Genomic DNA, 55,660 nt, shown 5'->3' on the forward strand with positions numbered 1-55,660 from the left:
CGCAGCCGCTCGGCCTGCGCGGCGTCGGCGCTGACGACGACGGTGTGGTCGTCGGCCTCGTCGATCGACACACCGGTACGGGCGATGGCGGTCCGGTCGGCGGCCGTGTCGGGTCCGTGGATCAGGTACTGCCTGGTCTGCTGCCGTTCCTCGGTCGCGGCCGGAGGCGGCCGGTCGGCGGGGGGTGAGGCGCTGGCGCTGATGGGCGCCGCCACGGCGAGCGCGAGGACGGCCGCGAGGGTGGCGGCCTTCCCGCGGTTCGCCCGGATGCGAAGTCGCATGCTGTCTCCTGGGTGGGGAGTTGTGGGGGGTGTTCCAGTAGCGACGTGCGGATGGGGCGTGTTCGTGCACATCGTCGTGGCATGACATGGACGGGTCAAGGGGATGTTTGGTCAATCGGTCCGGGGCCGATGCAATGGACACACCCCTTGCGCGATCACCCGCGCACCGCTTTGGTGACACCCGTCACACCCGGGACGAGTGGGAAGGCGGAAACGCCATGGCAGGCACGACCGAACACAGCGCGGACGAGGCGCTCTCCGTACCGCGCAAGTCGAGTTGGAAGTACATCGGGCCCGGGATCGTCGTCGCGGCGACCGGTGTCGGGGCCGGAGACCTGGTCGCGACCCTCATCGCGGGCAGCAAGTTCGGATACACCCTGATGTGGGCCGCGGTCATCGGCTGCATCGTCAAGATCTCGCTCGCCGAGGCGTGCGGACGATGGCATCTGGCGACCGGGCGGACCCTCTTCGAGGGCTGGCGCTCCCTCGGCAGGTGGACGGGCGTCTACTTCGCGATCTACGTGGTCGTCTGGGGATTCGTCTACGGCGCCACCGCCATGTCCTCCAGCGCCCTGCCGATCGTGGCGCTCTGGCCCGACGGGCCGGACCTCAAGGTCTGGGCCGTCGTCACCGGCCTGATCGGCCTGGTCTTCGTCTGGTTCAACCGGTACGCCGTCTTCGAGAAGGTCATGACGGTGCTCGTCGGTGTGATGTTCGTGGTCGTCGTGTACGTCGCGATCCGCGTCAGCCCCGACATCGGCGCGTCCTTCGCGGGTCTCGTACCGGTGCTGCCGGACGGGTCACTGCTGTACACACTGGGCCTCATCGGCGGCGTCGGCGGCACCATCACCATGGCGGCGTACGGCTACTGGGTGAACGCCAAGGGCTGGACCAACACCGGCTGGATGAAGGTCATGCGCCTCGACAACCGCGTCGCCTACATCACCACCGGCGTCTTCGTCGTCGCGATGCTGATCGTCGGCGCCGAGCTGCTGCACGCCTCCGGCGTCGCCCTCAACAAGGGCGACAGGGGGCTGATCGACCTCGGCGGGGTCCTCGAGGACAAGTACGGGGCGACGACCGCCAAACTGTTCCTGATCGGCTTCTTCGCCACGTCGTTCTCGTCGCTGATCGGCGTGTGGCACGGCGTGAGCCTGATGTTCGCCGACTTCGTCGAGCGGCTGCAGCGCGACCGCAAGGGCGTGCCGGCCGACGAGGGCACGGTCGAGGAGGTGGCGGCCGGCCAGAAGGAGCATTCGCTGCCGTTCCGTGCGTACCTGCTCTGGCTGACGTTCCCGCCGATGGCGCTGCTCTTCCTGGACCGGCCGTTCGGGCTGGTCATCGCCTACGGCGTGCTCGGAGCGTTCTTCATGCCGTTCCTCGCGGCCACCCTGCTCTGGCTGCTCAACTCCTCCCGCACCCCGGCCGAGTGGCGCAACGGCGCCCTGAGCAACGTGATGCTGGCGGCGGCGGGACTGCTCTTCGTCGTGCTGTGCGTGCAGCAGGTGCGCGAACTGCCCTGGTAGGGCCGGACGGGCACAGCCCACGGCCGGGCCTTCGCCGGCGGGGGAGCGGCGGCAGAGGCCCGGCCAGGGGGTCGGGGAATGTGCGGGGGTTACGGCAGGTTGTGGACGTGCGGGCCGACCGCGTTGGACCAGGCGTTGCCGGCCGTCGCGTCCCAGTTGGTGGACCAGGTCATCGCGCCCCGCAGGCCCGGGTAGGTCTTCGAGGGCTTGAAGGAGCCGCAGTTCGTGCCCCGGGTCAGGCAGTCGAGGGCGTTGGTCACGATGGTCGGGCTGACGTAGCCGCTGCCCGCGCCGCGGGTGGATGCGGGGACGCCGATGCCGACCTGGGAGGGGGCGAGGCCGCCTTCCAGCTGGATGCAGGCGAGCGCGGTCAGGAAGTCGACCGAACCCTGCGAGTAGACCTTGCCGTCGCAGCCGAGCATCGATCCGCTGTTGTAATACTGCATGTTGACGACGGTGAGGATGTCCTTCACGGCCAGCGCCGTCTTGAAGTACTCCGTGCCCGTGTTCTGCATGTCGATGGTCTGCGGCGCCATCGTCAGCACCAGCGAGGAGCCGGCCTTCTGCGACAGCTGGCGCAGCGCCTTCGTCAGGTACGTCGAGTCGATGCCGTGCTCCAGGTCGATGTCGACACCGCTGAAGCCGTACTCCTGCATCAGCGCGTAGGCGCTGTTCGCGAAGGCCGTGGCGGACGCGTCACTGTTGATGGTGACGTTGCCCTTCTCGCCGCCCACCGAGATGATCACGGACTTGCCGGCGGCCTTCTTCGCGGCGATGTCGGCCTTGAAGTCGGCGACGGAGGCGTATCCCACGGCCGGGTCGAGGTTGAAGACGATCTGGCCCGGCGTGGCCGTCGAGTCGGCGAACGACACGGCGATGATGTCGTACTGCGACTGCACGTCGCGCAGCTTCTGCACGGTGGCGCCGTTGTCGAAGTTCTGCCAGTAGCCGGTCAGCGCGTGCCTGGGCACCGACGGGTTCGGGTCCGGGTCGCCGCTACCGCTCGTACGGCCGGTGACGGCCGCCGACTTCGCCGACTCGCCGGCGGCGTTCGTGGCGGTGACCTGGAACCGGTACGAGGTGTCGGCCGTCAGGCCCGTCACTGTCGCCGAGGTGCCGGAGGCCGACTGGACCTTGGTGCCGTCACGGTAGACGTTGTAGCCGGTCGCGCCCGAGACCGCGCCCCAGCTCAGGGCCACGGAGGAGGACGTCACGGCGCCCACGGAGGGTGCGCCGGGCGCTGCCGGGACCACCGGATCCGGATCGGTGCCGCCACCGCCGTCGGGGCCGAAGACGCTCACGTCGTCGGCGTAGTAGGCGGCCTGCCCGTACCAGCCGTGCAGGTAGACGGTCACCGAGGTGGTGTTAGAGCCGGTGGTGAACGAGGTGGCGAGCTTCGTCCAGCTGCTGCCGCCGGGCGTCCAGGTGGACACGTCGGTCGTCCCGGTCCCGCTCGCGCCCAGGTAGACGTAACTGCCCTGGACCCATGCGCTCAGTGCGTACGTCGAGTTCGGTTTCACCGCCACGGTCTGGGAGCACTTGGCGTTGTCCTGACCGGCGGGCGTGGCCTTGAGGGCGGACGCCCCGCTGCGTACGGGGGAGGAGGCCGTGGCGCCGCTGCCGCCGGAGCAGGTCCAGTTGGCGAGACCCGACTCGAAACCGGCGTTCTTGGCGACATTGACGTCGGCCGCCTGTGCGGTCCCTGCCGTGCCCATGAGGGTGAGTCCGGTACCGACGGCGAGCGCCAGACCGGCGCCGAGCCATCTCCGTGAGCGTGTGGTGCGGTCCACTTGCGGCCTCCGGTGGGGGAGTTGGGGGGTGGGGCGGGGGGCTTCGTACGGTGGCCACCGTTCGGCGTAAAGCTGGTCCAGACCAATAGGGTTGTCAAGACCTCTGGCAGTGATTGGTCCCCTGTCCGGTGTTCTCTGCCCGGGCCCTCGTCGCTAGAGTGCTCATGCAGAAACACGGAGTAGCGGACACGGAGCAGCAGGAGCACGGAGCATAGGGAACTGCGGCCGCCGGAAACCCCGGTGTCCGGAGCTGAACGGGGAACAGCGTGCCGACCGCAATAGCAGTCACCAGCGCAGACCTGGTGCTACCGCCCACCGATCACCAGACACCTTCAGCGGCCCTGCTCCACGCCCCGGAGGACCAGCCGCTCGACGCCGCGGTCGCCGACATGAGCGTGCTCCTCGAACAGCACGGCTATGTCGTCGCGCTCTACCCCGCCTCGCTCCCCACCGCCCACGAGCGCCGGCTGCACACCGTCCGCGCCGTGCTCGAGAGCGACCGCGTCGCCCTTCTCAAGCTCGATCTGCCGCCACTCGGGGTCGCCGTACTGGCCCGGCAGCTGCGACAGCTGTCGATCTGCGACTTCAGCGCCGGAATCGTCGCCTCCGCCGCGCGGCTGCTCTCCCACTACATCCACGCCGGCGCCCTGCTCGGCTCCGTCGCCCGGCTCGACCGGATACCCGTGAGCCTGAGAACCCACGCCAAGTCGTGGATGCCCGGCTCCCAGTTCGGCGTACTGGCCCATCCACGCCCCCAGCTGATCAGGATCGGCGGCGGCGAACTCGCCGGCCCCGAGTACGCCACCCAGCTGGTCCTCGCACGCGGGCAGCTGCAGTCCGAGTGGGTCACCGGCACCCTCGCACCCGCCTGGCACGTCCGCCACACCCACGAGGCGCCGCTGCCCGCCGACTCGGCCCGCTGGTGGGGCACGGCCCGGCTGATCGAGTTCGCCGCCTTCCTCCCGGACGTCTCCGTCCTGTACCAACTGGTCTCTTCCGTACGGCGAGAGGTGTGCACATGGTGCGGCATCCAACTGATCGGTGACCGCTGCGGCTTCTGCTTCGCGCCCCTCACCGCTCCCGCGAGCCGCACGGGGGCGCCCAGAGCCCTGACCGCCGGGCCCTGACCGGCCGGGCCTCGTCCGGCGGGCCCGTCCCTCTCCACCCGGCTCGCGGACCGTCCCCGCTCCATCCGTCCCCGCTCCATCCGTTCCGCTCGAACCGTCCCGCTCGACCCGCCCCACTCGATCCGTCCCACGCCACCGAACGAGGTCGCCCCACCCATGAATTCACGGCAGCGCCGCGGCGTTCTCCTCATTCTGCTCTCGGTCGTCTGCGGCATCGCCGCGTTCGCCGGTGTGCTCACCGTGATCGCCGATGTGAACTCCAAGGTCGGACCGGAGACCACCGCGTACCGCGTCAAGACGGACATAGCCCCGTACACACCGCTCGGTCCCGACCAGTTCGAGAGGGTCTCCATACCCGAACGCTGGCTGTCCGACAGCGCGGTGACCGACCTCGACGTGCTGCGCGGGAAGATCGCCGTCACCCGCCTGCGCAGCGGATCGCTGCTCCAGAGCGACATGATCGTGCGGAAGCCGCAGCTGGAGGACGGCCAGCAGGAGATCGCCATCATGATCGACGCGGCGACCGGCGTGGCCGGAAAGATCCGCCCCGGCAACCTGGTCAACATCTTCGCCACCTTCGCCGCGCAGAACGACTCGGGCACCGACCAGTCCCGGCTCATCGTCGCCAACGCCAAGGTCATCGACGTCGGCGAACTCACCGCCCTCGACCGCCGGAGCGGCGACCGCGCCAACGGCCCACGGGAGGCCGTGCCCATCACCTTCGCCCTGGACACCGCCGACGCCCAGCGCGTCGCCTACGCCGAGTCCTTCGCCGAGCATGTGCGCCTCGCCCTGCTGCCCGACGGGAGCACCACCACCCTCCGGCCCGGCGACGGCAGCTACGACCTCTCCGAAGACAAGAACAAGTGAGGGCCGGATGACGACGCGTATCCTCCCCGCCGTCGGCGACCCCGACGCCGCCCGGTCCGTCGGCAGCCTGCTCGGCCGGCTCCCCGACGCCGAACCGGCCGCACCGGTCGGCGACTCCACCGCACTCGTCGACACACTGGCGAGGCTCGCCGCCGAATCGCTCGACGAACTGCCCGAGGTCGTCCTGGTCCACGAGCGGATCGGGCCACTGCCCGCGCTCGAGCTGATCAGGGACGTCGCGCTGCGCTTCCCGGCCGTCGGCGTCGTGCTCGTCACCGCCGACACCAGCCCCGGCCTCTACTCGGCGGCCATGGACTCCGGCGCCCGCGGCCTCGTCGCCCTGCCTCTGACGTACGAGGAACTCGCGCAGCGCGTGCAGGCCGCGGCCGGCTGGGCGGCGGGCGTACGCCGGCACCTCGGTCACGGACCCGAAGCCGGCTTCGGCGGCACCGTCGTCACCGTCAGCGGCGCCAAGGGCGGTGTCGGCACGACGGTCACGGCGATCCAGCTCGCCCTGGCGTCGGCGGCCTCCGGCCGCTCCGTCGCCCTCGTCGACCTCGACCTCCAGGGTGGCGACGTAGCCTCCTACCTGGACGTCCAGTTCCGGCGTTCCATCGTGGACCTGGCCGCCATCCAGGACATCGGCGCCCGCGTACTGGCCGACGCGGTCTTCAACCACGAGTCGGGCGTCGCGTTGCTCCTCGCCCCGGCGGAGGGCGAACGGGCGGAGGAAGTCAGCGACCGGCTCGTACGGCAGACCCTCGGTGCCCTGCGACAGCGGTACGAGACCGTCGTCGTCGACTGCGGCACCCACGTGGACACCGCCAACGCCGCCGCCATCGAAATGGCCGACACGACGCTGCTGCTCACCACGCCGGACGTGGTGACCGTACGGGCCACCAAGCGGATGGTGAGGCTCTGGGACCGGCTCCAGATCCGCAAGGCGGAGGAGACCGTCACGGTCGTCAACCGCCACAGGCGCGGCAGCGAGATCCAGCCCCCGCTCGTCTCGAAGATCACCGCCACGCGGGTGGCGCGTTCGGCGATCCCCGCGAACTTCCGTGAGCTCCAGGGCGCCGTCGACGCCGGCCGGATGCAGGACCTGGAGGCCAAATCGACCGTCAAGCAGGCCATGTGGGCCCTCGCGGGCGAACTCGGGCTGGTGAAGGACGGCCGGCCGGACACGAAGCAGAGCGGCCTCTTCGGCGGCGGACGACGGCACGGGCGCGCGAAATGACCCGCCGGGCGTTCGGGGATGGCGGCCAGTCGGTGATCGAGTTCACCGGCATGGTGCCGATCATCCTGGTGACCCTGGCGGTGCTGTGGCAGTCGGCACTGGTCGGCTACACCTTCGTGCTGGCCGGGAACGCGGCCGACAAGGCCGTGGCCGCAGGGGCGCGCGCCGACGGCGGCGGCGCGGCGGCGTGCGCGCGGGCCGCCCGGGAGGACGTCACGGGGGGCTGGTCGGCGGCCGTGACGTGCGCGGAGGACGGGGACCTCTACAAGGCCGAGGTCGCCCTGGACGTGCCGCTGCTGTTCCCCGGGGTAAACCTCCCCGTCACGGTCACCGGGCGGGCGGGCGCGTCGACCGAACGGAGGGACGCGCCATGAGATCCCGTGTGCGGGCGGACGGACGCGTGTCGCGGACGCGTGCGACGGGCGGCGACGTGGCCGAGGCAGGCGCCCTGCGGACGGCTCGCGTCTCGCGGACGGCGCGCGCCTCGGGTACGGCGCGCGTGTCGCGGCTGGCACGCGCCTCGGGTACGGCGCGCGCCCCGCGTGCGGCACGACTCGCGCCTACGGCGTGCACCTCGCGTACGACACGGGTCTCGCGCAGGTGCGCGATACGCGGCGACCGCGGCCAGAGCGCGATCGAGTACGGCGGCTGGCTGTTCCTGCTCCTCTTCGTCATGACGATCGCGGTCCAGGTCGGTCTCGCCGTCTACGCGGCCCAGCAGGCCGGCACCGCGGCCCGCGCGGCCGCGCGGGTGGCCTCCCGGGCCGACGCGACCACGAGCGGGGTGAGCGCCGGGCAACAGGCCCTCAGCTCCTGGCTGGAGGCCGACGTGGTGACCCGCGAGGGCGGTGACGCGGTGACCGCCGACGTCACCGTCGTCATCCCGCAGGTCGTCCCCGGCGTCAGCTTCGGCACCGTCACCAAGAGCGCCACGATGCCCCTCGACGAGGAGTCGACACGATGAGCCTGCGAGCCCGTATCCAGCGCATCGACGGCCCCGCCCCGGCGAACGGCCAGAGCGAGGAGAGCCGGCTCGTCGGCGTCTACCGCGCCAAACTTCTCGAAGAGATCGACCTGGCCGAGATGTCGACCCTCGCCGCCGCCGAACGGCGCGAACGGCTGGAGCGCGTACTCGGCCACATCATCAGCCGCGAGGGCCCCGTCCTGTCCGGCGGCGAACGCTCGCACCTCATCCGACGCGTCGTCGACGAGGCGCTGGGCCTCGGCATTCTCGAACCGCTCCTCGAGGACGCGTCCATCAGCGAGATCATGGTGAACGGCCCCGAGCAGGTCTTCGTCGAGCGCGGCGGCCGACTGGAACAGCTGCCGCTGCGGTTCTCGTCCACCGATCAGCTGATGCAGACCATCGAACGCATCGTCTCCACCGTCAACCGCCGGGTCGACGAGGCGAACCCGATGGTCGACGCCCGGCTGCCCACCGGCGAGCGCGTCAACGTCATCATCCCGCCGCTCTCCCTGACCGGTCCCGTCCTCACCATCCGCCGCTTCCCCCGCGCCTACACCCTCCAGGAGATGATCGGCCTCGGCTCGCTCGACGAGCACATCCTGATGCTCCTGGCGGGACTGGTGCGCGCCAAGTTCAACGTGATCGTGTCCGGTGCCACCGGCACCGGGAAGACCACCCTCCTCAACGCCCTCTCCGGCCTGATCCCGGACGGCGAACGCATCGTCACCATCGAGGACTCGGCCGAGCTGCGGCTCCAGCAGACCCATGTGATCACCCTCGAGTCCCGCCCCGCCAACGTCGAGGGCAAGGGACGGATCACCATCCGCGACCTCGTACGCAACTCCCTGCGCATGCGCCCCGACCGCATCATCGTCGGCGAGGTCCGCGGCGGGGAGACCCTCGACATGCTCCAGGCCATGTCGACCGGCCACGACGGCTCACTCGCCACCGTCCACGCCAACAGCGCGGAGGACGCGCTCATGCGGCTCCAGACCCTCAGCTCCATGAGCGAGGTCGAGCTGCCGTTCGTGGCCATCCACGACCAGATCAACAGCGCCGTCGACATCATCGTCCAGCTGACCCGGCACGCCGACGGGGCGCGCAAGATCACGGAGATCGCCGTCGTCGACTCGTACGGCCGTGAGGACTACCGCTTCGTGACCGTCTGCCGCTTCGACGCGGAGCCACCGGCCGGCGACGGACGCGTACACGGCCGTTTCCGGTACTTTCCGCTGCCGCGGCGGGTCGCGGAACGCCTCTACATGGCGGGCGAGGGGATCCCGCCGGCCTTCGGAGTCGGCGACACGCCACTGGAGCTCTCGACCCGGGTACCGCCGGGCCTGAGCCCGGTGCCGGAGCCGCGCATGGGGCCGGGGCCGCGCGTGGGGCCGGAGTCGCGACCGGGGCCCGCGCCGTCGGGAAGCCACCTGCCGCACGCGGACCCCTGGACGGGCCACGCACCGGAAGGCCACCAGCCGCGATGAACCTCCCGCTCCTCACTCTCGGCGTCACGCTCCTCGGCTGCGTACTCGCCGTCCTCGGCGTACGCGCCTGGTCGGCCGGGCAGGCACAGCACCAGGCACTCGTGGACCGCATGTCACAGACGGGCCCGCTCGCTCTCGAGAGCGGCCGCCGGCGCCGCTTCGCGCGGCTCGACCGCCGGCTGCGGCGTACCCGCCCCGGCCGGCGCATCGAACGGTCCCTCTCCGCGACCGGGCTCGACCTGACTCCGGGCGAGTACGCCGTCTACGTCACCGCCGCCCTGCTTGCCCTGTACTTCGTCGTCGGGTCGGTCTTCGCCCCCTTCTTCGGCCTGCTCGCCGTACTGATCGGGCTGTGGGGAGCACAAGGTTTCCTCAACTGGCAGCGCGCCAAACGCACCGAGGCGTTCATCAGCCAGCTGCCCGAACTCACCCGCGTCCTCGCCAACGCCACCCAGGCCGGACTCGCCCTGCGCACCGCCATCGGCATGGCGGTGGAGGAACTCGACGACCCGGCCCGCGAGGAACTGCGCCGCGTCGCCGACCAACTGGCCCTCGGCCGCTCCCTCGACGACGCCCTGGGGGACCTCGTCGAACGACTCCCCTCACGCGAACTGACCGTGCTCGTCTCCACCCTGATCCTCTCCAACCGGGCGGGCGGCACCATCGTCACCTCACTGCGCAACCTCACCGAGACCCTGGAGGAACGCAAGGAGACCCGGCGCGAGGTCACCACCCTGCTCTCCCAGGTCAAGGTGACCGCGGTGGCCGTCCCGGTGCTCGGTCTCGGGTTCCTGCTCGTCATCAACGGCATGCGGGACGGCGCACTCGACGACATGACCAGCGCGCTCGGCGGCCGGATCGCCGTGCTCGCCGCCGCCGGCCTGTACGCCCTCGGCTTCATCCTCATCAACCGACTCACCCGCGTCCGCATCTGACGCCCGACCCGGAACCCGGAAGGAGGAGGCACACATGCTCGGACTCGCCCTGGCCGCCGTGCTCGGCCTGGCCGTCTGCGGCGTCTTCCACGGCATCCGCATGTACCGGGCGGAGGCCAAGCTCCCCGGTGACCTCGCCGTGGCCCTCGAAATCGGCGCCACCCGCACCAGCTACCCCGGCATGGCCATCGACCGCCTCGGCATGCGCTGGGCGCCCTCGGTACTGAGACTCATGGGCCCGCGCCAGGTCGACCGCGTCCGCCGCCGGCTCGACATGGCCGGCAACCCCGGCGGCCTGACGGTCGACCGCTACGCGGCCCGCCGCGCCGTGTACGGGTTCCTCGGCACGCTCGTCGCCTTCGGCATGCTGATGAACGGGCACGTCGTCTTCGCGGTCCTCTTCCTTCTCTACGGCCTGTTCTGGACGGACGTCCTGCTGCGCGCCGCCATCGCCCGCCGCCGAGACGACATCGAACGCACGCTGCCGGACTTCCTCGACGTCCTCGCGGTCGTCGTCTCCGCCGGCCTCGGCTTCCGCCAGGCCCTGGAACGCGTCGCGGAGAAGTACGACGGCCCCTGGTCCGACGAACTGCGCATCACCCTGCGCCAGATGGACATGGGCATGGGCCGCCGCGAAGCCTTCGAACAACTGCGGCGCCGCAACGAGTCGGACCAGGTGTCGATGTTCGTCTCCGCGCTGCAACAGGGTGAGGAACTGGGCGCCCCCATCGTCGACACCCTCATCCAGATCGCCAACGACATGCGCCGCACCGACGCCCAGAACGCCCGGCGGAAGGCGGCGAAGGCGGTCCCGAAGGCGACGCTGATCGTCACGAGCTTCATGCTGCCCGGGACGATGATCCTGATTGTGGCGGGCTTCTACTACGCGGCCGACGTCGACTTCGGCGCGATCTTCGGGGGATGACGAGTGATGAGGAGGCATGACGGGGTGTCGACTTGACGATGATTGGCCCAAGTCTCTTCGCTCACGCAAGCGAATGTGGGAGATTTCCTCCGGGGCCCCGGTGTAGCCGGGGGACTCCGTGGAGTGATCAGCGGCGGAGGAGGCCGGACCGACATGAACGAGCGGTCCGTCAAAGGGGAACGAGGGGTACGCCATGAAGAACTTCGGCCTGCTCGGGGTCACGGCTGCTGCGACGAGGCTCCGCAGACACCTGCGCGGGGATCGGGGGCAGGGGTCGATCGAGTACGTGGGGATCACGATCCTGGTGGTGGCGATCGTGGTGCTGCTGCTTCAGACGAACGTCGGCAACGACATCGCCAACACCTTCCGGGAAAAAATCAATTCGGTGCTCGGCGGGGGTGGCGGGGGCGCAGGAGGCGGAGGCTGACGGTCTCGATCGCCGGTGATCGCGGCCAGGCAACACCGATCTACATGGCGGCGGTTGTCGGGCTGCTCTTCCTTGTCCTCGTCTACCTCGCCTTCGGGCAGGCCGATGTGACCCGCAACGGCGCGCAGACAGCGGCTGACGCGGCCGCCCTGGCCGCGGCCAAGCAGTCGAGGGACGACCTGGAGCTGGTGGACGTCATCGACGACCTGGAGGCGGTCTTCGGCGGTCAGGTGCCCGCCGACACTCCGGACGGATGCATGCGGGCCGTGGATTTCGCGGCCAGGAACGACGCGGTGGCCGGGTACCAGGACTGCGTGCCGCTGAACGACGGCCGCTGGGGCTTCACCGTCGACGTCAAGTCCCGCGAGTCGATGGGCAACAGCGTCATCGACGGCACCGGCAGCAAGCACGCCATGGCGACGGCCACGGCCGTGATCGAACCACGCTGCACCTTCATGCCCGAGGAGAGCGAAGCACCGGAACCCGATGAGGAGAACGAGGAAGCCGAGGACGACAAGGAGAAGCCCTCCCCCGGCAAGCTTCGTTGTGACGCCCAGGACTGGGACATCGACCCCGAGAACCTGGATCTGCTGCCGGACATGGCAGACCTTTTCACCGTCCGACTGGCCGAGGACTGAGCCCGATGAGCGCAAAGGAACAGGATTGATGAGCATGCGGCACATGAGCACCATGCGCCGGGCCGCGGCAGCCGGCTTGCTGTCCTCCGTCTTGATCTTCACTCTCGCAGCGTGCGGCGGTGATGGCGACGAGGCGGAGTCGAGAGGAGCTTCGTCATCAGCACCTGCCGGCTCGAACGAGCACGACAAGAGCGCCGCTGCGTCCGACACCGCCCCCAGCGCCGCGCCGAGTGAACCCGTCGCGACGGTCAAGGGAGACAAGGGGCTGGAGATGTCGGTCTTCTCGGCCAGACGCGATGACGGTGGCTTTCTCACAGTGGATGGGCAGTTCAAGAACACCAGCTCCGTGGGCTTCACGGTCCCCGTCAACTGGAACGGTCTGGAGCAGGCCGTGGCATCCACGGGCAATTCACTCGCTGCCATGACACTGGTCGACTCGAAGGGCAAGAAGCGCTACTACGTACTTCGGGACACCGACAATCGGCCGCTCACGACCTACGCGTACGGGAATCTCATCAAGGCGGGGGACACCCTTTCCTTCTTCGCCCAGTTCCCCGCGCCGCCCGCCGACACCACACAGGTCGCCCTCCAGTTCCCCGGTTTCCCCAGCACCACGATCGAGCTGTCATGAAGCCCACCACGACCAGGAACGCGACCCGGTCCGGGACCACCGCCGCCGTTCTCGCAGGCGTGCTCTCCCTCACCCTTCTCGCCCCGGGCGACGCCTTCGCCGACGACGGCCCGTACGCGGCGCCGCCCGCCGAGGCGCCGGTCAAGATCGACGCCAGGGACTCGGACCTCAAGCTCCCGGAGGGCGCGACGCTCGCCGAGCCGAAGGTCATCGACATCAAGTCCGTCGTCGAGGACATCAGCGGCGAGGAGCGCCGCGAGGAGACGAACTCGGACGTCAAGTTCGCGCTTCAGGCGGAGGTGCTGTTCGGCAAGGACAGTGCGAAGCTCTCGGGCGAGGCGGCGTCCCGTATCGCCGCCATCGCCGCCGAGATCAAGAACCAGAGCGCCAAGAAGATCCGCGTCTTCGGTTTCACCGACGACCTCGGTTCCGAGGAGCACGGCGACAAGCTCTCCAAGGAGCGCGCGGACGCGGTGCACAGCGTGCTCTCGCAGCAACTGAGCGGCGAGGGCATCACCTACGAGATCCGGGGTTACGGCGAGGACTACCCGATCGCGAGCAACACCTCGGAGGAGGGCCGCCGCAAGAACCGCCGAGTGGAGGTGTCGTTCCCCCGGGAGTGACCGCCCCGTACGACTGCTGCAGCAGGTGGTCCGCTGCCGGCCTTGATCTCCAGATCTCTGTCATGTTGTCCCCGCCGGGCGCGGCCGGCAGCTAGCCCTCGGGCCGGCGGCGAACCGCCGGACGCCCACCGCGGCAAGGGGCACATGACAAAGCCCTACGCGGTGGGGGCCAGGTCGGCGTGCAGCAGGTGGTGGTCCGAGTACGGGCTGGGATGCACACCGTGCGCGAGCGGGACGATGCCTCGCAGGAAGACGTAGTCGAACCTGCTCTGCCAGTCGGTGGTCGGCTCGCAGGTGCCGGCGGGCGAGGGACGGCACCGGGGGTCCGCATTCACGGTCAGTGCCTGGATCCCGGTGAGTTCGGGAGCGTCCGGCACGGCGTTGAAGTCGCCGAGAACGATCGCGCGGTCGTACCGGGCGACTTCTTCGGCGAGTACGTCGACCTGGTGTGCTCGGACTGCTTCTTGACGTCGCTCGGCGAGGTGTGTGTTGAAGACCCGGACGGCCCGGCCGCCCACCATGGTGGTGACTGCCACGTACCCCCGGTCTTCGGATCCTCCGTCGGGGTATTCCACCTTGACGCGGTCCGTCATCGGTGCCGCCGCGAGAATCGCCTGGCCGTAGGCTCCCGGACTCCACGGTACTCCGCCGCAGCGGTTCCAGTTCCGGAGAACCGTCCCGTACTCGACGTGGTACACGAGTCCGTAACGGCTCTCCAGATGGTCCCGGATCCTCTCGACGTCACGCACGCACGCTTCTTGCAGGCCGATGACCTGGGGCGCATACGTGGCGATCTCGGCTGCCCGGTCGGCGTCGCTCTCGTCGCAGGGGTTGCAGATGTTCCACGTCATGACCCGGTTCCAGACGATGTCCCTGACGGCTTCGACGGGCAGTGACCTGGCGAAGAGGGCACCCTTCGGTGCGCTGGGGCCGACGAGCGCCAGGCAGGCCACGATCAGGGCGCCCGCGAGCAACCGCGTGCCCCTTCCGATCATGATCGCCTCCTTGGCGTGGATTCAGGTGGCATCCGTCGTCACCAGGCACGAGGTTATGGGACGAAGATGTCAGCAACACCTGCGGTGCCCCTGCGAGCCTGCATCCGAGGGCGCGACGGTCAGGGCGGTACCGGCTCGCACCCCCCACCCCGCCAGCGCACCCGCTTCCGCCTCCAGGACGTGACGGGCCCGGAGCCGGGGCAGGCCCACGCGGCCCGGGGGCATGGTCCTGATGGTGAGGACGCGCAACGTCCCGTCCAGGTAGGCGACGTCGATCGGGAAGCGCATGCCGATCGTGTGGACGCTGTTGCACGGGGTGAGGAGCATTGCGCCGTCGATGCCGTCCCGGCCGAGGAGGCCCCGGCGGCGGGTCCGGTACGTGGCGGCGATCTCGACGCGGGCGACGTCCAGGCCGTCGGCCGTCAACGTGCCTGTGCCGTTACGCCAACGCCGCGTCCGCCTCATGGCGTTCACGGTATCGCCCGGTCGGCCTAGGGTCAGGGGCGTGGAAGCAGCGTTGGTGGTCGTCGCCGCCCTTTGGGGGGCCGGGGCCGGGTGGTTGTGTCCGCGGGCGGTGTACCGGCTGTCCGTCGAGCCGGGGGAGGCGTGGCGCGGGGAGTGCCCGGCAGGGCACCCCTACGGCGGGTGGGTCGGCGGGGCGTGCTGCCCGGCGCCGCTGCCGGCCAGGTTCGCGGCGCCCCTGGTCACCGCGGCCGTGTGCGCCGCCCTCGCCGTGGCGGCCGGTGCGCGGCCCGAGCTGGCGGTCTGGCTGGTGCTGGCGCCCTTCGCCGTACTGCTCGCGCTCGTTGACGTGAAGGTGCGCAGGCTGCCGGACCACGTGACGCTGCCGCTGGCAGCGGGGGCGGTGATGCTGCTCGGTGCCGCCGCACTCGTGCCGGGCGCGGGGGGTTCGTGGACGACCGCGCTGCTCGGCGGGCCGGTGCTCGGGGCGGCGTACTTCGTACTGTTCCTGATCCACCCCGACGGCATGGGCTTCGGGGATGTGAAGCTCGCCCTCTCGCTGGGCGTCGTTCTCGGCTGGTACGGCTGGGCGGTGCTGTTCGCCGGTGCGTTCGCCGGGTTCCTGCTCGGCTCGCTGTACGGGCTGGGGCTGATCGCCCTGCGCCGGGCCGGGCGCAGGAGCGCGATTCCGTTCGGGCCGTTCATGATGTCCGGGGCCTGGCTGGGTCTGCTGCTCGGGGCCCTCGCCGTGCGGTGACGCCCGGCCGGCCCGGTCAGGCGTGCGGTCCCACCGCCACCCGGCCCACGGTGAGCTCGGCCCGGCCCTCGAGCGCTTCCGCGACCCGGCCGACCTCGGCGGCCAGCTCGGTCCGGGCCCTTACGGAGTCGAGGGCGGTGCCGATCGGTTCCACCGTCACTGTGATGCGTCCGCCCGAGCGGCGCTGGTGCCAGACGCCGGCGACGGTCCCGTCCACCAGTACCACCGGGAAGTTCCCCGCCTGGCCGCCGCCCAGGGCCCGGCCGTACGCGTCGCCGGCGAAGAGCCGTTCGCGGGGCCGGCAGGCGATCACGTATGCGTCGAAGTAGGCGAGGAGGCGAACGCCGGGCGGCGGGGCGGCATCCGGGAAGGCGCCGTCGCCGGAGGCGACCCAGGCCGCCGTACCGTCGAAGGCGACCTCCTCGATACGGCCGGCGGCCGCCAGGTCCTTGAACACCCCGCCCGCCCATGCCTTCGGCGCCGCCAGCCACTGGGCGAAGTGCGCGGGCGTGGCGGGGCCGTAAGCGTGCAGGTATTGCCGTACGAGGGCCTCGACCGCGGGACGCCCGTCCATCGGCGTGACGCCGGGGCCGGTGTACGTGACCTTGCGGCCGCGGTTCGGGCCGAACGCGAGGGCGCCGCGGTGGGCTGCCGTGTGGGCGGCCTGCCGCCAGCGCGGCCACTTGTCCTGGAAGGCCTCCATGACCCGGTCGCCGGCCCACGGGCCCGTGCGGTCGACGATCGCGTCCGTCAGCTCGTCGACGGTCAGCGGCTCGCCGGCCAAGGCGTCACGGATGGCCGCGACGACCTCGTCCGTCTGCTCCGGCGTCATCCGTACGTCCTCCCGCCACGGGTTCGGCCCGGCGGGGACCGAGGACAGGGCGCCCGTCCACATCGGAAGATCCGCCGTGGGCAGCAGATGGACGGTGCCACGGGGGCCGTACGTCTTGGTCAGGGCCCGGTCCGCCCACAGTGCCTCGCGTAGGTCCGTCCGGGTCGTACCGGCCGGCAGCCGCAGCGCGACCGACAGTTCCGCCGCGGACAGCACCTGCGCGTGGGCACCGAGCATCGCCCCGGCGACCTGGGCGGGGGAGTCGAGGTCCGGGGCCTTCGGGGCCGTCAGGCCCTGGCGGGCCAGTCGTCGGGCGTTCGCCCGTGTCCACGTCACGTCGGTCGTCGCCATGGGAGGGAAGGTAGGGGCTAGGTCAGCAGTTGACCGCTATGAGCAAAGCGGTGCCGGGATCGGGCATTTGACGGAGCGTCACTGCGTTCGTCAACGTTGCGCCTCGTGCTCCGCGTCCCCCGTGGGGGTACGACTCCCGGGCATCGGGCCCGGTGCCGCACCGTCCCTCGTGCCTCGACGACGAATTCGACGGCGACTTCCGGCATGGCGTGGCACTCGCCACCGCTTACGAAGGGTTATGGTGGAAACCCCCCCTCGGGCCGGTCCGTATCCCCCCCACGGACCGGCCCGTTTTCTTTTCCCCGCCTGCGTAGCGGGGGAGGGTCAGCTGCGGCCGGCCCAGATGTTGGTGCCCTGCGTGTCCACGGCGAAGGTGTCGATCTCCTCCAGCTCCGCGTCCGTGAGCGGCGGCCCGGCCAGCGCCCCGACGTTCTCCTCCAGCTGCTGCACGCTCGACGCGCCGATCAGCGCCGACGTCATCCGCGGGTCGCGCAGCACCCACGCGATCGCGAGTTGCGCCAGCGACTGACTGCGGCGCGCGGCGATGTCGCCGAGACCGCGCAGCCGGCGCAGCACCTCGTCGGAGAGCAGGTTCGGGTCGAGCGATTTGCCCTGCGTGGCGCGCGAACCCTCGGGGATGCCCTTCAGATATTTGTTTGTGAGCAGGCCCTGTGCCAGCGGCACGAAGGAGATGCAGCCCATACCGGCGTTCTCCAGCGTGTCGAGGAGGCCGTCGTTCTCGATCCAGCGGTTGATCATCGAGTAGGAGGGCTGGTGGATGAGGGCGGGGACGCCCATCTCCTTCAGCAGCAGGGCCGCCTGCTCGGTCTGCTCCGCGTTGTAGGAGGACACGCCCACGTACAGCGCCTTGCCCTGCTGGACCGCGGATGCGAGCGCTCCCATCGTCTCCTCGAGCGGAGTGTGGGGGTCGAAGCGGTGCGAGTAGAAAATGTCGACGTAGTCGAGCCCCATGCGCTTCAGGGACGCGTCAAGGGAGGAGAGCAGGTACTTCCGCGAGCCCCACTCGCCGTACGGGCCGGGGTGCATCAGATAGCCGGCCTTGGTCGAGACGATCAGCTCGTCCCGGTACGGGGCGAAGTCCTGCGCGAAGATCTTGCCGAAGTTCAGCTCGGCGGACCCGGGCGGCGGTCCGTAGTTGTTCGCCAGGTCGAAGTGGGTCACCCCCAGGTCGAAGGCGCGGCGCAGGATCGCCCGCTGGGAGACGAGGCTCCGGTCGTCGCCGAAGTTGTGCCAGAGGCCGAGCGAGAGCGCCGGCAATTTGAGGCCGGAGCGGCCGGAGCGGCGGTACTCCATGGCCTCGTAGCGGTCGCCGGCAGCCAGGTAGTAAGGGGAATCAGTCACGCTTCTCTCCTTATCACGGACTTGTGACACACCGGGTTGGGCCGCTGTGACCGGGCCGCAGTACTGTTGCGGCTTCGGGGGACTGCCGCACGGAGGGGTGTTAAGAACAGTGAACCTGCGCGACCTGGTGTACGGGCTCTACGCACGCCGGGTGGAAGGCCGCCTCGACCACGCCCAGGTGCCCAAGCACATCGGTGTGATCCTCGACGGCAACCGCCGCTGGGCCAAGGCGTCGGGTGGTACGGCCGCACAGGGACACCAGGCCGGTGCCGACAAGATCTCCGAGCTGCTGGGCTGGTGCGCGGAGACGGACGTCGAGGTCGTCACGCTCTGGCTCCTCTCCACGGATAATTTCGACCGGCCGGCGGAAGAGCTCACCCCGCTTCTCGGCATCATCGAGAACACGGTGCGCAACCTGGCGGCCGACGGGCGCTGGCGCGTGCACCACGTGGGCACGCTGGACCTGCTGCCCGCGCACACGCAGACCGTGCTGAAGGAAGCCGAGCAGGCCACGGCGGACGTGCCCGGAATACTGGTCAACGTCGCCGTCGGCTACGGCGGCCGCCAGGAGATCGCCGACGCGGTGCGGTCGCTGCTGCTGGAGCACGCGGAGAAGGGCACGAGCTTCGAGGAGCTCGCCGAGACGATCGATGTCGAGCACATCTCGGAGCACCTGTACACGCGGGGGCAGCCGGATCCCGATCTGGTGATCCGCACGAGCGGGGAGCAGCGGCTTTCGGGCTTCATGCTCTGGCAGAGCGCGCACTCGGAGTACTACTTCTGCGAGGTCTTCTGGCCGGCGTTCCGGAAGGTCGACTTCTTGCGTGCGCTGCGGGACTACGCGGCGAGGCATCGGCGCTACGGCGCCTGACGGCTGACGCCTGAACGGCTGGCGCCTGAACGGCTGACGCTTGAGTACGCGACCGGGTGGCGCCTGCGGCGGGCTTGCCCCTTCCCCGCCCCTTCCCGAAACCGGGCTCCTCCCCCTACGCCTGGCGGCGTGGGAGGTGCCCCCACCCACGGCCGCCGGGCCGTAGGGGGAGTTCGAGGCGCGGGGGTCCGGGGGGCGGAGCCCCCGGTTTCGCGAAGGGGCGGGGAGGGGAAACGGCTCCGCCCCGTCACGCCCTGTTCACCGCAGCGTCCCCGCCTCCTTGGCATGGCCGCACTTGTTCGAGGGAATACCCCATGCAGGTCGACGTCCGATCCACGAACGTCGTATCTCAGTGAGCGGCCGACACCGCTCACCCGGGAGGCCCTTTGCACACGAAGGACTGCACCAGCGGTGCGGACCACGCGGAGGGCCGGTGCTCGGCCCGCGCATCGTGGCCTGAGCCCGGCCCGTCTCCCGCTTCGGCGGGTGGACCCATGGCCCGCGACGCCGTCGCACCCCGACCTCGTCCGAGGGGGTACGTCCTTCCGTGGTGAACAGCACAAAGCGCCGTATGAACGACAGGCGCACCTATGTTCTCGACACCAGCGTCCTGCTGGCGGATCCGAACGCCATGAGCCGCTTCGACGAGCACGAGGTCGTGCTGCCCGTCGTCGTGGTCACGGAGCTGGAGGCCAAGAGGCACCATCCGGAGCTCGGGTACTTCGCCCGTCAGGCGCTGCGCCTGCTGGACGACTTCCGTGTCCGGTACGGGCGTCTCGACGCGCCGCTGCCGATCGGCGACCTCGGTGGCACGCTCCGCGTCGAGCTCAACCACTCGGATCCCGGCGTGCTGCCGGCCGGCTTCAGGCTGGGGGACAACGACTCGCGGATTCTGGCGGTCGCGCGCAATCTCCAGGCGGAGGGGTACGACGTGACGGTCGTGTCCAAGGATCTGCCGCTGCGCATCAAGGCGTCCTCGGTCGGCCTGCTCGCGGAGGAGTACCGCGCGGAGCTCGCCATCACCGACACGGGCTGGACCGGTATGTCGGAGGTGGCGCTCTCCGCCGAGCAGGTCGACCTGCTGTACGGGGAGGAGACGTTGTACGTGCCGGAGGTGGCCGAGTTCCCCGTGCACACCGGTCTGGTGCTGCAGTCGGAGCGCGGCAAGGCGCTGGGCCGTATCACGGCGGAGGGCAACGTCCGTCTGGTGCGCGGCGACCGTGAGGTGTTCGGCATCCACGGCCGCAGCGCCGAGCAGCGCATCGCGCTGGATCTGCTTCTCGACCAGGAGGTCGGCATCGTCTCGCTCGGCGGCCGAGCCGGTACCGGCAAGTCGGCGCTGGCGCTGTGTGCGGGCCTGGAGGCGGTTCTCGAGCGCAGACAGCATCAGAAGGTGATGGTCTTCCGGCCGTTGTACGCGGTGGGCGGGCAGGAGCTGGGCTATCTGCCGGGTACCGAGGCCGAGAAGATGAGCCCGTGGGCGCAGGCGGTCTTCGACACGCTGTCCGCGGTGGCCGGCCGTGAGGTCATCGAGGAGGTCCTGAACCGCGGCATGCTGGAGGTTCTGCCGCTCACCCACATCCGGGGCCGTTCCCTCCACGACGCGTTCGTCATCGTCGACGAGGCCCAGTCGCTGGAGCGGAACGTACTGCTGACGGTTCTGTCCCGGGTGGGGGCGAATTCCCGGGTCGTTCTCACGCATGACGTGGCACAGCGGGACAATCTGCGGGTCGGCCGGTACGACGGAGTGGTCGCCGTGGTCGAGAAACTGAAGGGGCATCCGCTGTTCGCGCATGTCACTCTCACGCGTTCCGAGCGTTCTCAGATCGCCGCACTGGTGACCGAAATGCTGGAGGACGGACACATTTGATCCGATAGGCGCATTCGGCCTATCCGGCAAAAGGGGCAAGCTGGTTGACGCCGCCCGGCGAAACGCACGAGCGTAGCCGGGCGGCGTCGCGCTGTCCGCCGTTTCCCCCAAAAGCCCTGGTGTGAACTGGGTGTGAGCTTTCACACGCAACGAAGAATTGCCTTGCGGCATCGGCTTCCGGCAGAGTCTTGCTTCCGTCAGGCCCCGCATGCGACACACCCGCACCACAACCGGTGCACAGCAACACACAACTCAAGACTTGTCTGTCGTATGCCGCCCGCGAGTACAACGCGGCAGCTCCCCCGTGGAGTTGCCCACCGGGTCCGTGCCTCCCGTGACCCAAGCAGTGGGAGGCCAGCGCCAGGGGCACGATTGCGCTCGCGAGGTCACCTAAGCGGGCATGCTGGAAGGAAACCGTGTGAGCCGGATCTCGGTCCGGGGATTCGCAGTCGCCTCGGCGACTGCGGTCACCACCGTCGGCGCCGTCGTCGGCGTCGCGTCGGGCAACACTCAGCCCTCGGGCGACAACCTCGAGGCGACCGCTGCCGACACGACGCTCCTCGCGGACATTCCCATGGGCGAGCAGGCCCAGATCCAGGTGTCGTCCCTGGCGCAGCAGGCCGACGCCCAGGCAGCCGCCGCGGACGCGTCCGCGAAGAAGGCCGCTGAGGAGTCGGCCCGTCTGCAGGCCGCCAAGACCGCTGAGGCCAAGAAGGCGGCCGCCGACGAGCGTGCGGCGAAGGAGCGCGAGGAGGCCGAGGCGCGGGCCAACCGCGACGCGGTCCGTGACGCGTCCAGCTTCTCCGCGCAGGCGTCGTACACGATCGCCCAGGTGCAGGCGATGGCGCGCCAGATGGTGCCCGCCGACCAGTTCCAGTGCTTCAGCAACATCGTCGACCACGAGTCGAGCTGGAACTACCGGGCGCAGAACCCGTCTTCCGGTGCGTACGGTCTCGTCCAGGCCCTGCCGGGCTCCAAGATGTCGTCGGCCGGCGCCGACTGGCAGACCAACCCGGCCACCCAGATCAAGTGGGGCCTGAACTACATGGACAGCCGCTACGGCAGCCCCTGCGGTGCCTGGTCGTTCTGGCAGGCGAACCACTGGTACTAGTCGGGTACCGGTCCGGCCGGGCACTCAACTTTCCGGAGCCCCTCACCGTCCTACGGTGAGGGGCTCCGTGCGTGTACGGTCAGGATCCGACACCCCCGGTGGGGCACCACCCGCGCCGCTGAGGCGCAGGGGGAGAGCGGTGGGGGAAGAGGAAGCATCATGTCGAAGGTTCCAGGATGGCTCGGCCGAGTGGGTGCCGGGCTGACCCGGATGGGAGAGCGCTTGGAAGAGCGCCGCAACGAGGGTGCGGCGGACGCCGAGGGCATGGCCGACATCGAGGGCGCGGCGGTCACCGAGGGTGATCAGTCCGGCCCCGTGCAGCCCCGGGAGAGCGTCCCGCCGCCGCCTTCGTACGCACCCGCCGTGGCGGCGAAGCCCGACCCGGCCGCCGTGATCCCGTGGGGCATGCGGGTCGCGGCGGAGGCGGGCTGGCGGCTGCTCGTACTGGCGGGCACGCTCTGGGTGTTGATGACGGTCATCAGCGCCGTGCAGCTGGTCGTGCTGGCGTTCGTGGCGGCCCTGCTGGTCACCGCGATGCTGCAGCCGACGGTCACCAGGCTGCGCCGGCTCGGTCTGCCGCGGGGACTCGCCACGGCGGTGACGGCGATCCTCGGCTTCGTCGTCATGGGGCTGGTCGGCTGGTTCGTGGTCTGGCAGGTCATGGAGAACCTCGACATTCTCTCCGACCGGGTCAGGGACGGCATCGACGAGCTCAAGCGCTGGCTGCTCGACAGCCCGTTCCATGTGACAGAGAGTCAGATCAACGACATCGCGGAGAACCTCAGCGAGACGATCGGCACCAACACGGAGGAGATCACCTCCGCCGGTCTGCAGGGCGTGAGCGTGATGGTCGAGGTGCTCACCGGGATACTGCTGGCGATGTTCTCCACGCTGTTCCTGCTGTACGACGGCAAGCGGGTGTGGCAGTGGATGCTGAAGCTCGTCCCGGCGCAGGCCCGTCCGGGCGTCGCGGGCGCCGGTCCGCGGGCCTGGAGCACACTGACCGCGTACGTGCGGGGCACGGTGATAGTCGCGCTGATCGACGCGATCTTCATCGGCCTCGGGCTGTACTTCCTCGACGTGCCGCTGGCCGTGCCACTGGCCGTGTTCATCTTCCTCTTCGCCTTCATCCCGCTCGTCGGTGCGGTGGTCTCGGGTGCTCTCGCGGTCGTCGTCGCCCTGGTCACCCAGGGCGTGTTCACCGCGCTGATGGTGCTGGTCGTGGTCCTCGCCGTACAGCAGATCGAGGGACATGTGCTGCAGCCGTTCATCCTGGGCCGCGCGGTGCGGGTGCACCCGCTCGCCGTGGTCCTGGCCGTCGCGTCCGGTGGCCTGGTCGCCGGTATCGGCGGTGCGGTGGTGGCGGTACCGCTGGTGGCCGTGACCAACACGGTGGTCGGCTATCTCAACGTGTACGGCAGGGAGCAGGCGCTGCGCCGGTCGCCGCCGCCGCACGGTTCCACCTCCCTGGACGCGGCCACCACGCCCGCGCAGGAGGCGCCCGCTCAGCCCCCGGGGCAGGAGGAGCAGCAGTGATCTCCGAACCCGAGATGGTTCCCGACGGGCATTTCGGCGCGGCCGAACTGCCGGAGCAGCAGCCGTCGCCCGACGACGTGGTGTCGGCCGGCGACGGCCCCGCCGCCGCCCGCCCGTCGCGCCCCGCGTGGCTGTGGGCTCTCGGCGGCGCTGTCGTGGCCTCGGCGGTGTGGGCGGCCGGACTGTATGTGTACACGTCCCGGGACCCGGACCTCGGCGGCTACCGGACGAGCCGCAACCTCTGCGCCGAGGCGGAGTTCAAGGCCCTGACGGCGACGCTGGGCAAGCGCGTGGGTGAGGGCTCCGCGTGGGGCAACGAGCACGAGAGCCTCGACGAGGCATGGTGCTACACCGACCTGAAGCCGACCGGGTACGTGGTGGAGACGGACGAGGAGGGGAACGAGCTGGGCTCGCTGCCCCATGCCTCGGTGAGCTACACGCTGCACAAGAGGACCGACCCCGGGCCCGAGTTCGACGGCTGGGTCGTCGCCCGCAGCGACGGCGGCGGTGACGAGGAGGCGGAGACCGGTCTGCGGCGGATCGACGGCCTGGGGGAGCGGGCGTTCGTCCACGACGAGCCGGGCGGCGGTTCGGCCACGCTGCACGTGCTGGACGGGCAGGCGGTGCTGACCCTGACCGTCGGCAGCGACTGGGACCCGGAGTCGGGAGAGGCGCTGACCGATGTGTCCGAGCTCGAGCCGATACTGGTCGAGGACATGAGGGCGCTGATGGCGAAGCTGAAGAGCTGACGTACGCCGCATGTCGTACACGCGTGCTGTACGCGCACGCCGCACGAGGAAGGGGCCCGCCGGACCCGGGACGGGTCGGCGGGCCCCTTCACGGCCCTGTGCGGCTGATTGCGGCCGCTACTCGGCGATGACGGCCTCGGCGTCGAGCGTCGCGCCCACGGCCTGGATCACCGCGGCGATCTTGACGGCCTCCTGGATCGTCTCGCGGTCCACACCGGCCTTGCGCAGCACCTGCTCGTGCGAGTCGAGGCACTGGCCGCAGCCGTTGATGGCGGAGACGGCGAGCGACCACAGCTCGAAGTCGACCTTCTCCACACCGGGGTTGCCGATGACGTTCATCCGCAGACCGGCGCGCAGCGTCCCGTACTCCGGGTCCGACAGCAGGTGCCGGGTCCGGTAGAAGACGTTGTTCATCGCCATGATCGCGGCGGCCGACTTGGCGGCGGTGTACGCCTCCGGCTTGAGGTTGGCCTTCGCCTCCGGCTCCAGCTCACGCAGCACCCGCGGCGAACGCGAGGCGATCGCGCAGGCCAGCACGGTGCCCCACAGCTGCTGCTGCGGAAGCTCGCTGTTGCCGATGACCGAGCCGAGGTTCAGCTTCAGGTCCTTGGCGTAGTCCGGTACGGCGGCCTTCAGCTCGTCGAGGGCCATCGGTCACTCACCGGCCAGCAGGGCGACGGGGTCGAGGGTGTTCTCGCCCTTGCTCCAGTTGCACGGGCACAGCTCGTCGGTCTGCAGGGCGTCCAGCACCCGCAGGACCTCCTTGGGGTTACGGCCGACGGAGCCGGCGGTCACCATGGTGAACTGGATCTCGTTGTTCGGGTCGACGATGAAGACGGCGCGCTGCGCGAAGCCGTCCTCGCCCTCGATGCCGAGGTCCCGCATCAGCTCGTGCTTCGAGTCGGCCATCATCGGGAAGGGCAGGTCACGCAGGTCGTCGTGGTCCTTGCGCCAGGCGTGGTGGACGAACTCGGAGTCGCCGGAGAAGCCGAGGATCTGGGCGTCACGGTCGGCGAACTCGTCGTTCAGCTTGCCGAACGCGGCGATCTCGGTCGGGCAGACGAAGGTGAAGTCCTTGGGCCACGCGAACACGACCTTCCACTTGCCCTCGTAGGACTTGTGGTTGATCTCCTCGAACTCCTTGCCGCTCTCCAGCGAGACGCAGGCGGTCAGCTCGAACGTGGGGAACTGGTCACCGACAGTGAGCACGCGCTCTCCTTGCAAAACAGGATTTCCCTTTTGGGGTCATCCGGCGGGGTTGGACGGATCTTGATAGTGGCACAGGGTGCATTGATCGCGGAAATAGCTAGACTCGGTCATCGCGATCGGAGGTACTTATCAGTGGCGTCTGTAAATAGGGTCAAACAGCCGAGTCTCGCGCAGCTGCGCGCCTTCGCCGCTGTGGCCGAGCATCTGCACTTCCGGGACGCGGCGTCAGCAATCGGGATGAGTCAGCCCGCGCTCTCGGGCGCGGTCTCGGCCCTCGAGGAGGCACTGGGTGTCCAGCTTCTCGAGCGTACGACCCGCAGGGTGCTCCTCTCCCCGGCGGGTGAACGGCTCGCGGTGCGGGCCAAGGCCGTGCTGGACGCGGTCGGTCTGCTGATGGAGGAGGCGGAAGCGGTACGGGCCCCGTTCACGGGTGTGCTCCGGCTCGGGGTGATCCCGACGGTCGCGCCGTACCTGCTGCCGGCGGTGCTGAAACTGGTGCACGAGCGGTACCCGGATCTGGACCTCCAAGTCCACGAGGAGCAGACGTCCTCCCTGCTGGACGGGCTGTCCGCCGGGCGGCTCGACCTGCTGCTGCTCGCGGTGCCGCTGGGGGTGCCGGGAGTCACCGAACTCCCCCTCTTCGACGAGGACTTCGTTTTGGTCACGCCCGAGGACCACTGGCTCGGCGGCCGCCACGACATCCCCCGCGAGGCGCTGCGCGAACTGCATCTGCTGCTGCTCGACGAGGGTCACTGCCTGCGCGACCAGGCCCTGGACATCTGCCGCGAGGCCGGCCGCACGGACGGCGCCCCCGTGACCACGACGGCCGCCGGCCTGGCCACGCTGGTCCAGCTGGTCGCGGGCGGCCTCGGGGTCACGCTGCTCCCGCGCACCGCGGTCGACGTGGAGACGGGCCGTGCGGGCCGGCTGCACACCGGCTGGTTCGCCGACCCGGCGCCCTCGCGCCGCATCGCCCTCGCGATGCGGTCGGGGTCGGCGCGGGGCGGCGAGTTCGAGGAGTTCGCGACCGCGCTGCGCGAGGCGATGCGGTCGCTGCCGGTGAGGGTGGCGTCGTAGCGCCCGGCCGCTGCGGGTCGTGACGCGTACCGTCGCTCCTGGGGCTGTGGCGCGTACGGTCTCTCTTGGCCGTGGCGCGTACGGCAAGGGCGCTATACGCGGCATGTATACACCCTGTGTACAGTGCCTCCATGTCCATCGGTCACACCCTCCTGGGCCTCCTCGAATCCGGTCCCCGCCACGGCTACGACCTCAAGCGCGCGTTCGACGAGAGATTCGGGCAGGACCGTCCGCTCCACTACGGGCAGGTCTACTCGACCATGTCCCGCCTCCTCAAGAACGGTCTCGTCGAGGTCGACGGCATGGAGGCCGGCGGCGGCCCGGAGCGGAAGCGGTACGCCATCACCGAGGCCGGGATCACCGACGTCTCCCAGTGGCTCGCGCAGCCCGAGAAGCCGGAGCCGTACCTCCAGTCGACCCTCTACACGAAGGTCGTCCTCGCGCTGCTCACCGGCCGCGCCGCCGCCGGCATCCTCGACAGCCAGCGCGCGGAGCATCTGCGTCTGATGCGCGTCCTCACCGACCGCAAGCGCCGCGGAGACCTCGCCGACCAGCTCATCTGCGACCACGCCCTGTTCCACCTCGAAGCCGATCTGCGCTGGCTGGAACTGACCGCCGCCAGGCTCGACCAGCTCGCCGCGGAGGTCCGCCCGTGATCCCCTCCGGCTCCCTGCTCGTCGCCGACGCACTGCGCAAGTCCTTCGGCCCGACCACCGCGCTCGACGGAGCCTCGTTCTCCGTCCACCCCGGTGAGGTCGTCGCCGTCATGGGGCCCTCCGGTTCCGGCAAGTCGACCCTGCTGCACTGCCTGGCCGGGATCGTCCGGCCCGACTCCGGCACCGTCGTGTACGACGGGCGCGAGCTCACCGCCCTGCCGGACGCGGAGCGCAGCGCGCTGCGGCGTACCGACTTCGGCTTCGTGTTCCAGTTCGGGCAGCTCGTACCGGAACTGAGCTGCGTGGAGAACGTGGCCCTGCCGCTGCGCCTGAGCGGCGTGAAGCGCAAGGCGGCCGAGCGCACCGCGCTCGACTGGCTCGAACGGCTGGAGGTCGAGGACGCGGCGCGCAAGCGGCCTGGCGACATCTCCGGTGGGCAGGGCCAGCGGGTCGCCGTGGCCCGCGCTCTGGCGCCGTCCCCCAAGGTCGTCTTCGCCGACGAACCCACCGGCGCCCTGGACTCGCTCAACGGCGAGCGGGTGATGTCCCTGCTCACGGACGCCGCCCGGCTGCAGAACACGGCCGTCGTCCTGGTCACGCACGAGGCGCGGGTCGCCGCGTACTCGGACCGGGAGATCGTCGTACGCGACGGCAGGTCACGCGATCCGGAGTTCACCGTATGAGCGCGACGCTCGGCGAGTCCCGAGAAGCCCGCAGGACGTCGTCCCGGGAGACCCGCCGGACGGCGGCGGGGCCGCCACCGCGCCGCGGCCCTGCCGCCCGGCTGCGTGACCTGGCCATGGGCATCCGGTTCGGTACGTCCGGCGGCCGCGAGGGCTGGACGCGGAACTCGCTGACCGCCGTCGGCGTGGGGCTCGGCGTAACCCTGCTGCTCATCGCCGCGTCCGTGCCGCAGATGACGGTGGGCCGGGACGTGCGCTCCGCCGCGCGCACCGCGACCGCTCTCGTGTCGGGAGAGTCCGCCGCCCGCAGCGACCGGACCGTCGTGGTCGCCGACGCGGCCACCGACTACCGCGGCGAGACGGTCGGCGGCCAGATCATGCGGCCCGACGGCGCGCATCCGGTACTGCCGCCCGGGCTCGACCGGGCACCGGGGCCCGGCGAGATGTACGTGTCACCCGCGCTCGCCGACCTGCTGGCCTCGCCGGAGGGCCGGCTCCTCAAGGAGCGCCTGCCCCACCGGACGGTCGGCCTGATCACCGAGGCAGGGCTCCTCGATCCCGGCGAGCTCCGGTACTACGCGGGCAGTTCCACGCTGACCACAGAGACCGGCGGCCTGCGGACCGACGGCTACGGCGCAGGGCACGGCGGCAGACCCATGAGCCCCGTGCTCGTCGTCGTCATCGTGCTGGCCTGTGTGGTGCTGCTGGTGCCGGTGGCGGTCTTCATCGCGACCGCCTTCCGCTTCGGCGGCGAACTGCGCGACCGGCGCCTCGCCGCGCTGCGGCTGGTCGGCGCTGACGCGCGGACGACCCGCTGGATCGCGGCCGGCGAGGCCCTGTTCGGATCGGCGCTCGGCCTGGCCGCCGGCATCGGGATCTTCGCCCTGGCCCGTCGGCTCGCGGGTTCCGTGCGGGTGTGGGACCTGAGCGCGTTCCCCTCGGACGTCGTACCGGTGCCGCTGCTCGCCGCGCTGATCCTGCTCGCCGTGCCCGTGGTGGCGGTCGCGGTGACACTGTTCGCGATGAGGGCGCTGATGGTCGAGCCGCTGGGCGTCGTACGCCGGTCGGCGCCGTGGCGGCGCCGGCTGTGGTGGCGGCTGCTGATGCTGCCCGTGGGGATCGGCGTACTGATGGCGACCGGGACCGTCGGGGAGACGACGGAGGTCGTCGAACCCTGGCCGATCGCCGCCGGCACGCTGCTGGTGCTGTTCTCACTGACGGCACTGCTGCCCTGGCTGGTGGAGACGGCCGTCCGGCGGCTGCACGGCGGGCCGGTGGCCTGGCAACTGGCCGTCCGCAGACTGCAGCTGAGCAGCGGACCGGCGGTCAGGGCGGTCAGCGGCATCACGGTCGCGGTGGCCGGTGCCATCGCGCTGCAGATGGTGTTCGCCGGTGTCCACGACGACTTCAACCGGGTCACCGGGCTGCACGCGTCACGGGCGCAGATGAGGGTGACCGCCGAGTTCCCGAGCGTGGAACTGGCCGACGGGATGACGCACGCGTTGCGAGGGACGCCGGGTGTGCGAAGTGTCTTCGTCGTGGTGGAGGCGTACGTGACCAGCCCCGAGCCGGTCGCCGACGACGACATCCGGCCGACGACGGGGCTGACGGTCGCCGACTGCGCGACGCTCCGCGAGCTGGCGGAGATCGGCTCCTGCGCGGACGGCGACACGTTCGTCGCGCACCACGCGGGCAACCAGCCGCCGAACAGCTGGATCGACCGGACGGCCAGAAAAGGCAAGCCGGTCGACCTTGCCGGCGGCTCGTCGCGGGACGGCTCCGGGCCGCTGCCGTGGACGCTGCCGGAGGGCTCGCCGACGGTGATGCTGCGGTCGGACCCGATGGTCGGCGACTACTTCGGCATCCTCGCCACCCCGGGCGCGCTGGACGCGGCGACCATCCCCCGCGCCTGGACCACGGCGAGCGTGCGGATCGACGAGAGCGTGCGCGATGTGCGGGAGTCCGTCCGCAACACCGTCGCGCGGCTCGACCCCGCCGCACGGGTGGCGACGAGCCAGCGGATCGAACGGGACCGGCAGTACGAGAGTCTCCGCAGCGGACTGCTGGCCGCCGCGACCGCGACGATGGGCCTGATCGCCGCGTCGATGGCGGTCGCCCTGATCGAGCAGTTGCGGGAGCGCAGGCGCCTGCTGTCCGTGCTGGTGGCCTTCGGCACGCCGCGCTCCACCCTGGCCTGGTCGATCCTGTGGCAGACGGCCGTCACCGTGGTCCTCGGCACGGCGGTGGCGATCGCGGGCGGCGTCGGACTGGGCGCGGCGATGCTGCGCATGATCGGCAAACAGGTCACGCACTGGGGCGCGTTCGTGCCGGTGGCGGCGATGGGGGCGGGCCTGATCCTGGTCGTGACGCTGCTGAGCCTGCCGGCGCTGTGGCGGCTGATGCGGCCGGAGGGCCTGCGGACGGAGTGACGGCGGGGTGGTGGGGGGCGGCGGGGGCGCGTCGCGGGTGCGGGTGGCGCCTGCGGCGGGCTGTTCCCCTCCCCGCCCCTTCCCGAAACCGGGCTCCGCCCGGACCCGTACCGCGCTTCGCGCGGTGTCCTCAATCGCCGGACGGGCTGGAAATGCCGCTGCGCGGCATTTCAGCCTCGCCGGCGTTTGAGGCGCGGGGGTCCGGGGGCGGAGCCCCCGGTTTCGGGAAGGGGCGGGGAGGGGAAAACGCCCCGCGCAGCGGCCACGCCCCCTACGGCGGCGCGTCCCCCGCCGGTGGAGGCGCCGGAGGCGCCTTCGGCGGACGCCCCCGCCGGGCGATCGGCCGCGTACCCCCCGGCAGCCGCCCCGCGTCGGCCAGCGCCCGCCGCAGCAGGAACTCGATCTGCGCGTTCGCGCTGCGCAGTTCGTCCCCCGCCCACCTGGCCAGCGCCTCGTACACCGCAGGGTCGAGCCGCAGCAGTACCTGTTTGCGATCGGAAGGGGGCGGCGGCGTCACTGGTAGAGCGTGCCCGTGTTGAGGACCGGCTGTGCCGCGCGGTCGCCGCACAGCACGACCATCAGGTTGGACACCATCGCGGCCTTGCGCTCGCCGTCCAGTTCGACGATGTCGTCCTCGGCGATCCGGGTGAGGGCCGCCTCGACCATGCCGACGGCGCCGTCGACGATCTGGCGCCGGGCGGCGACGACCGCGCCCGCCTGCTGGCGCTGCAGCATCGCGGAGGCGATCTCGGGCGCGTAGGCGAGGTGGGTGAAACGGGACTCGATGATGTGGACGCCGGCCGCCTCGACCCGTGCGTGGAGCTCCACGGCGAGCTTCTCGGTGATCTCCTCCGCGTTGCCGCGCAGTGACAGGCCCTCTTCGTCGTGGGCGTCGTAGGGGTACTCGATGGCGATGTGCCGGACCGCGGCTTCCGTCTGCGTGGAGACGAACTCGAGGAAGTCGTCCACCTCGAACATCGCCTGGGCGGTGTCCTCGACCTTCCACACCACCACCGCGGCCAGCTCGATGGGGTTGCCGTACGCGTCGTTGACCTTCAGTACGGCCGTCTCGTGGTTGCGCACGCGGGTCGAGATTTTGGCCCGTGAGGTGAACGGGTTGACCCAGCGGAGCCCGTCCGTGCGGATCGTGCCCCGGTAGCGGCCGAAGAGCTGGACGACGCGGGCCTCGCCGGGCGCGACCATGTTCAGTCCGCACATGGCGAGGAACGCGGCGATGCCGACCAGGATGCCGCCGGTGATCAGTACGGCCTTGGTGCCGGTGGAGTCGAACGCCGTCGCGGTGACGACGAGCGCCGCCCCGGCGGCCAGTCCGAGCAGCCCGAGCAGCAGGGCCAGGCCGCCTCCGATGCTGTTGGCGGCGAACTCCCGGACCTGTGGTCCGGGCATCTCCGGCAGGTCGGCCGCCCGGCCCTGCTCCTGGTCCCGGTCCTGGTCGATGGTGCTGGTAGCAGGCATGGACATCCCCGTTTCCGTGTCGCGTGAGCCGTTCTGCTCTCTAGCAGAGTGATATCACTTTATGGGATGTCGCAACCCTGTGGGCCCCTCGTGAGTCGGTTCCCTTGAGAGAGGGTGCTGATTCTCACGTCCGTAAAAGGGGGGATCGGTGCCTCTTTGTCTGTACGACCGGTGTTAGCTTGCTGAGCTGATTCCGGGCGGGTTCCGGTACCGATACCGACGGACAGACACCCACAGCCGACAGAGCGGAGCGACGAAGCGATGGGTCGAGCGGAAGCGCGACAGGCCCGGCAGCGCGGTGCGCGCCGGGCGAGGAGAGCCGGGCCCTCGGGCATACGCCGCTTCTTCACGTTCCGGAAGATCCTGGGCACGTTCTTCGGCCTGTGCCTGCTGGCGATGGGCGCGTTCTTCGTGGCCTACATGCTCGTCCCGGTCCCCGAGGCCAACGCAGAGGCCAAGCTGCAGAGCAACATCTACAAGTACAGCGACGGCAAGATCCTGGCCCGGACCGGTGAGGTCAACCGGGAGATCATCGGCCTGGACAAGATCCCCAAGGACGTCCAGTACGCCTTCGTCGCGGCCGAGAACAAGACCTTCTTCGAGGACTCCGGCGTCGACATCAAGGGCACGCTGCGCGGTCTGAAGAACACCGTCACCGGTCAGGGCAAGCAGGGTGGCTCGACCATCACCCAGCAGTACGTGAAGAACTACTACCTGACCCAGGACCGGACGATCACCCGCAAGCTCAAGGAGCTGGTGATCTCCCTGAAGGTGGACCGGAACAAGGAGAAGAGCGAGATCCTCGCCGGTTACCTCAACACCAGCTACTTCGGCCGCGGCGCGTACGGCATCCAGGCCGCCGCCCAGGCGTACTACGGCGTCGACGCCGAGAAGCTGAACGTCGCCCAGGGCGCGTACCTCGCCGCTCTCGTCCAGGCCCCCAGCAGCTACGACTGGGCCGTCGCCTCCGACGAGACCAAGGAGGCGGTGACCAACCGCTGGAACTACGTGCTCAACAACATGGTCGAGGAGAGCTGGCTCGACAAGGGCACCCGCGACGGATTGAAGTTCCCCGTGCCCCGGGCGCCCAAGGCCCCTCCGGGCCTGAGCGGCCAGGCCGGTTACATCGTCGACGCCGCCAAGGAGGAGCTGGCGCGCCAGGGCCTCGACAAGTCCGACCTCGACGCCGGCGGCTGGACGATCACCCTGAACATCGACTCCAAGCGCCAGAAGGAGCTGGAGAACGCGGTCACGGAGCAACTCGAGGACCAGCTCGACCGCGAGGGCAGCAAGGTCGACGCCACCGTGCAGGCCGGCGCCACCTCCGTCGACCCGAAGACGGGCAAGGTCGTCGCTCTGTACGGCGGAGTGGGCGCGACCGAGCACTGGGTCTCCAACGCCACCCGCCGCGACTACCAGCCCGCCTCCACGTTCAAGCCGGTCGTGTTCGCCTCCGCCCTGGAGAACGGCTCCGAGACCCAGGACGGCGACCCGATCGGCCTGAACACGGTCTACGACGGGGACAGCAAGCGCCCGGTCGAGGGCATCGACGGCCACTACGCCCCGCAGAACGACCTCAACAGGAGCTATGGTCCGGTCAGCGTCCAGACGTCCCTGAACCGGTCCATCAACTCCGCGTTCGCGCAGATGGCCGTCGACGTCGGCCTGGACGAGGTGAAGGAGACGGCGCTCGACATGGGCGTCCCGGACAAGAACTTCCCGGTCCGGCCGTCGATCGCGCTGGGCACCATGAGCGCCTCGACGTGGGACATGGCCGGTGTCTACGCCACCCTCGACAACCACGGCAAGAAGGTCACCCCGACGATCGTCGCCAAGGCCGAGCACAAGGACCGCGAGATCGAGGTCCAGGACCCGATCGGCAGCCAGGTGATCAGCCGTGAGACGGCCGACACGGTGACCGCCGGCCTGACCGGCGTGGTGAAGAACGGTTCCGGCGTCAACGCGAAGTCGAGCGCCTACGAGGCGGCCGGCAAGACCGGCACCTCGGAGAACAACAAGTCGGCGTGGTTCGCGGGTTACACGCCAGAACTCGCCACCGTGGTGGCCCTGTTCGGCGAGTCGCCCAAGGAGGGCGGCGGTCAGGTCTCCCTCACCGGCACGGCCGAGGCGGGCCGCGCCAACGGCGGTGGCTTCCCCGCCAAGATCTGGGCCGACTACACGCTGGGCGCGCTGAACGGCGGCTCCGACGCCGAGTTCGACCTGGACGTGGCGGAGATCGCGAGCCCCGACCCCTCGCCGACCCCGACGGAGACGGAGTCCGAGGAGACGTCGCCGACCCCGACGGAGACGGAGTCCGAGGAGACGTCGCCCACCCCGACGGACACCGAGACCGCGGACCCGGCCCCGACGGACGAGGCGCCCGTCACCCCGAGCTTCACCCCGCCCTCGGGGACCTTCACCCCGCCGATCGAGACGGATGACGGCGACGGTGACGGCGAGGCGAACCGCGACGAGGAACGCCGCCCGCTGACCCCCTGAGCGGCCGGCGGAACGCACACGACGGCGCCCGCACCCGAGAACCGGGTGCGGGCGCCGTCGTGTGCGCGGCGTGTGCCGTCGACGCTGCCGGAGTGCCGTGCGGACGTGGCGCGGCACGTGGACGGCCCGGCCCGACGCGCCCTTGCGGCCCGGCGGCGCCGGAGTTCCTCAACGTCCTTCGCACCGACCCCGGTGGCGTTCTCCGGAATCTGGTCACTGCGCGCGGCCGACGCCCCGGGCTGCTCGGCCGGGCCGGTCATCATGTCGGCACGGGCACCCCCCGTGTGTCCCCTTGTCGACTGTTCGGTGCGGGTGGCGCACGCGCGGCTGCACCCGTCGCCCGGATGCGGCACCAGGCGGGCTCGCGACGGTCGACACGGGGTACACGTACCGCATCACAGACACCGCCCTTCAGGAGACCAGCCCGCGATGAGCAGCGAACCGGCCCGGCCGGGCCCGTCCCGCGCCCGACTGCGGCCACGGCGGTCGCTGGCCGTGTGCGCGCTGATCGGTGTGGCCGTGATGGCCGCCATCGACGAGATCGTCTTCCACCAGATCCTGCACTGGCACCATTTCTATGACCGCTCCACCCCGGGCGTCGGCCTGCTGTCCGACGGCCTGCTGCACACAGGCGAGCTCCTCGCCCTGGTCGCCGGGTTCTTCCTCTTCGCCGATCTGCGCCGATGCCGCGCCCTGGCCGCCGACCACGCCTGGGCCGGGTTGTTCCTCGGTCTGGGTGCCTTCCAGCTGTTTGACGGAATCGTCGACCACAAGCTGCTGCGCCTGCACCAGGTCCGCTACGGCGTCGACGTCACCCCCTACGACTGGGCCTGGAACATCGCCGGCCTCGTCCTGCTTCTCATCGGCGTCGCCCTGACCGTGCGCGCTCACCGCCACGCGCCGGCCGTGTCGTGATCCTCGCCCACACTCACACCCACCCCGGCCACAGCGGCACCGGCGCCCTCGGGCCCGTCGTCGCCGCGGCCGCGCTGCTGGCCGCGCTCGCCTACCTGCTGGCCGCCCTCCGGCTGCGCCGGCGCGGCGACAGCTGGCCCCGCTACCGTGACGCCTCCTGTGTCGCCGGCAGCGCCGCGCTGGCTTACGCGTTCACCGGGAGACTGCCGGGCGAGCCGTTCACCGCCCACATGGCCCAGCACCTCACCGCCGCCATGGCCGCCCCGCTGCTGCTGATCCTCGCCCGCCCCCTCACCCTCACGCTGCGCACCGTGCCCCCGGGGCCCGCCCGCCGAAGTCTGCTCGCCGTGGCACACTCCCGGCCGGCCACCTGGCTGCTCTTCCCGCCCGTGGCCGCTGTCCTGGACATCGGTGGCCTGTGGCTGCTCTACCGGACCCACCTGCTGGTCACCACCCACCACCAGCCGCTGCTCAGCACAGCCCTGCACGTCCATGTCATCGCCGCCGGACTGCTGTTCACCTTCACCATCTGCCGGCTGGACCCGGTACGCCGCCGATGGAACCTCGCCTGGCGCGGAAGCACGCTGCTTGCCGCCGGATGGGCCCACGCCGTACTCGCCAAGACCCTCTACGCCACGCCCCCGCCCGGTACCACGTTCACCACCGGCGACAGGCACACCGCCTCCCAGCTGATGTACTACGGCGGCGACCTCGTCGAAATCGCCCTCGCCACCGTGCTCGCCGCCCAGTGGTACACCACGGCAGGCCGCGCCCGGCAGCGCTCGCAGCCCTCGAACACGGCCGCTGTCCACAAGCCACCGACAACGGCGGGATCCTCGGTCGGTGCGGACTCACACCGAACCGACGGCGCATCCCGGCCGAGGTCCCGAGCCACGGCCGACGGGGCGAACGGGACCGGCTAGGCGCGGGTGGGCAGCTCGAACCAGACGACCTTGCCCGTCGACAACCGTGTCGCGCCCCACCGCCTGGCGAGCCGGTTGACCAGGAACAGGCCGCGGCCGCCCTCGTCCGTGTCGCGCGCCCGGCGCTGTCTCGGCAGCTGGGGTGAGTCGTCGCCGACCTCGCAGCGCAGCACGTCGGTGCGCAGCAGCCGCAGCGTCACCGGCCGTTCCGCGTACCGCACGGCATTGGTGACGACCTCGCTGACGAGCAGCTCCACCGAGTCGGACAGCTCCTCTAGGCCCCAGCGGGCCAGGGCCCGCCGCGCGAGACGGCGGGCGCGGCCCGGTGCGGCGTCCTCCGGCTCCAGGAACCAGTAGGCGACGTCGCTCGGTGCGATCCCGTCGAAACGGGCCGCGAGCAGGGCGATGTCGTCGTCACGGTCACCGGGGCCCAGCATGTCGAGCACGTCGTCGCACAGGGCCTCCAGCGGCGGCGAGTGGTCCGGCCCGGTGAGCTGCGCGGTGTCGGCGAGCCGTTCCCGGAGCTGCTCGATGCCCGTCCACACGTCCCGCAGCCGTGACTCGACCAGCCCGTCGGTGTAGAGCAGCAGGGTCGCTCCGGCCGGGGCGTCGAGTTCCACGGCCTCGAAGTCGACGCCGCCGACGCCGATGGGAGCGCCGGGCGGCACCCGCAGCACCTCGGCCCGCCCGCCCAGGTGCAGCAGGATGGGCGGCGGGTGGCCGGCGTTGGCGATGGTGATCCGGTGCGAGACCGGGTCGTAGACCGCGTACAGGCAGGTGGCCATGCGGTCCGTGCCGAGGCGCTGGGCCTGCTCGTCCAGGTGGTGCAGGACCTCCTGCGGCGGCAGGTCGAGGCCGGCCAGCGTCTGGGCCGTCGTACGCAGCTGGCCCATGATCGCGGCGGAGGTCATGGAGTGGCCCATGACGTCGCCCACGACGAGCGCGACCCGGCTGCCGGGCAGCGGGATGGCGTCGTACCAGTCGCCGCCGACGCGGGCCGTCTCCGCCGCCGGGAGGTAGCGGGAGGCGAGCCGTACACCGGTGGGCTGGGGCAGCGAGTCGGGGAGCATGGTGCGCTGCAGCTCGTCGGCGATGTACGCCTCGCGGCCGTAGAGCACCGCCTTGTCGATGCCGAGCGCCGTGTGGGTCGCCAGCTGGGCCGCGACGAGCAGGTCGTTGGGTTCGAAGGCGGGCCGGTCGGGGCGGCGCAGGAAGACCGCGGCACCGATCACCCGACGGCGGCCGCGCAGCGGCGCGAGTATCGCGCGGTGGCCGCTCGGCACGCAATGTCCGTCGCCGAGGAGTTCGGGCAGGGCGGCGCGGGCCGCCGCGGAGTCGCCGAAGACCGGCCGCACCCCGCGCAGCACCTCGGAGAGCGCTCCTCCGGAGCGGACCTCGCACAGCTCGGCGGCCGGGACGGCGTCGCTGCCCGCGTCGAGCAGCGGCATGGCGCCGACGCCGCCCTGGTCCCCGTCGTCAGCGTTTGAACGCAGCCTGTCGGTACGGCGCAGGCGCAGCACGAACGGGGAGACGGGTCGCTCGTCGCCCACCGGCAGCGGATCCCGCAGATAGACGAGGATCGCGTCGGAGAACGTCGGCACGGTGGCCCGGCACAGGCCGAGGACGATCTCGTCGAGGTCGATGCCCCGGGCGATCCGCCGCGTGGCCGCTCCCACGAACCGCAGCCGGTCGCCCTCGCGTCTCGCGGTCCCCGCGATGTCCTGGGCCTGCAGGTGCGCCGCCGGCACCGGCGGCTGCGTCTGCGGTTGCGGCTTCGGCGGCGGGCCGGCGGGCGCGGGGGAGGCCCCGGCCGCCTGCGCCCGCGGCCGGGTGCGTTCCTGGGACCGGGCAGCCAGCGGCTGTCGGCCTTCGTGGGAGGTGGGATGCTCCGTCACGCGTGGGATTCCGTCCATCCGGGCCGGGGGTGCGATGCAATCGCCTCGTGGGGCGGTATACCCGCTCTGGGGGTGACGTCGACAGGGTGGCGGGCCTCCGGCACAGCTCAACCCCCTGTTGTGACTGACTCGTGTCCCGTCCGAGACGCTGCGCGACCGGACGTTCTGTGACTGCTCGGTGACTTGCGGTCGGGCCCTGTGCTTCTGCTCCCTCGTACTGCGCAGCCTTGCGGACGACGATCCTACGTTTGACCCCAGGGGGCGCATCAAGAGTCTCACGAGGTCGTATACGCCGGAGCGCGTTCCCGTCGGGATCCGGCCACGAGCGCTCGGATCAGGCCGCTTGCGGTGCCGGAAGCCGGTCCCAGTCGGCCGGGAGGGCCGGTACCCGCCAGGCCGGGTCCGGGCGCCAGAGCTCCCAGCCGTCGCAGAACGGCGCCCCCCAGGAGCGGATCACCTCGACCGCCGCCCGGCCCGCCTCCCGCACACCCCGCGCCGTGCGGGCGTCCATCAGGCCGACCCGCTGGGCCTGGTCGAACTCGTCCTCGTCCCGCCACAGCCAACTGCGGTCCGGGTAGACGGAGATGTCGAGGAAGTGGTCTTCCGAGTCGACGCCGCCCGACCAGCGGGTCTGCGGCTCCTCGAGGTTCACGTACCAGCTGCGGAACTGCCAGCCGTGCTCCCAGAAGAGCCACACCGACCAGGGCAGGCCGGGCTGGGCCAGCTTCAGCACGCCATTGCCGGACCAGCGGGTGCGGGCGGTGGTGCGCGGCGCGGTGTACCGGGTGGCCAGCGGCTCCTCGTGGACCGGGGTGCCGTCGGCGAGCAGCGGCTTCACGCACTCGGTGCCGGGGGCCATCCACACGGCGAGCAGCTCGTCCGTGTCCTGGACGACCGTCACGGGCCGGCAGATGTGGAACGCGCGGCCCGCCGTACCGGGTACATGGCCGCGATAGCGCCAGAGGATGTGCTCCCCGGGCTCCCAGCGTGCGCCGCGCTGCCCGTTCGTCGTGCGCTGATCCGTCCCGCCCGTGTCGTGTGCCGGGCCTCCCGTGCCTGTCATGAGCAGATCTTAGGAGTACGCAACGGGCCGCGCTGCGACCCTTGTCACGGACCGTGTCGCGGGCCGTGACACGGAACCGGCCTCACGGACGGGTCATGCGCAGCACGTCGAGCGCCTCGTCCAGCTGCTCCAGGGTCAGTTCTCCACGCTCCACATAGCCGGACTCGAGCACGACCTCACGGATCGTCCGGCGCTCCGCGAGCGACTTCTTGGCGACCTTCGCGGCCTCCTCGTACCCGATGTACTTGTTGAGCGGGGTGACCACGGAGGGGGAGGACTCCGCGTACTCGCGGGCCCGTTCGACGTCGGCGGTGATGCCGTCGACGGTGCGGTCCGCCAGCAGCCGTGCGGCGCCCGCCAGCAGCCTGACCGATTCCAGCAGGTTCTTGGCGATCACCGGCAGCATCACGTTGAGCTCGAAGTTCCCGGCCGCGCCGGCCGCCGCGACGGTGGCGTCGTTGCCCGTGACCTGGGCGGCGACCATCAGCACCGCCTCCGGGATCACCGGGTTCACCTTGCCGGGCATGATCGAGGAGCCCGGCTGGAGGTCGGGGAGGGCGATCTCGGCGAGACCGGTGCGCGGGCCGGAGGCCATCCAGCGCAGATCGTTGCAGATCTTGGTGAGCGAGACCGCGACGGTACGGAGCTGGCCGGAGGTCTCCACCAGCCCGTCCCGCGCGCCTTGGGCCTCGAAGTGGTCACGGGCCTCCGTGAGCGGCAGCCCGGTCGCGCGGGCCACCTCGGCGATGACGGCGGCGGCGAAGCCGGGCGGGGTGTTGATGCCGGTGCCCACGGCCGTACCGCCCAGCGGCAGTTCGGCGAGGCGCGGCAGCGACACCGTCAACCGCTCGATCCCGTAACGGATCTGCGCCGCGTAGCCGCCGAACTCCTGACCGAGGGTGACGGGCGTGGCGTCCATCAGGTGCGTACGGCCCGCCTTGACGACCGTCGCGAACTCGGTGGCCTTGCGCTCCAGCGAGGTGGCGAGGTGGTCCAGGGCGGGGATCAGGTCGCGGGTGACGGCCGCGGTCGCCGCGATGTGGATGGAGGACGGAAAGACGTCGTTGGACGACTGGGAGGCGTTCACATGGTCGTTGGGGTGGACGTCCCGGCCGAGCCGTTCGGTGGCGAGGGTCGCGAGGACCTCGTTGGTGTTCATGTTGGAGGAGGTGCCGGAGCCGGTCTGGAAGACGTCCACCGGGAAGTGCTCGTCCCAGCGGCCCTCCGCCACCTCCGTCGCGGCGTCGGCGATCGCGCGGGCGATGTCCGGTTCCAGTACGCCGAGTTGGGCGTTGACCTCGGCCGCCGCGGCCTTGATACGGGCGAGCGCCTCGATGTGCGCACGCTCCAGGCCCTGCCCGGAGACGGGGAAGTTCTCCACCGCCCGCTGGGTCTGGGCCCGCCACTTGGCATGGGCGGGGACCCGCACCTCACCCATGGAGTCGTGCTCGGTCCGGTAGCCGCTCGCATCGCTCACGTTCTTCAACCTCCCGTAAAAGTTGAGCACTTGTCTTGTTCCGCGTATTCCCAGTCCGCCTACCTGCCAGTAAAAACCGTGGGTAACCCCACTTCCAGGAGGCGCGATGAAGCGCACCAGGTACAGATTCCGCCGGGCTGTCACGGTAGGCGCCGTGGCCGCCGCCACGGCACTGGGAACCCTGACGGCCACCGCCCCCGCCGGAGCGGCAGAGGCAGACGACACGCGGTCGGTGTCCTCCGTACCGCTCACACCCGAACTCGAGGCGATCCGGGCCGCCGAGGCCACCGCACTCTACGGAAGCCCCGACGAACGGCCGTTCGACGCCCGGAAGACCGGCCTGATCACGCTGGGCGACAGCGAGATCTCCGGTGAGGGCACCGGCACGTACGAGGAGCCCACCGACGGGCCCGACAACTGGTGCCACCGCTCGCCCGACGCCGCCGTCCACCGCACCGGAGTCCCCGCGGACGTCACGTACAACGTGTCCTGCTCCGGTGCGTCCACCGCCAACATCCGCATCGGCGGCAGCAAGCAGTACGCCGACGAACTCGTCCAGAGCGACAGCCTCGCCATCAAGGCCCGCAACACCCGCATCAAGATGGTGGTGCTCGTCGCCGGCGCCAACGACGACCTCCAGTTCGGTCCCGTCATGACCGACTGCGTCACCCGCTACGTGCTGCTCCAGGGGCCCTGCGAGCCCAAGTACGCCCCCGGCTGGCAGGCCCGCGTCGACGGCCTCGTCCCCAAGGTCGAGCAGACCGTGCGCGACCTGCGCACCGTGATGCGCGGCGCCGGATACGGGGACGGCGACTACAGGCTGGTCGTGATGGGCTACCCGAGCCCCATCGGCCCCGACTTCCGCGACAACCCCGACTTCCCGGGCAAGCTGGTCTGCGGCGGCATGGGCTACGACTCCGACACCGTGTGGGGCCGCAACGCCGCCGTCCCCGCCTTCGAACGCGGCATGCGCGAGGCCGCACGCGCCACCGGGGCCGTGTACCTGGACAACTCCCGCCTCTTCCACGGCCATGAGGTGTGCCACCAGGACCCCTGGGCCCGCGGCCTCTACATCGACCTCGGGCACTTCCCGCCGGACTCCAACTCCGTCCGGCAGTCCTTCCACCCCAACATCCGCGGCCACGCGGCGTTCGCCTCGTGCCTGACCCAGCTCTACAACTCCTCGGCCCGCGAGGCGAGCTGCGCGGACGTCAACTCGACGGGGAAGCCCGTCCTGTTCCCGTACGCCTGGGACGACGCGTACAAGCCGCTGCGCAACGCGGCGACCGGTGACTGCCTGGACGTCGAGGGCGCCCGGAGCGCCAACGGCACCGGCGTCGTCGGCTGGGACTGCCACGGCGGACGCAACCAGGGCTGGTGGCACGACCCGGCACGCGGCACCGTCCACACGGAGCTGTCCCAGGACCGCTGCCTGGACGTGCCGGGCGGCGACTACCGGGCGGCCGCGGCCGTGATCGTCTGGGACTGCCACGGTGGCTCCAACCAGAAGTTCGTCCGCGACGGATCCACGATCCGCCCGGCGTCCGCGACCGGGCTCTGCATGACCCAGGGCGCGGCACACGAGCCGGTCCGCCTCCAGGCGTGCGACGGCTCGGCGAACCAGCGCTTCGCCTGACCTTGGGGACACGGCACCGCGGCCGGCGCTACGCGTCGGACGCGGTGCCGTTCGTTCCGGGTGTGAGATCCAGGACCCGAACGGGCACGCCGGTCCATCTGTTCGGTTCCGCGGTGGCGATGATCGCCCCGTCCGGCCGGTCCGGGGTGGGCTGCGCCGCGTGCTGACTGTGCGCCGCGGCCCAGGTCGCCTGTCGTGCCACGGCCAGGGCAGCGGCCAGGTCCAGATCGAGGACGGTGATGCCGGGCAGGGAGGCCAGATGCTCCGCCGTGCCGGGCCGCGCCCGATCCGCTTCCACCAGCGCGCACGCCGGGGCGTACAAGAACCAGCCGGCTTCTGCGTGGGCGCGGTGGATGAGGCGGGAGGCGAGGACGTTGCCCTGACCGGCCGCGGTCATCGCCGTGTCGTCCAGGACGATGTGCACGGCGTCGCTCACCGGGCGGTCACCTGAGCCAGGCGGCGGTCCAGCTCGCTGTCGAGGTCCTGCTCCTCGGCTGCGGTCGGGGCGTAGCCGTTCCACTCCTTCAACGCCGCCTTGGCCTTCTCGGCACGCTCGGCACGCTCGGCCGGGGTCAGCAGGGTCTCCGCCAGACGGGCCAGATAGGCGCGCAGCGACAACCCCTCAGCGGCAGCTACGGCAGCGAGTCTGTCCTTGGCTTCCTGGGGGATACGGACGTTGGCATCGGTCATCGTCGCACTCCTTCCCGTCTCAGCATGGTACGGGTACGTACCCGTACCCATGCCCGGCTGGCCGACGCCATCACACAACAGACCGCCTCGGTGTGCGCCGGCTCGGTCTGCGTCCTGGCGTCGGGGCATGAAGGCCCGCATCACGACCGGGCGGGCGACGCCTGGTGGGTGACCCCGGAGATTGCCGACGCGGTGACCGTGTCCTTCCTGGCCCACGTGCCGGCGGACGCGTTCGGTCGGCCTGCGGGGGAGGAAACGAACCGCTGAGCGGGCGGCGGAAGGAGCCCCGGGCGGGCAGCCCGGGGCTCCTCGAAGAGCTACGCCAGGCCCGGTCCCCGGACCGGGATCGACGTGAACGTCGGGGCCGGGGCCGGGTCCTGGAAGAAGTCGTTGCCCTTGTCGTCCACCACGATGAACGCCGGGAAGTCCTCGACCTCGATCTTCCAGACCGCCTCCATGCCGAGCTCCTCGTACTCGACGACCTCGACCTTCTTGATGCAGTCCTGCGCCAGCCGGGCCGCCGGGCCGCCGATCGAGCCGAGGTAGAAGCCGCCGTGCGAGCCGCACGCGTCCGTGACCTGCTTGGAGCGGTTGCCCTTGGCCAGCATGACCTTGGAGCCGCCGGCCGCCTGGAACTGCTCGACGTAGGAGTCCATCCGGCCGGCGGTGGTCGGGCCGAAGGAGCCGGAGGCGTAGCCCTCCGGGGTCTTCGCGGGGCCCGCGTAGTAGACCGGGTGGTCCTTCAGGTACTGGGGCATCTCCTCGCCCGCGTCGAGGCGTTCCTTGATCTTGGCGTGCGCGATGTCGCGGGCGACGACCAGCGGGCCGGTCAGCGAGAGGCGGGTCTTCACCGGGTGCTTGGTCAGCTCGGCGAGGATCTCGTCCATGGGCCGGTTGAGGTCGATCTTGACGACATCCCCCGACTCGTCCAGGTGATCGTCCGTCGTGTCCGGCAGGAAGCGCGCCGGGTCGGTCTCCAGCTGCTCCAGGAAGACGCCCTCCGCCGTGACCTTCGCGACCGCCTGGCGGTCGGCCGAGCAGGAGACGGCGATGGCCACGGGCAGCGAGGCGCCGTGCCGGGGCAGGCGCACCACGCGCACGTCGTGGCAGAAGTACTTGCCGCCGAACTGTGCGCCGATGCCGATCTTCTGGGTGAGCTCGAAGACCTTCTTCTCCAGCTCCTCGTCACGGAAGCCGTGGCCGAGCTCCGACCCCTCGGACGGCAGCTCGTCCAGGTAGTGCGCGGACGCGTACTTCGCGGTCTTCAGCGCGAACTCGGCGCTCGTGCCGCCGACGACGATCGCCAGGTGGTACGGCGGGCAGGCGGCCGTGCCGAGCGAGCGGATCTTCTCCTCCAGGAACTTCATCATGCTCGCCTCGTTGAGCACGGCCTTCGTCTCCTGGTAGAGGAAGGACTTGTTGGCGGAGCCGCCACCCTTTGCCATGAAGAGGAACTTGTAGGCGCCGCCGTCGGTCGCGTACAGCTCGATCTGCGCGGGGAGGTTGGAGCCGGTGTTCTTCTCCTCCCACATGGTGAGCGGGGCCATCTGCGAGTACCGGAGGTTCAGCTCGGTGTACGCGTCGTAGATGCCGCGCGACAGCGCTTCCTCGTCGCCGCCCTCGGTGAGCACGTTCTGGCCGCGCTTGCCCATGACGATCGCGGTGCCGGTGTCCTGGCACATCGGGAGTACGCCGGCGGCGGCGATGTTCGCGTTCTTCAGCAGGTCGAGGGCGACGAACTTGTCGTTCGACGACGCCTCCGGGTCGTCGATGATCCGCCGCAGCTGCGCGAGGTGGGCCGGGCGCAGAAAGTGCTGGATGTCGTGGATCGCCTCGGCGGCCAGCTTGCGCAGCGCCTCCGGCTCTACCTTGAGGAACGTACGGCCGTCGGCCTCGAAGGTGGAGACCCCCTCGGCCGTCACCAGGCGGTACGGCGTGGTGTCCTCCCCCAGGGGGAGCAGGTCGGAGTACGCAAACTCTGGCATTACGGCCATTCCTCACTCGACAGACGGCAGCGCCGCCTCCATTGGCGGCGCGCCCTCCAGCGTAGAACGCCCGGAGAGTCCCGATCCTGTGAGGTAAGGCTCACTTGGAGCGGGACACGGAAGGTGGCGCGGCCGGTGTGCACGGCGCGTGCACTAGTCGCGATCTATCGCGTTTCGCTAGTCTGGTGCCGTGGACCTCGAGAAGCAGCCCCAGACGCCGGCCGCTCCCCAGAAGCCGGCCGCCCCGCCGGCCCAGGACGGTGCCATTCGTGCCTCCGACGCCGACCGCGACCGGATCGCGGACATCCTCCGGGACGCCCTGGCGGAGGGCCGGCTGGACGCCGAGGAGCACTCGGAGCGCATCGACGCGGTCTACCGCGCCAAGACCGTGGGCGAGTTGGAGCCGATCGTGCGGGACCTGCCCGCTGCCGGCAGCCGGTCCGCCACCGCGCGCGCGTGCGAGGAGTCCGGTGACGCGGACGGCGGCCCGGCGGAGAACCTCGTCGCCGTCTTCTCCAGCTCGACCCGCAAGGGCCGTTGGCGGGTGGGCCGCAGGACGAACGCCTTCTCGCTCTTCGGCAGTATCGAGATCGACCTCACCGAGGCGCTCTACGGGCAGCGGCTCTCCGTGATCAACGCGACCTCGATCTTCGGCAACGTCGAGGTGCGTGTCCCCGAGAACATCTCCCTGCGCGGCAGCGGCACCGGCATCTTCGGGAACTTCGAAGTCGTGACGCTGGAGGCCGCCGATCCCGAGGCGCCGGTGGTCGTCGTCAACGGCTACACGGTGTTCGGCAACGTCGAGGCGAAGCCGAAGCGCGGCCGGCGCATCTCCGACCTCCACGGCCGGCTGCGCAAGCACCTCGGCTGACGGGCCGGGAGCAAGGGGCATGGAGACGAGGGGCGGACGCATTCGCACGCGGCCCGCCCGAGGGGCGCTTTTACGCCGCACACGCCGATACGCAATTCCGTGCGTCGGAACTCAGTGCCACTCAGTGCATAGGCGTGCGTACAGCGGGTAGGGACTGCTGCATCGTCTCTCGCTCGCGAATCCCGTCGTCAGGAGTAGACCGTGCTGCAACTGCCGCATCAGTCCCTGCAGGTCGCCGCCGTTCCGCGCCAGCGCATTCCTGCCCGGGAGGACCAGGCGGGCCCCTGGCACGCGGAGGCGGTGTGCCGCCGCGACGAGGCGGGCCTGTTCTTCGCCCCGTCCAAGGAGCCCACGGCCGAGCGGCTGGCACGGGAGGAGGCGGCGAAGCGCGTGTGCGCCCGCTGCCCCGTGATGGTGGAGTGCCGGGAGCACGCACTGCTCCAGCCCGAGCCGTACGGCGTGTGGGGCGGCCTGACCGCGGCCGAGCGCCGCGTGGTGCTGGCCCGCCGCAGGCGCCGCGACGTGGAGCTCAAGAAGCCGGCGTCGGCGGCCTGACCGATCCCGACCGTATGGAAACGGGGCGCCCCCGCACAAGGGCGCCCCTTCCGTTTGCCGGCCGGGGGCCGGCCGGTGTGACGAGCGCCTACTTCGCGCGGTCGAAGTCGATCTGGCTGTACGCGCGGAGCTTCGACAGCCGGTGCGTGGAGTCGATCTGCCGGATGGTGCCGGACTTCGAGCGCATCACCAGGGACTGCGTGGTCGCGGTCTCCGCCCGGTAGCGGACGCCGCGCAGCAGCTCGCCGTCCGTGATGCCCGTGGCGACGAAGAAGACGTTCTCGCCGGAGACGAGGTCGTTCGTGCTCAGGACGCGGTCCAGGTCGTGGCCGGCGTCCAGGGCGCGCTGCCGCTCCTCGTCGTCCTTCGGCCACAGCTTGCCCTGGATCACACCGCCCAGGCACTTGATCGCGCAGGCCGAGATGATGCCCTCGGGCGTGCCGCCGATGCCCAGCAGCAGGTCGACGCCGGTGCCTTCCTTGACGGCCATGATCGAGCCGGCGACGTCGCCGTCCGAGATGAACTTGATCCGAGCGCCGGTCTCGCGGATCTCCTTGACGATGCCCTCGTGGCGCGGGCGGTCGAGGATGACGACGGTCACGTCCTCGGGGGAGGAGTGCTTCGCCTTGGCGACCCGCCGGATGTTGACGGAGACGGGCGCGTTGATGTCGACGTAGTCGGCGGCCTCCGGGCCGGTGACCAGCTTGTCCATGTAGAAGACGGCGGACGGGTCGAACATGGTGCCGCGGTCCGCGGCGGCCAGCACGGCGATGGCGTTCGGCATGCCCTTGGCGGTCAGGGTGGTGCCGTCGATCGGGTCGACGGCGATGTCGCACTCGGCGCCGGTCCCGTCGCCGATCCGCTCGCCGTTGAACAGCATCGGGGCCTCGTCCTTCTCGCCCTCGCCGATGACGACGACGCCGTTCATCGAGACGGTGGAGACGAGGGTCCGCATGGCCTTGACCGCGGCGCCGTCGGCGCCGTTCTTCTCACCGCGCCCGACCCAGCGGCCGGCGGCCATGGCGGCGGCCTCGGTGACCCGGACGAGCTCCAGGGCGAGATTGCGGTCGGGGGCCTCGGGGGAGACCTCGAGCTGGGACGGCAGATGATTCTCGGTCATCGGAGCGCACCTTTCTGTACGACGACGGCCGTAAATAAAGAGGGTGGGGCGACTCTATCGGTACGTCGACAATTTGAGCAGTGGGGGCCACGTTTGAGCAGACCCGGCGGATGCGAACATGGGGGGCGTGGCAGGTATGCGAGGCAAGCAGACGATCCGTGGCATGTTCCAGTCCATGGCCGTGATCGGCGTCGTCGTGGCGGGCATCTACATGCTCGTTCCGCACGACGAGAACAAGGACCCGATCAAGGCCGTCGACTACCGCGTCGAGCTGGTGACGGCGCAGCGGGCCGCACCGTATCCGGTCGCGGCGCCCGAGGGGCTCGGCAAGGAGTGGCGGGCGACGTCGGTCACCTTCGAGCGGGAGAACGCCCACGCGTGGCATCTCGGCTTCCTGGACCCGGACAACGAGTACGTGGCGGTCGAGCAGTCCACGGCCACGTCCGCCGAGAAGTACGTCCGTGAGGTCACGCACGACGCCGCGAAGACCGACCGGACGCGGCAGGTGGCCGGCGAGACCTGGCAGTACTGGGAGGGGCCCAAGTACGACGCCCTCGTGCTGACCGCCGACGGCGCCACGACGGTGGTGACCGGCACGGCGAACCAGGACCGGCTGGCCGAGATGGCCGCGGCCCTCACGTCGGAGGGACCCGAGGGCGCGGGTGACGGAGCGTCGGCCACGCCGTCGGTGAAGCCCTCCGCCGGTTCCTGATCGCACGCCGCGAGGGCGCCGAGTCGCCCCGGGAACGGCGAAAGGCCGCCGCGCCCTGACGGGTGCGGCGGCCTTTCGGTGCCTGCGCGCGCTCGGGGCGCGCCGGCTCAGACGGTGGTGACGACGTCCTCGTACGACAGGCGCGGGGAACGCGGGAACCAGGCGTCCTCGCCCGGCTTGCCGATGTTGACGACCATCAGCGGGGTGTGGTCGTCGTCCAGGAACTCCTTCTGGAGGCCCGCGAAGTCGAGGCCGGTCATCGGGCCGGCGGCCAGGCCGGCGGCGCGCACGCCGACGATGAAGTACGCGGCCTGCAGCGCCGCGTTCAGACCGGCGGCCTGCTCACGGACCGGGCGCTCGCTGAAGAAGGCGTCCTTGGCCTGCGGGAAGTGCGGGAACAGGGCCGGGAGCTCCTCGTGGAACTCGTTGTCGGCAGCCAGGATCGCGACCAGCGGGGCGGAGGCGGTCTTCGGCTGGTTGCCCTCGGCCATGTGCTTGACCAGACGCTCACGGGCCTCGGGCGAGCGGACCAGTACGACGCGCAGAGGGCTCTGGTTGAAGGCCGTGGGCCCGTACTTGACGAGGTCGTAGATCGCCTGGACCTGCTCGTCGGTCACCGGCTCGTCGGTGAACGTGTTGGCGGTGCGGGCCTCACGGAAGAGGAGGTCCTGGGCGGCGGGGTCAAGAACGAGTGACATCGGGGACGTGCCTTCCGCGTCGGTGAATAAGCCTTACGGGCGGTGCCAACCGGGCGGGAGTGGATTAAATTTCAACTACATGCCGATTGTGACCCGCTTCACATCTGCCCCGGGGTCGGCGGGCGGCTATTCGCCGCCCGTCCCGGCAGAGCCCTCCGCGCCGGTTCCCTCCGGCTCCGCCAGGGCCGCGTCGAGGCGGGCCCGGGCTCCCTCCAGCCAGTGCCGGCACACCTGCGCCAGCTCCTCGCCGCGCTCCCACAGCGCCAGCGACTCCTCGAGCGTCGTGCCGCCCGCCTCCAGCCGGCGTACGACCTCGATCAGCTCGTCCCGCGCCTGCTCGTAACCGAGCGCGGCCTCTTCCGTCTTGGCAGCCATGCCATCCACCCTATGTATGCCTTTGCATGAGATACGACTACGGAACCGGCGTGGCCCGCGCCGCGCGGCGCAGGCCGGTCCGTCACTCGGCGACCCGCACCGGGACCTCCCCCTCCGCGACCCGCACCGGGAACTCGCCCTCCGCGACGCGCGCCCGCAGCGTGTCCCCCGACTCGACGTCGTCCGGCGAGCGCACCACCGCACCGTCGGCGCGCTGCAGCACCGCGTACCCCCGCTCCAGCGTCGCCGCCGGCGACAGCGAGACCACCCGGGCCCGGGTGTGCGCCAGCTCCGAGTCGGCGCGGTCCAGCAGATGCCCCAGCACCCGCCTGCTGCGGGCGACCAGCGCGTCCACCTCGGCCTCGCGCTCGTCCACCATCCGCTGCGGGCGCTCCATGCACGGCCGGGCCAGCGCGTGCGCGAGCCCCCGCTCCTCCCGGTCCAGCAGCCCCCGCACCGTGCGCAGGGCCCGGTCCCTCAGCTGCCGCACCCGGTCCAGCTCCTCGCCGACGTCCGGCACGACCTTCTTCGCCGCGTCCGTCGGCGTCGAGGCCCGCAGATCGGCCACCAGGTCCAGCAGCGGGGAGTCCGGCTCGTGGCCGATCGCGGAGACGACCGGAGTCGTGCACGCGGCCACCGCGCGGACCAGCTGCTCGTCCGAGAACGGCAGCAGATCCTCCACGCTGCCGCCGCCGCGCGCCACGATGATCACATCCACCTCGTCCAGCGCGTCCAGCTCCTTGACGGCCTGGACCACCTGCGGCACGGCGTGCACGCCCTGGACGGCGACGTTGCGCACCTCGAAGCGCACGTGCGGCCACCGCCGGCGCGCGTTCTCCAGCACGTCGCGCTCCGCCGCCGACGCGCGCCCGCAGACCAGCCCCACCCGGTGCGGCAGGAACGGCAGCGCCCGCTTCCGCTCCGGCGCGAACAGCCCCTGCGCGCCGAGCGACCGCTTCAAATGCTCCAGTTTCGCGAGCAGTTCGCCGATGCCCACCGGCCTTATCTCCACCGCCCGCAGCGACAGCTGCCCCCGGGGCGCGTACCACTCCGGCTTGGCGTGCACGACGACGCGGGCACCCTCGGCCACCACGTCGGCAACGGCGTCGAAGACCTGCCGGAAGCAGGTGACGCCCACGGAGATGTCGTACGACGGATCGCGCAGCGTCAGAAAGACGACACCGGCGCCCGGCCGCCGCGACAGCTGGGTGATCTGCCCCTCCACCCACACCGCGCCGAGCCGGTCGATCCACCCGCCGATGAGCCGTGACACCTCGCCGACCGGCAGAGGGGATTCCGCGGACGTGTTGAGAGCCATAGGGGCGAGCGTAACGGCCCCCTCGGACAACCCGGCCCGCGCGCGAAGCGCGCCCTCAGGGAGCATCGCCATCCACCCGGCGATGAAACCGGGCCCCTCTCCGAGCCCTTTGCGCGCACAGGTGAACACCGAACCGGCCAGCGGCGCGACCCGCACCGTCTGCGTGTAGCTCACCGCGGTGAATGCCATGGCGACCGTGGCGACGACGTAGACGAGCGCGACCGCCCCTCCCGACTTGGCCTCCAGCGTCCCGAAGACGCCGACCGGGGCCATCGGGGCGATGAACAGCAGCCCGTGGACGACCAGATCGCGGAACCCGAGCGTGCGCCGCAGTCCGCGGTGGTCAGGAGTCTCACGGGGCGGGTCCCGGGCGTGGCGGCTCGCCTCCTCACGTGCTCCCCCACTCGCGTACCGTCACGTATCGCCCAGTCTGCGGCCCGCGGCCGATCAAGCACGTCCACGACGCGGCCTTACGATGGGGGGCATGACTGCTACGCCTCCTGCCCGACGCGTCCTCCTCGCCGCTCCCCGCGGCTACTGCGCAGGTGTGGACCGTGCCGTGATCGCCGTCGAGAAGGCCCTCGAGCAGTACGGGTCACCGATCTACGTGCGCCACGAGATCGTCCACAACAAGTACGTCGTGCAGACCCTGGAGAAGAAGGGCGCCATCTTCGTCGACGAGACGGCGGAGGTCCCCGAGGGGTCGATCGTGATGTTCTCCGCGCACGGCGTCGCGCCGACCGTCCACGAGGAGGCGGCGCAGCGCAGGCTCGCGACCATCGACGCGACCTGTCCGCTGGTCACCAAGGTCCACAAGGAGGCCGTGCGGTTCGCCCAGGAGGATTACGACATTCTCCTGATCGGTCACGAGGGCCACGAGGAGGTCATCGGCACGTCCGGCGAGGCGCCCGAGCACATCACCCTCGTCGACGGCCCGGAAGACGTGGCCCGCGTGGAGGTCCGCAACCCGGACAAGGTCGTCTGGCTGTCCCAGACCACGCTCTCCGTCGACGAGACGATGGAGACCGTCGACGCCCTCAAGACGAAGTTTCCCGGACTGGTCTCGCCGCCCAGCGACGACATCTGCTACGCCACGCAGAACCGCCAGATCGCCGTCAAGCAGATGGGCGCGGAGGCCGACCTGGTCATCGTCGTCGGCTCGAAGAACTCGTCGAACTCGGTCCGCCTGGTCGAGGTCGCCCTCGGCGCCGGGGCGAAGGACGCCCACCTCGTCGACTTCGCCGACGAGATCGACGAGGCCTGGCTCGAAGGTGTCTCCACCGTCGGCGTCACCTCGGGTGCGTCCGTTCCGGACGTGCTGGTCGAGGGCGTGCTCGAGTGGCTGTCGCAGCGCGGCTTCGAGGACGTGGAGATCGTGAAGGCGGCCGAGGAGTCGATCACCTTCTCGCTGCCGAAGGAGCTCCGCCGCGACCTGCGCGCGGAGGCCGCCGAGCTGTCGGGCCGGCCGTCCGGGCAGTAACGCTCAGCGCCTCCCCTTAACGTTGTGTCCATGAACGTCTTCGGAGTGGACATCGGCGGATCCGGGATCAAGGGCGCTCCCGTGGATCTGGATCGCGGCGATCTGGCGCAGGAGCGCCACAAGGTGCTGACACCGCAGCCGTCGACCCCGGACGCCGTCGCCGACGGCGTCGCCGAGGTGATCGGTCACTTCGGCTGGACCGGGCCGGTCGGCATCACCTTCCCGGGCGTCGTCACCGGCGGCGTCACCCGCACCGCGGCCAACGTCGACAAGGGCTGGGTCGACAAGGACGCCGCCTCACTGCTCGGCGAGCGCCTCGGCGGGCTGCCCGTGACGATCCTGAACGACGCGGACGCGGCGGGCGTGGCCGAGATGACGTTCGGCGCCGGCCGGGGCCGCAAGGGCACCGTCATCCTGCTGACCTTCGGCACCGGTATCGGCAGCGCCCTCTTCATCGACGGCCGCCTGGTGCCCAACACCGAGCTGGGCCACCTCGAACTGAACGGCCACGACGCGGAGAAGCGCGCGTCGACCAAGGCCAAGGAGGACGCCGACCTCAGCTGGGCGCACTGGGCGCGGCGGGTGCAGAAGTACCTGGCCCACGTCGAGATGCTGTTCTCGCCGGAGCTGTTCATCGTGGGCGGCGGGGTGAGCCGCAAGTCGGAGAAGTTCCTGCCCCTGATCGAGGGCGTGCGGGCGGAGATCGTCCCGGCCGAGCTGCAGAACAACGCGGGCATCGTGGGAGCGGCGATGGCGGCGGCGAGCCGGTAGGACGCGACGGGGCGGCGGCCGGGCGGTCCGGGCGTACGTTTCCCGGGCGCACGGCGGCCCGGCGGGACGGCGTCCCGCGGGCGGGTCAGCCGCGCCGGCCGGGGCCGCCGCCCGTACGGTTCCGCCGCTGCCGCCGCCCCATCGTCCGCAGTTTCCGTACACAGGTGATGACCCCGGCGACCAGCGTCCCGCCGTACAGCCACCCCGCGTGCACGGCGAGCGCCGTCACCACGGCCATCGTCTGACCGCCGAACCCGCCGCTGCCGCCGGAGATCGGCACGATCCCGACGGTGAACGCGATCGGCACGATGATCGGCGCGATGACCAGGTCGGCCTCGCGCACCCACAGTGCCGTGAGCGCGCTGACGGGCAGGAACAGCAGCCCGTAGACGATCGAGGAGCCGTTGAACAGCAGCTCGTCGAGACTGCCCAGCACCAGCATCGTGGCGGCCCCGAACAACCCCGCCCCGAGCCCGGTCAGCCGGGGGTTCGGCAGCCGCCGCAGCGCCAGCACCAGCGGCGGGACGGGCCGCGGCGGGCGGGTGGGCACCGGATAGACGGTGGCGTCGGCAAGCGTGCCGGGTGCCGGAAGAGGGGCCTGCGGCTGCTGCCGGGGCCCGGGGCGACCTGTCCTGTGCTGCTCCACCCGGACAACGTAGGTCGAGACGAGGGAGGAAACCGGCACTAGACACGCCCTTTGGACGACCTTGGCGCTGCGTTCGACTCCGGGCGGCCGTCGCAGGGCCGCGCACGCCGCCCGTAAACTGGTGGATCGGCCCCACCCTCCCGGGCTGCGAGGGGCCTCCCGCCAGTCTTGATCCTCCACACTCTCCACGTCAGGAAGTCGCCAACGTGTCGCTCACGATCGGAATCGTCGGTCTGCCGAATGTCGGCAAGTCGACCCTGTTCAACGCCCTGACCAAGAACGACGTGCTGGCGGCCAACTACCCGTTCGCCACCATCGAGCCGAACGTGGGCGTCGTCGGTGTCCCCGACCCCCGCCTCGCCGTCCTCGCGGAGATCTTCGGCTCGCAGCGCATCCTCCCCGCGACGGTCGACTTCGTCGACATCGCGGGCATCGTGCGCGGCGCGAGCGAGGGCGAGGGCCTGGGCAACAAGTTCCTGGCGAACATCCGCGAGTCGGACGCGATCTGCCAGGTCATCCGCGCCTTCAAGGACGAGAACGTCGTGCACGTCGACGGCAAGGTCTCTCCGAAGGACGACATCGAGACGATCAACACCGAGCTGATCCTCGCGGACCTCCAGACCATCGAGAAGGTCCTGCCGCGCCTCCAGAAGGAATCGCGCATCAAGAAGGACGTGGCCCCCAAGGTCGCGGCGGTGGAGGCGGCGCAGGAGATCCTCGAGAAGGGCGACACGCTCTTCGCGCACGGCATCGTGCAGGGCTCGGAGAAGGCCGAACTCCTCCACGACCTGCACCTGCTCACCACCAAGCCGTTCCTCTACGTCTTCAACGTCGACGAGGACGAGCTGACGGACGAGGCCTTCAAGGACGAGCAGCGCGCCCTGGTCGCCCCCGCGGAGGCGATCTTCCTGAACGCCAAGCTGGAGGCCGACCTCGCCGAGCTCGACGAGGAGGACGCCCTGGAGCTCCTCCAGTCCGTCGGCGCGGAGGAGCCCGGCCTCGCCACCCTCGCCCACGTCGGCTTCGCCACCCTCGGCCTCCAGACCTACCTCACGGCAGGCCCCAAGGAGACCCGCGCCTGGACCATCAAGAAGGGCGCCACGGCCCCCGAGGCGGCCGGTGTGATCCACACCGACTTCCAGAAGGGCTTCATCAAGGCCGAGGTCATCTCCTTCGCCGACCTGGTCGAAACCGGCTCGGTCGCCGAAGCCCGCGCGAAGGGCAAGGCGCGCATGGAGGGCAAGGACTACGTGATGCAGGACGGCGACGTGGTGGAGTTCCGCTTCAACGTCTGACGGGCTGACGCCATGATCGGCTGAGGTGCTGGTCAGGCAGCAAAACCCCAGGTCAGGGGCCAGATCTTAAGGTCTGGCCCCTTCCTGTTTCTCCGGCTGGATCAGCCTGTTTCCTGGCCGTGTGCTGACTTGGTGCTGACTCTCGGGGCGGGTCTGTACGTGCTTTGAGCTGGGGTTTCCGGGGTGCCGTGTGAGGCCGGACAGAACGAGGGGCGCACGTGGGGGGCACGGGAAACCCGGTACGCATGGGGAAGGGGCGCCGGGCAGGATGGGGGAGTGGCTGCTGACCTGCTGTGGGATGACGTCAGAGGGTTCTTCGACCCTGATCTGATGGGTGCGCTGCCGGACGTGCTCGTTCCTGGGGCCTCGGTCGATGACTGGCAGGCTGTCCTCGACCTTGTTGACGTGAACGGATGGAAGTGCCAGTACTCCGAAGGAGATTCGGTGCTTCCTGTGCCTCGGGCGGAGGCAGTTCTTTCCCGTCAGGCTGACGCGGAATGTCCGAAGCTGAGGGTCTGGCTGGCCCCCGAGGTGCTGGTGATCTTCCGATTCTACTCGGCAGACGAGATCGACTTTGATGTCGACCTGCGGGAACTCCAGGGGCAGGAGCGCCTCGACTTGTTCTGCGGGTTCCTCACGGGTATTGGACGGCGGTTAGGGAAGCCGGTGCTGATGGATGCCGAGGGCGGTGACGGCAGCCATCCCGTACTTGGATTCGAGGTCGAGAGCGATCGGGTTGTGCTGTTGGCGGAGCCGTTCGCGGCCTGACCGCTGTTGGCTTCGGAAACGACCTATGCGACTACATGAATGTTCGCGTGACCGCATGGACGGCGACGGCGCCCCCTCCGC

General features: G+C 70.6%; 56 protein-coding genes (1 of these 56 running past the window's edge). 35 read left to right on the forward strand and 21 right to left on the reverse strand.

The window, feature by feature from the left end:
- A protein-coding gene (locus OGH68_RS23445; RefSeq protein WP_264246933.1) for a M14 family metallopeptidase crosses the window boundary here: on the reverse strand, positions 1 to 281 show its 5' end (the start). Its footprint begins 1,060 nt before the window's first position; only the first 281 of its 1,341 coding nucleotides appear in the window; it begins with the start codon at positions 279 to 281; its stop codon lies beyond the left edge, outside the window.
- Between the two features lie 218 nt (positions 282 to 499).
- On the opposite strand from OGH68_RS23445, the gene OGH68_RS23450 reads away from it, so the two are divergent.
- The gene (locus OGH68_RS23450; protein WP_264246934.1) at positions 500 to 1,807 is read left to right on the forward strand and encodes an Nramp family divalent metal transporter; all 1,308 of its coding nucleotides are present in this window, start codon (positions 500 to 502) and stop codon (positions 1,805 to 1,807) included.
- 89 nt (positions 1,808 to 1,896) lie between these two features.
- Here the strand turns inward: OGH68_RS23450 and OGH68_RS23455 are convergent, their stop codons facing one another.
- On the reverse strand, positions 1,897 to 3,597 hold the full coding sequence (locus OGH68_RS23455) for a chitinase (RefSeq protein WP_264246935.1): 1,701 nt from the start codon (positions 3,595 to 3,597) through the stop codon (positions 1,897 to 1,899).
- 266 nt (positions 3,598 to 3,863) lie between these two features.
- Between OGH68_RS23455 and OGH68_RS23460 the strand changes: the two genes are divergently transcribed.
- From OGH68_RS23460 to OGH68_RS23515, 12 genes are all read left to right on the forward strand, one after another.
- Complete coding sequence (locus OGH68_RS23460; RefSeq protein WP_264246936.1) at positions 3,864 to 4,724, forward strand: hypothetical protein; 861 nt, start codon at positions 3,864 to 3,866, stop codon at positions 4,722 to 4,724.
- A gap of 156 nt (positions 4,725 to 4,880) precedes the next feature.
- Positions 4,881 to 5,594, forward strand: coding sequence for a Flp pilus assembly protein CpaB (cpaB, locus tag OGH68_RS23465; protein ID WP_264246937.1), 714 nt, complete (start codon positions 4,881 to 4,883; stop codon positions 5,592 to 5,594).
- Positions 5,595 to 5,601: 7 nt separating this feature from the next.
- Positions 5,602 to 6,831, forward strand: coding sequence for an AAA family ATPase (locus OGH68_RS23470; protein WP_264246938.1), 1,230 nt, complete (start codon positions 5,602 to 5,604; stop codon positions 6,829 to 6,831).
- A complete protein-coding gene (locus OGH68_RS23475) occupies positions 6,828 to 7,205 on the forward strand; it encodes a pilus assembly protein (RefSeq protein ID WP_264246939.1) in 378 nt (125 codons plus the stop codon). Before OGH68_RS23470 ends, OGH68_RS23475 begins: the two co-directional genes overlap by 4 nt.
- On the forward strand, positions 7,202 to 7,795 hold the full coding sequence (locus OGH68_RS23480; RefSeq protein WP_264246940.1) for a TadE/TadG family type IV pilus assembly protein: 594 nt from the start codon (positions 7,202 to 7,204) through the stop codon (positions 7,793 to 7,795). Before OGH68_RS23475 ends, OGH68_RS23480 begins: the two co-directional genes overlap by 4 nt.
- Positions 7,792 to 9,282 carry a CpaF family protein gene (locus tag OGH68_RS23485; protein ID WP_264246941.1) on the forward strand — a complete coding sequence of 497 codons (1,491 nt, stop codon included), beginning with the start codon at positions 7,792 to 7,794 and terminating at the stop codon, positions 9,280 to 9,282. Before OGH68_RS23480 ends, OGH68_RS23485 begins: the two co-directional genes overlap by 4 nt.
- Positions 9,279 to 10,217: a type II secretion system F family protein gene (locus OGH68_RS23490; protein WP_264246942.1), complete on the forward strand. Its 939-nt coding sequence runs from the start codon at positions 9,279 to 9,281 to the stop codon at positions 10,215 to 10,217. Before OGH68_RS23485 ends, OGH68_RS23490 begins: the two co-directional genes overlap by 4 nt.
- A gap of 34 nt (positions 10,218 to 10,251) precedes the next feature.
- Positions 10,252 to 11,142 (forward strand): type II secretion system F family protein, encoded by an 891-nt coding sequence (locus OGH68_RS23495; RefSeq protein ID WP_264246943.1) that lies wholly within the window; start codon positions 10,252 to 10,254, stop codon positions 11,140 to 11,142.
- Between the two features lie 193 nt (positions 11,143 to 11,335).
- Complete coding sequence (locus OGH68_RS23500; RefSeq protein ID WP_264250236.1) at positions 11,336 to 11,569, forward strand: hypothetical protein; 234 nt, start codon at positions 11,336 to 11,338, stop codon at positions 11,567 to 11,569.
- An 8-nt stretch (positions 11,570 to 11,577) separates the two neighbouring features.
- Complete coding sequence (locus tag OGH68_RS23505; RefSeq protein ID WP_264250238.1) at positions 11,578 to 12,207, forward strand: pilus assembly protein TadG-related protein; 630 nt, start codon at positions 11,578 to 11,580, stop codon at positions 12,205 to 12,207.
- A gap of 28 nt (positions 12,208 to 12,235) precedes the next feature.
- On the forward strand, positions 12,236 to 12,838 hold the full coding sequence (locus tag OGH68_RS23510; protein ID WP_264246944.1) for a hypothetical protein: 603 nt from the start codon (positions 12,236 to 12,238) through the stop codon (positions 12,836 to 12,838).
- Complete coding sequence (locus OGH68_RS23515) at positions 12,835 to 13,461, forward strand: OmpA family protein (protein WP_264246945.1); 627 nt, start codon at positions 12,835 to 12,837, stop codon at positions 13,459 to 13,461. The genes OGH68_RS23510 and OGH68_RS23515 overlap by 4 nt, the downstream gene beginning before the upstream one ends.
- Positions 13,462 to 13,616: 155 nt before the next feature.
- Here OGH68_RS23515 and OGH68_RS23520 read toward each other — a convergent pair whose 3' ends face one another.
- Positions 13,617 to 14,456: an endonuclease/exonuclease/phosphatase family protein gene (locus tag OGH68_RS23520; protein ID WP_264246946.1), complete on the reverse strand. Its 840-nt coding sequence runs from the start codon at positions 14,454 to 14,456 to the stop codon at positions 13,617 to 13,619.
- A 69-nt stretch (positions 14,457 to 14,525) separates the two neighbouring features.
- Positions 14,526 to 14,921, reverse strand: coding sequence for a DUF192 domain-containing protein (locus OGH68_RS23525; RefSeq protein WP_264246947.1), 396 nt, complete (start codon positions 14,919 to 14,921; stop codon positions 14,526 to 14,528).
- Between the two features lie 40 nt (positions 14,922 to 14,961).
- On the opposite strand from OGH68_RS23525, the gene OGH68_RS23530 reads away from it, so the two are divergent.
- Entirely contained in the window at positions 14,962 to 15,675 is a 714-nt protein-coding gene (locus OGH68_RS23530; RefSeq protein WP_264246948.1) for an A24 family peptidase, read from the forward strand.
- Between the two features lie 16 nt (positions 15,676 to 15,691).
- Here OGH68_RS23530 and OGH68_RS23535 read toward each other — a convergent pair whose 3' ends face one another.
- Together OGH68_RS23535 and mgrA are read right to left on the reverse strand one after the other, a co-directional pair.
- Positions 15,692 to 16,858, reverse strand: a complete 1,167-nt coding sequence (locus tag OGH68_RS23535) for a winged helix DNA-binding domain-containing protein (RefSeq protein ID WP_264246949.1) — start codon at positions 16,856 to 16,858, stop codon at positions 15,692 to 15,694.
- A 324-nt stretch (positions 16,859 to 17,182) separates the two neighbouring features.
- Positions 17,183 to 18,220: an L-glyceraldehyde 3-phosphate reductase gene (gene mgrA / locus OGH68_RS23540; RefSeq protein WP_264246950.1), complete on the reverse strand. Its 1,038-nt coding sequence runs from the start codon at positions 18,218 to 18,220 to the stop codon at positions 17,183 to 17,185.
- A gap of 109 nt (positions 18,221 to 18,329) precedes the next feature.
- Between mgrA and OGH68_RS23545 the strand changes: the two genes are divergently transcribed.
- The 5 genes from OGH68_RS23545 (at position 18,330) to OGH68_RS23565 (ending at position 24,357) form a co-directional block, all read left to right on the forward strand.
- Entirely contained in the window at positions 18,330 to 19,091 is a 762-nt protein-coding gene (locus tag OGH68_RS23545; RefSeq protein ID WP_264250239.1) for an isoprenyl transferase, read from the forward strand.
- Between the two features lie 547 nt (positions 19,092 to 19,638).
- Positions 19,639 to 20,961 (forward strand): PhoH family protein, encoded by a 1,323-nt coding sequence (locus OGH68_RS23550; protein ID WP_264246951.1) that lies wholly within the window; start codon positions 19,639 to 19,641, stop codon positions 20,959 to 20,961.
- Positions 20,962 to 21,379: 418 nt separating this feature from the next.
- A complete protein-coding gene (locus OGH68_RS23555) occupies positions 21,380 to 22,072 on the forward strand; it encodes a lytic transglycosylase domain-containing protein (RefSeq protein ID WP_264246952.1) in 693 nt (230 codons plus the stop codon).
- A gap of 159 nt (positions 22,073 to 22,231) precedes the next feature.
- Positions 22,232 to 23,608 (forward strand): AI-2E family transporter, encoded by a 1,377-nt coding sequence (locus OGH68_RS23560; protein WP_264246953.1) that lies wholly within the window; start codon positions 22,232 to 22,234, stop codon positions 23,606 to 23,608.
- Positions 23,605 to 24,357 (forward strand): hypothetical protein, encoded by a 753-nt coding sequence (locus tag OGH68_RS23565; protein WP_264246954.1) that lies wholly within the window; start codon positions 23,605 to 23,607, stop codon positions 24,355 to 24,357. The genes OGH68_RS23560 and OGH68_RS23565 overlap by 4 nt, the downstream gene beginning before the upstream one ends.
- 117 nt (positions 24,358 to 24,474) lie before the next feature.
- Here the strand turns inward: OGH68_RS23565 and OGH68_RS23570 are convergent, their stop codons facing one another.
- Together OGH68_RS23570 and OGH68_RS23575 are read right to left on the reverse strand one after the other, a co-directional pair.
- Complete coding sequence (locus OGH68_RS23570; protein ID WP_264246955.1) at positions 24,475 to 25,008, reverse strand: alkyl hydroperoxide reductase; 534 nt, start codon at positions 25,006 to 25,008, stop codon at positions 24,475 to 24,477.
- A 3-nt stretch (positions 25,009 to 25,011) separates the two neighbouring features.
- Complete coding sequence (locus tag OGH68_RS23575; protein WP_264246956.1) at positions 25,012 to 25,566, reverse strand: peroxiredoxin; 555 nt, start codon at positions 25,564 to 25,566, stop codon at positions 25,012 to 25,014.
- 132 nt (positions 25,567 to 25,698) lie between these two features.
- Here OGH68_RS23575 and OGH68_RS23580 point away from each other — a divergent pair, with 132 nt between their 5' ends.
- From OGH68_RS23580 to OGH68_RS23595, 4 genes are all read left to right on the forward strand, one after another.
- On the forward strand, positions 25,699 to 26,643 hold the full coding sequence (locus tag OGH68_RS23580; RefSeq protein ID WP_264246957.1) for a LysR substrate-binding domain-containing protein: 945 nt from the start codon (positions 25,699 to 25,701) through the stop codon (positions 26,641 to 26,643).
- Between the two features lie 131 nt (positions 26,644 to 26,774).
- Positions 26,775 to 27,299 carry a PadR family transcriptional regulator gene (locus OGH68_RS23585; RefSeq protein ID WP_264246958.1) on the forward strand — a complete coding sequence of 175 codons (525 nt, stop codon included), beginning with the start codon at positions 26,775 to 26,777 and terminating at the stop codon, positions 27,297 to 27,299.
- The gene (locus OGH68_RS23590; protein WP_264246959.1) at positions 27,296 to 27,982 is read left to right on the forward strand and encodes an ABC transporter ATP-binding protein; all 687 of its coding nucleotides are present in this window, start codon (positions 27,296 to 27,298) and stop codon (positions 27,980 to 27,982) included. Before OGH68_RS23585 ends, OGH68_RS23590 begins: the two co-directional genes overlap by 4 nt.
- Complete coding sequence (locus tag OGH68_RS23595) at positions 27,979 to 30,411, forward strand: FtsX-like permease family protein (protein ID WP_413471023.1); 2,433 nt, start codon at positions 27,979 to 27,981, stop codon at positions 30,409 to 30,411. The genes OGH68_RS23590 and OGH68_RS23595 overlap by 4 nt, the downstream gene beginning before the upstream one ends.
- A 271-nt stretch (positions 30,412 to 30,682) precedes the next feature.
- Here the strand turns inward: OGH68_RS23595 and OGH68_RS23600 are convergent, their stop codons facing one another.
- Together OGH68_RS23600 and OGH68_RS23605 are read right to left on the reverse strand one after the other, a co-directional pair.
- Positions 30,683 to 30,928 carry a hypothetical protein gene (locus OGH68_RS23600; RefSeq protein ID WP_264246960.1) on the reverse strand — a complete coding sequence of 82 codons (246 nt, stop codon included), beginning with the start codon at positions 30,926 to 30,928 and terminating at the stop codon, positions 30,683 to 30,685.
- Positions 30,925 to 31,887, reverse strand: coding sequence for an SPFH domain-containing protein (locus OGH68_RS23605; protein ID WP_264250241.1), 963 nt, complete (start codon positions 31,885 to 31,887; stop codon positions 30,925 to 30,927). Before OGH68_RS23605 ends, OGH68_RS23600 begins: the two co-directional genes overlap by 4 nt.
- A 261-nt stretch (positions 31,888 to 32,148) precedes the next feature.
- Here OGH68_RS23605 and OGH68_RS23610 point away from each other — a divergent pair, with 261 nt between their 5' ends.
- The 3 genes from OGH68_RS23610 (at position 32,149) to OGH68_RS23620 (ending at position 36,224) form a co-directional block, all read left to right on the forward strand.
- Complete coding sequence (locus OGH68_RS23610; protein WP_264246961.1) at positions 32,149 to 34,386, forward strand: transglycosylase domain-containing protein; 2,238 nt, start codon at positions 32,149 to 32,151, stop codon at positions 34,384 to 34,386.
- Positions 34,387 to 34,815: 429 nt separating this feature from the next.
- The gene (locus tag OGH68_RS23615; RefSeq protein WP_264246962.1) at positions 34,816 to 35,301 is read left to right on the forward strand and encodes a DUF2243 domain-containing protein; all 486 of its coding nucleotides are present in this window, start codon (positions 34,816 to 34,818) and stop codon (positions 35,299 to 35,301) included.
- On the forward strand, positions 35,298 to 36,224 hold the full coding sequence (locus OGH68_RS23620) for a cytochrome c oxidase assembly protein (protein WP_264246963.1): 927 nt from the start codon (positions 35,298 to 35,300) through the stop codon (positions 36,222 to 36,224). Before OGH68_RS23615 ends, OGH68_RS23620 begins: the two co-directional genes overlap by 4 nt.
- Here OGH68_RS23620 and OGH68_RS23625 read toward each other — a convergent pair.
- From OGH68_RS23625 to OGH68_RS23635, 3 genes are all read right to left on the reverse strand, one after another.
- Entirely contained in the window at positions 36,221 to 38,119 is a 1,899-nt protein-coding gene (locus OGH68_RS23625) for a SpoIIE family protein phosphatase (RefSeq protein WP_264246964.1), read from the reverse strand. The two genes, OGH68_RS23620 and OGH68_RS23625, sit on opposite strands and share 4 nt — an antisense overlap.
- 334 nt (positions 38,120 to 38,453) lie before the next feature.
- Positions 38,454 to 39,182 (reverse strand): DUF402 domain-containing protein, encoded by a 729-nt coding sequence (locus tag OGH68_RS23630; protein WP_264246965.1) that lies wholly within the window; start codon positions 39,180 to 39,182, stop codon positions 38,454 to 38,456.
- Between the two features lie 82 nt (positions 39,183 to 39,264).
- Positions 39,265 to 40,659, reverse strand: a complete 1,395-nt coding sequence (locus OGH68_RS23635; RefSeq protein WP_413471024.1) for a class II fumarate hydratase — start codon at positions 40,657 to 40,659, stop codon at positions 39,265 to 39,267.
- Positions 40,660 to 40,765: 106 nt separating this feature from the next.
- Here OGH68_RS23635 and OGH68_RS23640 point away from each other — a divergent pair, with 106 nt between their 5' ends.
- Positions 40,766 to 42,295 carry a ricin-type beta-trefoil lectin domain protein gene (locus tag OGH68_RS23640; RefSeq protein ID WP_264246967.1) on the forward strand — a complete coding sequence of 510 codons (1,530 nt, stop codon included), beginning with the start codon at positions 40,766 to 40,768 and terminating at the stop codon, positions 42,293 to 42,295.
- A 28-nt stretch (positions 42,296 to 42,323) separates the two neighbouring features.
- On the opposite strand, the gene OGH68_RS23645 is transcribed toward OGH68_RS23640, so the two are convergent.
- Both OGH68_RS23645 and OGH68_RS23650 read right to left on the reverse strand, forming a co-directional pair.
- Complete coding sequence (locus OGH68_RS23645) at positions 42,324 to 42,731, reverse strand: hypothetical protein (RefSeq protein WP_264246968.1); 408 nt, start codon at positions 42,729 to 42,731, stop codon at positions 42,324 to 42,326.
- Entirely contained in the window at positions 42,728 to 42,985 is a 258-nt protein-coding gene (locus OGH68_RS23650) for a hypothetical protein (RefSeq protein WP_264246969.1), read from the reverse strand. The genes OGH68_RS23645 and OGH68_RS23650 overlap by 4 nt, the downstream gene beginning before the upstream one ends.
- Positions 42,986 to 43,009: 24 nt before the next feature.
- On the opposite strand from OGH68_RS23650, the gene OGH68_RS23655 reads away from it, so the two are divergent.
- Entirely contained in the window at positions 43,010 to 43,252 is a 243-nt protein-coding gene (locus tag OGH68_RS23655) for a hypothetical protein (protein WP_264246970.1), read from the forward strand.
- A gap of 50 nt (positions 43,253 to 43,302) precedes the next feature.
- Here OGH68_RS23655 and OGH68_RS23660 read toward each other — a convergent pair whose 3' ends face one another.
- Complete coding sequence (locus OGH68_RS23660) at positions 43,303 to 44,979, reverse strand: fumarate hydratase (protein ID WP_319020238.1); 1,677 nt, start codon at positions 44,977 to 44,979, stop codon at positions 43,303 to 43,305.
- A 181-nt stretch (positions 44,980 to 45,160) separates the two neighbouring features.
- Between OGH68_RS23660 and OGH68_RS23665 the strand changes: the two genes are divergently transcribed.
- Together OGH68_RS23665 and OGH68_RS23670 are read left to right on the forward strand one after the other, a co-directional pair.
- Positions 45,161 to 45,841, forward strand: coding sequence for a DUF1707 domain-containing protein (locus OGH68_RS23665; RefSeq protein ID WP_264246972.1), 681 nt, complete (start codon positions 45,161 to 45,163; stop codon positions 45,839 to 45,841).
- A 201-nt stretch (positions 45,842 to 46,042) separates the two neighbouring features.
- A complete protein-coding gene (locus OGH68_RS23670) occupies positions 46,043 to 46,396 on the forward strand; it encodes a WhiB family transcriptional regulator (RefSeq protein WP_264246973.1) in 354 nt (117 codons plus the stop codon).
- Positions 46,397 to 46,484: 88 nt separating this feature from the next.
- On the opposite strand, the gene glpX is transcribed toward OGH68_RS23670, so the two are convergent.
- On the reverse strand, positions 46,485 to 47,516 hold the full coding sequence (gene glpX, locus OGH68_RS23675; protein ID WP_264246974.1) for a class II fructose-bisphosphatase: 1,032 nt from the start codon (positions 47,514 to 47,516) through the stop codon (positions 46,485 to 46,487).
- A gap of 136 nt (positions 47,517 to 47,652) precedes the next feature.
- Here glpX and OGH68_RS23680 point away from each other — a divergent pair, with 136 nt between their 5' ends.
- Entirely contained in the window at positions 47,653 to 48,228 is a 576-nt protein-coding gene (locus tag OGH68_RS23680; RefSeq protein WP_413471122.1) for a DUF4245 domain-containing protein, read from the forward strand.
- A gap of 107 nt (positions 48,229 to 48,335) precedes the next feature.
- On the opposite strand, the gene OGH68_RS23685 is transcribed toward OGH68_RS23680, so the two are convergent.
- The 3 genes from OGH68_RS23685 to xseA form a co-directional block, all read right to left on the reverse strand.
- Positions 48,336 to 48,926 carry a malonic semialdehyde reductase gene (locus OGH68_RS23685; protein WP_264246976.1) on the reverse strand — a complete coding sequence of 197 codons (591 nt, stop codon included), beginning with the start codon at positions 48,924 to 48,926 and terminating at the stop codon, positions 48,336 to 48,338.
- A 126-nt stretch (positions 48,927 to 49,052) separates the two neighbouring features.
- On the reverse strand, positions 49,053 to 49,301 hold the full coding sequence (locus OGH68_RS23690; RefSeq protein WP_264246977.1) for an exodeoxyribonuclease VII small subunit: 249 nt from the start codon (positions 49,299 to 49,301) through the stop codon (positions 49,053 to 49,055).
- A gap of 82 nt (positions 49,302 to 49,383) precedes the next feature.
- Complete coding sequence (gene xseA / locus OGH68_RS23695) at positions 49,384 to 50,619, reverse strand: exodeoxyribonuclease VII large subunit (RefSeq protein WP_264250242.1); 1,236 nt, start codon at positions 50,617 to 50,619, stop codon at positions 49,384 to 49,386.
- Positions 50,620 to 51,094: 475 nt separating this feature from the next.
- Between xseA and OGH68_RS23700 the strand changes: the two genes are divergently transcribed.
- Complete coding sequence (locus OGH68_RS23700; RefSeq protein WP_413471025.1) at positions 51,095 to 52,099, forward strand: 4-hydroxy-3-methylbut-2-enyl diphosphate reductase; 1,005 nt, start codon at positions 51,095 to 51,097, stop codon at positions 52,097 to 52,099.
- 30 nt (positions 52,100 to 52,129) lie between these two features.
- Positions 52,130 to 52,870, forward strand: a complete 741-nt coding sequence (ppgK, locus tag OGH68_RS23705) for a polyphosphate--glucose phosphotransferase (protein WP_264246979.1) — start codon at positions 52,130 to 52,132, stop codon at positions 52,868 to 52,870.
- A gap of 85 nt (positions 52,871 to 52,955) precedes the next feature.
- Here ppgK and OGH68_RS23710 read toward each other — a convergent pair whose 3' ends face one another.
- Positions 52,956 to 53,516, reverse strand: a complete 561-nt coding sequence (locus OGH68_RS23710; RefSeq protein WP_264246980.1) for a DUF6542 domain-containing protein — start codon at positions 53,514 to 53,516, stop codon at positions 52,956 to 52,958.
- 206 nt (positions 53,517 to 53,722) lie between these two features.
- On the opposite strand from OGH68_RS23710, the gene ychF reads away from it, so the two are divergent.
- Together ychF and OGH68_RS23720 are read left to right on the forward strand one after the other, a co-directional pair.
- Positions 53,723 to 54,811 carry a redox-regulated ATPase YchF gene (gene ychF, locus OGH68_RS23715; RefSeq protein ID WP_264246981.1) on the forward strand — a complete coding sequence of 363 codons (1,089 nt, stop codon included), beginning with the start codon at positions 53,723 to 53,725 and terminating at the stop codon, positions 54,809 to 54,811.
- 330 nt (positions 54,812 to 55,141) lie between these two features.
- Positions 55,142 to 55,579 carry a hypothetical protein gene (locus tag OGH68_RS23720; RefSeq protein ID WP_264250244.1) on the forward strand — a complete coding sequence of 146 codons (438 nt, stop codon included), beginning with the start codon at positions 55,142 to 55,144 and terminating at the stop codon, positions 55,577 to 55,579.
- Positions 55,580 to 55,660 lie beyond the last annotated feature (81 nt).

The organism is Streptomyces peucetius (assembly GCF_025854275.1).
GTDB lineage: Bacteria > Actinomycetota > Actinomycetes > Streptomycetales > Streptomycetaceae > Streptomyces > Streptomyces peucetius_A.

Bases quoted from the DNA above. Each gene is read 5' to 3' on its own strand.
- OGH68_RS23450 (WP_264246934.1), top strand. From the start codon at position 500: ATGGCAGGCACGACCGAACACAGCGCGGACGAGGCGCTCTCCGTACCG.
- cpaB (WP_264246937.1), top strand. From the start codon at position 4,881: ATGAATTCACGGCAGCGCCGCGGCGTTCTCCTCATTCTGCTCTCGGTC.
- OGH68_RS23470 (WP_264246938.1), top strand. From the start codon at position 5,602: ATGACGACGCGTATCCTCCCCGCCGTCGGCGACCCCGACGCCGCCCGG.
- OGH68_RS23475 (WP_264246939.1), top strand. From the start codon at position 6,828: ATGACCCGCCGGGCGTTCGGGGATGGCGGCCAGTCGGTGATCGAGTTC.
- OGH68_RS23480 (WP_264246940.1), top strand. From the start codon at position 7,202: ATGAGATCCCGTGTGCGGGCGGACGGACGCGTGTCGCGGACGCGTGCG.
- OGH68_RS23485 (WP_264246941.1), top strand. From the start codon at position 7,792: ATGAGCCTGCGAGCCCGTATCCAGCGCATCGACGGCCCCGCCCCGGCG.
- OGH68_RS23490 (WP_264246942.1), top strand. From the start codon at position 9,279: ATGAACCTCCCGCTCCTCACTCTCGGCGTCACGCTCCTCGGCTGCGTA.
- OGH68_RS23495 (WP_264246943.1), top strand. From the start codon at position 10,252: ATGCTCGGACTCGCCCTGGCCGCCGTGCTCGGCCTGGCCGTCTGCGGC.
- OGH68_RS23500 (WP_264250236.1), top strand. From the start codon at position 11,336: ATGAAGAACTTCGGCCTGCTCGGGGTCACGGCTGCTGCGACGAGGCTC.
- OGH68_RS23510 (WP_264246944.1), top strand. From the start codon at position 12,236: ATGAGCATGCGGCACATGAGCACCATGCGCCGGGCCGCGGCAGCCGGC.
- OGH68_RS23515 (WP_264246945.1), top strand. From the start codon at position 12,835: ATGAAGCCCACCACGACCAGGAACGCGACCCGGTCCGGGACCACCGCC.
- OGH68_RS23520 (WP_264246946.1), bottom strand. From the start codon at position 14,456: ATGATCGGAAGGGGCACGCGGTTGCTCGCGGGCGCCCTGATCGTGGCC.
- OGH68_RS23525 (WP_264246947.1), bottom strand. From the start codon at position 14,921: ATGAGGCGGACGCGGCGTTGGCGTAACGGCACAGGCACGTTGACGGCC.
- OGH68_RS23535 (WP_264246949.1), bottom strand. From the start codon at position 16,858: ATGGCGACGACCGACGTGACGTGGACACGGGCGAACGCCCGACGACTG.
- OGH68_RS23560 (WP_264246953.1), top strand. From the start codon at position 22,232: ATGTCGAAGGTTCCAGGATGGCTCGGCCGAGTGGGTGCCGGGCTGACC.
- OGH68_RS23570 (WP_264246955.1), bottom strand. From the start codon at position 25,008: ATGGCCCTCGACGAGCTGAAGGCCGCCGTACCGGACTACGCCAAGGAC.
- OGH68_RS23585 (WP_264246958.1), top strand. From the start codon at position 26,775: ATGTCCATCGGTCACACCCTCCTGGGCCTCCTCGAATCCGGTCCCCGC.
- OGH68_RS23595 (WP_413471023.1), top strand. From the start codon at position 27,979: ATGAGCGCGACGCTCGGCGAGTCCCGAGAAGCCCGCAGGACGTCGTCC.
- OGH68_RS23605 (WP_264250241.1), bottom strand. From the start codon at position 31,887: ATGCCTGCTACCAGCACCATCGACCAGGACCGGGACCAGGAGCAGGGC.
- OGH68_RS23610 (WP_264246961.1), top strand. From the start codon at position 32,149: ATGGGTCGAGCGGAAGCGCGACAGGCCCGGCAGCGCGGTGCGCGCCGG.
- OGH68_RS23615 (WP_264246962.1), top strand. From the start codon at position 34,816: ATGAGCAGCGAACCGGCCCGGCCGGGCCCGTCCCGCGCCCGACTGCGG.
- OGH68_RS23630 (WP_264246965.1), bottom strand. From the start codon at position 39,182: ATGACAGGCACGGGAGGCCCGGCACACGACACGGGCGGGACGGATCAG.
- OGH68_RS23640 (WP_264246967.1), top strand. From the start codon at position 40,766: ATGAAGCGCACCAGGTACAGATTCCGCCGGGCTGTCACGGTAGGCGCC.
- OGH68_RS23650 (WP_264246969.1), bottom strand. From the start codon at position 42,985: ATGACCGATGCCAACGTCCGTATCCCCCAGGAAGCCAAGGACAGACTC.
- OGH68_RS23655 (WP_264246970.1), top strand. From the start codon at position 43,010: ATGGTACGGGTACGTACCCGTACCCATGCCCGGCTGGCCGACGCCATC.
- OGH68_RS23660 (WP_319020238.1), bottom strand. From the start codon at position 44,979: ATGGCCGTAATGCCAGAGTTTGCGTACTCCGACCTGCTCCCCCTGGGG.
- glpX (WP_264246974.1), bottom strand. From the start codon at position 47,516: ATGACCGAGAATCATCTGCCGTCCCAGCTCGAGGTCTCCCCCGAGGCC.
- OGH68_RS23680 (WP_413471122.1), top strand. From the start codon at position 47,653: ATGCGAGGCAAGCAGACGATCCGTGGCATGTTCCAGTCCATGGCCGTG.
- OGH68_RS23685 (WP_264246976.1), bottom strand. From the start codon at position 48,926: ATGTCACTCGTTCTTGACCCCGCCGCCCAGGACCTCCTCTTCCGTGAG.
- OGH68_RS23690 (WP_264246977.1), bottom strand. From the start codon at position 49,301: ATGGCTGCCAAGACGGAAGAGGCCGCGCTCGGTTACGAGCAGGCGCGG.
- xseA (WP_264250242.1), bottom strand. From the start codon at position 50,619: ATGGCTCTCAACACGTCCGCGGAATCCCCTCTGCCGGTCGGCGAGGTG.
- OGH68_RS23700 (WP_413471025.1), top strand. From the start codon at position 51,095: ATGGGGGGCATGACTGCTACGCCTCCTGCCCGACGCGTCCTCCTCGCC.
- ppgK (WP_264246979.1), top strand. From the start codon at position 52,130: ATGAACGTCTTCGGAGTGGACATCGGCGGATCCGGGATCAAGGGCGCT.
- OGH68_RS23720 (WP_264250244.1), top strand. From the start codon at position 55,142: ATGGGTGCGCTGCCGGACGTGCTCGTTCCTGGGGCCTCGGTCGATGAC.